The sequence below is a fragment of the Psychrobacter piscatorii genome (assembly GCF_001444505.1).
Classification (GTDB): domain Bacteria; phylum Pseudomonadota; class Gammaproteobacteria; order Pseudomonadales; family Moraxellaceae; genus Psychrobacter; species Psychrobacter piscatorii_B.
In genome coordinates this window covers 1-57,671 of sequence record NZ_LNDJ01000046.1, presented here as the reverse complement: position 1 = coordinate 57,671, position 57,671 = coordinate 1, and the positions used below count along the sequence as shown (strand labels likewise).

Annotated in this window: 47 protein-coding genes (1 of these 47 running past the window's edge); 22 read left to right on the top strand and 25 right to left on the bottom strand. The window is 43.4% G+C overall.

All coding sequences use genetic code 11. From position 1 onward, the window contains the following. Window positions 1–730 carry the 3' portion of an AEC family transporter gene (locus AS194_RS02445; RefSeq protein WP_058023886.1) on the top strand. Its footprint begins 230 nt before the window's first position, so the window shows 730 of its 960 coding nt (coding positions 231–960); its start codon lies off the left edge, out of view; its stop codon occupies window positions 728–730. Window positions 731–862: 132 nt separating this feature from the next. Here AS194_RS02445 and AS194_RS13700 read toward each other — a convergent pair whose 3' ends face one another. From AS194_RS13700 to katG, 5 genes are all read right to left on the bottom strand, one after another. Next, on the bottom strand, window positions 863–1,033 hold the full coding sequence (locus AS194_RS13700; RefSeq protein ID WP_161808405.1) for a hypothetical protein: 171 nt from the start codon (window positions 1,031–1,033) through the stop codon (window positions 863–865). 30 nt (window positions 1,034–1,063) lie between these two features. Further along, window positions 1,064–2,083 (bottom strand): LLM class flavin-dependent oxidoreductase, encoded by a 1,020-nt coding sequence (locus AS194_RS02440; protein WP_058023885.1) that lies wholly within the window; start codon window positions 2,081–2,083, stop codon window positions 1,064–1,066. A 280-nt stretch (window positions 2,084–2,363) separates the two neighbouring features. Further along, the gene (locus tag AS194_RS02435; protein WP_058023884.1) at window positions 2,364–4,904 is read right to left on the bottom strand and encodes a membrane-bound PQQ-dependent dehydrogenase, glucose/quinate/shikimate family; all 2,541 of its coding nucleotides are present in this window, start codon (window positions 4,902–4,904) and stop codon (window positions 2,364–2,366) included. Window positions 4,905–5,106: 202 nt separating this feature from the next. Next, a complete protein-coding gene (locus AS194_RS02430) occupies window positions 5,107–6,036 on the bottom strand; it encodes a LysR substrate-binding domain-containing protein (RefSeq protein ID WP_058023883.1) in 930 nt (309 codons plus the stop codon). A 330-nt stretch (window positions 6,037–6,366) separates the two neighbouring features. Then, window positions 6,367–8,559, bottom strand: coding sequence for a catalase/peroxidase HPI (gene katG, locus AS194_RS02425; protein WP_058023892.1), 2,193 nt, complete (start codon window positions 8,557–8,559; stop codon window positions 6,367–6,369). 766 nt (window positions 8,560–9,325) lie between these two features. Here katG and AS194_RS02420 point away from each other — a divergent pair. The 5 genes from AS194_RS02420 (at window position 9,326) to AS194_RS02400 (ending at window position 15,520) form a co-directional block, all read left to right on the top strand. Then, window positions 9,326–10,954 carry an AmpG family muropeptide MFS transporter gene (locus tag AS194_RS02420; RefSeq protein ID WP_058023882.1) on the top strand — a complete coding sequence of 543 codons (1,629 nt, stop codon included), beginning with the start codon at window positions 9,326–9,328 and terminating at the stop codon, window positions 10,952–10,954. A gap of 48 nt (window positions 10,955–11,002) precedes the next feature. Further along, entirely contained in the window at window positions 11,003–11,875 is an 873-nt protein-coding gene (gene prmC, locus AS194_RS02415; protein ID WP_058023881.1) for a peptide chain release factor N(5)-glutamine methyltransferase, read from the top strand. Window positions 11,876–11,920: 45 nt separating this feature from the next. After that, a complete protein-coding gene (locus AS194_RS02410) occupies window positions 11,921–12,712 on the top strand; it encodes a HesA/MoeB/ThiF family protein (RefSeq protein WP_058023880.1) in 792 nt (263 codons plus the stop codon). A gap of 81 nt (window positions 12,713–12,793) precedes the next feature. Beyond that, window positions 12,794–14,137, top strand: a complete 1,344-nt coding sequence (locus AS194_RS02405) for an ABC1 kinase family protein (RefSeq protein WP_058023879.1) — start codon at window positions 12,794–12,796, stop codon at window positions 14,135–14,137. 126 nt (window positions 14,138–14,263) lie between these two features. Continuing rightward, on the top strand, window positions 14,264–15,520 hold the full coding sequence (locus AS194_RS02400) for a YbfB/YjiJ family MFS transporter (RefSeq protein ID WP_058023878.1): 1,257 nt from the start codon (window positions 14,264–14,266) through the stop codon (window positions 15,518–15,520). Window positions 15,521–15,542: 22 nt separating this feature from the next. Here the strand turns inward: AS194_RS02400 and AS194_RS02395 are convergent, their stop codons facing one another. Beyond that, the gene (locus AS194_RS02395; protein WP_058023877.1) at window positions 15,543–16,031 is read right to left on the bottom strand and encodes an Lrp/AsnC family transcriptional regulator; all 489 of its coding nucleotides are present in this window, start codon (window positions 16,029–16,031) and stop codon (window positions 15,543–15,545) included. A gap of 221 nt (window positions 16,032–16,252) precedes the next feature. Here AS194_RS02395 and leuA point away from each other — a divergent pair, with 221 nt between their 5' ends. Both leuA and AS194_RS02385 read left to right on the top strand, forming a co-directional pair. Then, window positions 16,253–18,037 carry a 2-isopropylmalate synthase gene (leuA, locus tag AS194_RS02390; protein ID WP_058023876.1) on the top strand — a complete coding sequence of 595 codons (1,785 nt, stop codon included), beginning with the start codon at window positions 16,253–16,255 and terminating at the stop codon, window positions 18,035–18,037. A gap of 279 nt (window positions 18,038–18,316) precedes the next feature. Next, window positions 18,317–18,937, top strand: a complete 621-nt coding sequence (locus AS194_RS02385; RefSeq protein ID WP_058023875.1) for a hypothetical protein — start codon at window positions 18,317–18,319, stop codon at window positions 18,935–18,937. A 180-nt stretch (window positions 18,938–19,117) separates the two neighbouring features. Here the strand turns inward: AS194_RS02385 and accC are convergent, their stop codons facing one another. From accC to AS194_RS02365, 4 genes are all read right to left on the bottom strand, one after another. Further along, window positions 19,118–20,479 carry an acetyl-CoA carboxylase biotin carboxylase subunit gene (gene accC, locus AS194_RS02380; protein ID WP_058023874.1) on the bottom strand — a complete coding sequence of 454 codons (1,362 nt, stop codon included), beginning with the start codon at window positions 20,477–20,479 and terminating at the stop codon, window positions 19,118–19,120. A 125-nt stretch (window positions 20,480–20,604) separates the two neighbouring features. Further along, entirely contained in the window at window positions 20,605–21,033 is a 429-nt protein-coding gene (gene accB, locus AS194_RS02375) for an acetyl-CoA carboxylase biotin carboxyl carrier protein (protein ID WP_058023873.1), read from the bottom strand. 241 nt (window positions 21,034–21,274) lie between these two features. Then, a complete protein-coding gene (locus AS194_RS02370) occupies window positions 21,275–22,642 on the bottom strand; it encodes an MATE family efflux transporter (protein WP_058023872.1) in 1,368 nt (455 codons plus the stop codon). A 450-nt stretch (window positions 22,643–23,092) separates the two neighbouring features. After that, window positions 23,093–23,581 carry an EVE domain-containing protein gene (locus AS194_RS02365; protein ID WP_058023871.1) on the bottom strand — a complete coding sequence of 163 codons (489 nt, stop codon included), beginning with the start codon at window positions 23,579–23,581 and terminating at the stop codon, window positions 23,093–23,095. Window positions 23,582–23,956: 375 nt separating this feature from the next. On the opposite strand from AS194_RS02365, the gene hemW reads away from it, so the two are divergent. Further along, entirely contained in the window at window positions 23,957–25,222 is a 1,266-nt protein-coding gene (gene hemW, locus AS194_RS02360; RefSeq protein WP_058023891.1) for a radical SAM family heme chaperone HemW, read from the top strand. Window positions 25,223–25,330: 108 nt separating this feature from the next. Here hemW and AS194_RS02355 read toward each other — a convergent pair whose 3' ends face one another. Beyond that, complete coding sequence (locus AS194_RS02355; protein WP_058023870.1) at window positions 25,331–25,471, bottom strand: entericidin A/B family lipoprotein; 141 nt, start codon at window positions 25,469–25,471, stop codon at window positions 25,331–25,333. A gap of 261 nt (window positions 25,472–25,732) precedes the next feature. Here AS194_RS02355 and AS194_RS02350 point away from each other — a divergent pair, with 261 nt between their 5' ends. Further along, complete coding sequence (locus AS194_RS02350; RefSeq protein ID WP_058023869.1) at window positions 25,733–26,290, top strand: tRNA (cytidine(34)-2'-O)-methyltransferase; 558 nt, start codon at window positions 25,733–25,735, stop codon at window positions 26,288–26,290. 93 nt (window positions 26,291–26,383) lie between these two features. On the opposite strand, the gene AS194_RS02345 is transcribed toward AS194_RS02350, so the two are convergent. From AS194_RS02345 to tusD, 4 genes are read right to left on the bottom strand one after another with little or no spacing between them, the layout of a single operon-like run. Next, window positions 26,384–26,743: a TusE/DsrC/DsvC family sulfur relay protein gene (locus AS194_RS02345; protein WP_058023868.1), complete on the bottom strand. Its 360-nt coding sequence runs from the start codon at window positions 26,741–26,743 to the stop codon at window positions 26,384–26,386. After that, a complete protein-coding gene (locus AS194_RS02340) occupies window positions 26,740–27,069 on the bottom strand; it encodes a hypothetical protein (RefSeq protein WP_058023867.1) in 330 nt (109 codons plus the stop codon). The genes AS194_RS02345 and AS194_RS02340 overlap by 4 nt, the downstream gene beginning before the upstream one ends. Before the next feature lie 53 nt (window positions 27,070–27,122). Next, window positions 27,123–27,446: a hypothetical protein gene (locus AS194_RS02335; protein ID WP_058023866.1), complete on the bottom strand. Its 324-nt coding sequence runs from the start codon at window positions 27,444–27,446 to the stop codon at window positions 27,123–27,125. 52 nt (window positions 27,447–27,498) lie between these two features. After that, window positions 27,499–27,963 (bottom strand): sulfurtransferase complex subunit TusD, encoded by a 465-nt coding sequence (tusD, locus tag AS194_RS02330; RefSeq protein ID WP_058023865.1) that lies wholly within the window; start codon window positions 27,961–27,963, stop codon window positions 27,499–27,501. A gap of 399 nt (window positions 27,964–28,362) precedes the next feature. Between tusD and glnE the strand changes: the two genes are divergently transcribed. The 6 genes from glnE to AS194_RS02300 all read left to right on the top strand — a co-directional run bounded on the left by glnE (window position 28,363) and on the right by AS194_RS02300 (window position 36,686). After that, window positions 28,363–31,227, top strand: coding sequence for a bifunctional [glutamate--ammonia ligase]-adenylyl-L-tyrosine phosphorylase/[glutamate--ammonia-ligase] adenylyltransferase (glnE, locus tag AS194_RS02325; protein WP_152978588.1), 2,865 nt, complete (start codon window positions 28,363–28,365; stop codon window positions 31,225–31,227). 308 nt (window positions 31,228–31,535) lie between these two features. Beyond that, window positions 31,536–32,465: a branched-chain amino acid transaminase gene (locus AS194_RS02320; protein WP_058023864.1), complete on the top strand. Its 930-nt coding sequence runs from the start codon at window positions 31,536–31,538 to the stop codon at window positions 32,463–32,465. 106 nt (window positions 32,466–32,571) lie between these two features. After that, window positions 32,572–33,408: a hypothetical protein gene (locus AS194_RS02315; RefSeq protein ID WP_058023863.1), complete on the top strand. Its 837-nt coding sequence runs from the start codon at window positions 32,572–32,574 to the stop codon at window positions 33,406–33,408. Between the two features lie 73 nt (window positions 33,409–33,481). Continuing rightward, window positions 33,482–34,348: a glycosyltransferase gene (locus AS194_RS02310; protein WP_058023862.1), complete on the top strand. Its 867-nt coding sequence runs from the start codon at window positions 33,482–33,484 to the stop codon at window positions 34,346–34,348. 65 nt (window positions 34,349–34,413) lie between these two features. Beyond that, on the top strand, window positions 34,414–35,493 hold the full coding sequence (locus tag AS194_RS02305; protein WP_058023861.1) for a glycosyltransferase: 1,080 nt from the start codon (window positions 34,414–34,416) through the stop codon (window positions 35,491–35,493). Window positions 35,494–35,558: 65 nt separating this feature from the next. Further along, window positions 35,559–36,686 (top strand): glycosyltransferase, encoded by a 1,128-nt coding sequence (locus AS194_RS02300; RefSeq protein WP_058023860.1) that lies wholly within the window; start codon window positions 35,559–35,561, stop codon window positions 36,684–36,686. Here AS194_RS02300 and AS194_RS02295 read toward each other — a convergent pair. The 4 genes from AS194_RS02295 to AS194_RS02280 all read right to left on the bottom strand — a co-directional run bounded on the left by AS194_RS02295 (window position 36,683) and on the right by AS194_RS02280 (window position 40,798). Next, window positions 36,683–37,450, bottom strand: a complete 768-nt coding sequence (locus AS194_RS02295) for a hypothetical protein (RefSeq protein ID WP_058023859.1) — start codon at window positions 37,448–37,450, stop codon at window positions 36,683–36,685. The genes AS194_RS02300 and AS194_RS02295 overlap by 4 nt on opposite strands. 83 nt (window positions 37,451–37,533) lie before the next feature. Then, window positions 37,534–38,547: an NAD-dependent epimerase gene (locus AS194_RS02290; protein WP_058023858.1), complete on the bottom strand. Its 1,014-nt coding sequence runs from the start codon at window positions 38,545–38,547 to the stop codon at window positions 37,534–37,536. Then, the gene (locus AS194_RS02285) at window positions 38,547–39,713 is read right to left on the bottom strand and encodes a nucleotide sugar dehydrogenase (protein ID WP_058023857.1); all 1,167 of its coding nucleotides are present in this window, start codon (window positions 39,711–39,713) and stop codon (window positions 38,547–38,549) included. The genes AS194_RS02290 and AS194_RS02285 overlap by 1 nt, the downstream gene beginning before the upstream one ends. Before the next feature lie 83 nt (window positions 39,714–39,796). Beyond that, complete coding sequence (locus AS194_RS02280) at window positions 39,797–40,798, bottom strand: capsular polysaccharide biosynthesis protein (RefSeq protein ID WP_058023856.1); 1,002 nt, start codon at window positions 40,796–40,798, stop codon at window positions 39,797–39,799. Between the two features lie 273 nt (window positions 40,799–41,071). Here AS194_RS02280 and AS194_RS02275 point away from each other — a divergent pair, with 273 nt between their 5' ends. After that, complete coding sequence (locus AS194_RS02275; RefSeq protein ID WP_227511559.1) at window positions 41,072–42,196, top strand: glycosyltransferase; 1,125 nt, start codon at window positions 41,072–41,074, stop codon at window positions 42,194–42,196. On the opposite strand, the gene AS194_RS02270 is transcribed toward AS194_RS02275, so the two are convergent. The 4 genes from AS194_RS02270 to aspS form a co-directional block, all read right to left on the bottom strand. Continuing rightward, the gene (locus tag AS194_RS02270) at window positions 42,193–43,050 is read right to left on the bottom strand and encodes a hypothetical protein (RefSeq protein ID WP_058023855.1); all 858 of its coding nucleotides are present in this window, start codon (window positions 43,048–43,050) and stop codon (window positions 42,193–42,195) included. The two genes, AS194_RS02275 and AS194_RS02270, sit on opposite strands and share 4 nt — an antisense overlap. Before the next feature lie 105 nt (window positions 43,051–43,155). Continuing rightward, on the bottom strand, window positions 43,156–43,956 hold the full coding sequence (locus AS194_RS02265; RefSeq protein ID WP_058023854.1) for a hypothetical protein: 801 nt from the start codon (window positions 43,954–43,956) through the stop codon (window positions 43,156–43,158). A gap of 130 nt (window positions 43,957–44,086) precedes the next feature. Beyond that, on the bottom strand, window positions 44,087–45,067 hold the full coding sequence (locus tag AS194_RS02260) for a lysophospholipid acyltransferase family protein (RefSeq protein WP_058023853.1): 981 nt from the start codon (window positions 45,065–45,067) through the stop codon (window positions 44,087–44,089). 67 nt (window positions 45,068–45,134) lie between these two features. Beyond that, the gene (gene aspS / locus AS194_RS02255) at window positions 45,135–46,961 is read right to left on the bottom strand and encodes an aspartate--tRNA ligase (protein WP_058023888.1); all 1,827 of its coding nucleotides are present in this window, start codon (window positions 46,959–46,961) and stop codon (window positions 45,135–45,137) included. A gap of 374 nt (window positions 46,962–47,335) precedes the next feature. Between aspS and sohB the strand changes: the two genes are divergently transcribed. From sohB to AS194_RS02230, 5 genes are all read left to right on the top strand, one after another. Further along, on the top strand, window positions 47,336–48,316 hold the full coding sequence (gene sohB / locus AS194_RS02250) for a protease SohB (RefSeq protein ID WP_058023852.1): 981 nt from the start codon (window positions 47,336–47,338) through the stop codon (window positions 48,314–48,316). Between the two features lie 270 nt (window positions 48,317–48,586). Next, window positions 48,587–49,834 (top strand): acyl-CoA dehydrogenase family protein, encoded by a 1,248-nt coding sequence (locus AS194_RS02245; RefSeq protein ID WP_058023887.1) that lies wholly within the window; start codon window positions 48,587–48,589, stop codon window positions 49,832–49,834. A gap of 189 nt (window positions 49,835–50,023) precedes the next feature. Further along, complete coding sequence (locus AS194_RS02240) at window positions 50,024–51,268, top strand: phosphotransferase family protein (protein ID WP_058023851.1); 1,245 nt, start codon at window positions 50,024–50,026, stop codon at window positions 51,266–51,268. A 42-nt stretch (window positions 51,269–51,310) separates the two neighbouring features. Beyond that, the gene (locus tag AS194_RS02235) at window positions 51,311–52,072 is read left to right on the top strand and encodes a histidine phosphatase family protein (RefSeq protein WP_058023850.1); all 762 of its coding nucleotides are present in this window, start codon (window positions 51,311–51,313) and stop codon (window positions 52,070–52,072) included. Window positions 52,073–52,231: 159 nt separating this feature from the next. Beyond that, window positions 52,232–53,101 (top strand): SDR family oxidoreductase, encoded by an 870-nt coding sequence (locus tag AS194_RS02230; RefSeq protein ID WP_058023849.1) that lies wholly within the window; start codon window positions 52,232–52,234, stop codon window positions 53,099–53,101. Window positions 53,102–53,188: 87 nt separating this feature from the next. Here AS194_RS02230 and AS194_RS02225 read toward each other — a convergent pair whose 3' ends face one another. Both AS194_RS02225 and AS194_RS02220 read right to left on the bottom strand, forming a co-directional pair. Further along, window positions 53,189–54,889 carry an AMP-binding protein gene (locus tag AS194_RS02225; RefSeq protein WP_058023848.1) on the bottom strand — a complete coding sequence of 567 codons (1,701 nt, stop codon included), beginning with the start codon at window positions 54,887–54,889 and terminating at the stop codon, window positions 53,189–53,191. Window positions 54,890–55,450: 561 nt separating this feature from the next. Continuing rightward, window positions 55,451–57,148, bottom strand: coding sequence for an AMP-binding protein (locus tag AS194_RS02220; RefSeq protein ID WP_058023847.1), 1,698 nt, complete (start codon window positions 57,146–57,148; stop codon window positions 55,451–55,453). Window positions 57,149–57,671: the final 523 nt, after the last annotated feature.

The window sequence follows — 57,671 nt, the reverse complement described above, 5'->3', positions numbered from 1 at the left end:
ATTTGTCCTGTTCTTTGGGGCGGAGCTGTATGCCAAACGCTTCGTCAAACGTCCTGCCGACCAAGGCGTGTTCGTACAAGGTATTTTCCGTAGCAACATGGCTATTATTGGCCTCGCAACCGTTGCCAATGCTTATGGTGAGCGTGGTTTAAGTATTGGTGCCGTCTACATGGGCGTAGTCACCATATTGTTCAATATTTTAGCGGTCATTACGTTAAGTCGTGTCTCTAAAAGTGTGGATGATACTTTGATCAGTCGCAGTATTATGATCATCAAAAAGGTATTTACCAACCCACTTATTTTGGCATTGCTATCAGCATTTGCTTATAAGGCATTGCCATTGCCACCGCTTACAGGCGTCATTCATACAACGGGTGATCTATTAGCAGCGGTTGCATTGCCGCTGGCACTGATTTGCGCTGGTGCTAGTATTGATTTGAAATCGATGCTGAGTGCCTCAGGGTTATCTATGCAGGCAAGTATTGGTCGGATTGTGATTGCGCCAATCATCGCCATTGCGATTGGCTTGGCATTTGGTTTATCAGGCGTCCATATGGGCGTACTATTTTTGATGGTGGCATCACCAGCCGCAGCGGCCAGTTATGTCATGGCAAAAGCGATGGGGGGTAATGACATATTGGCGGCCAATATCTTGGCGTTTACGACGGTGGTTGGTATGTTTGGCATGGCGTTTGGTGCGGCAGCATTACGTGCGCTTGGCTTAATGTAGTAAAGAATCTAGGAAGAAGGTTCACTACATTTACTTTAACAGATACTACCATTTTTAATATATTAAGTCTTAATACGTTTTACCGCATTAAAAAAGCCCCTTTTTCAAAAAAGAGAAAGGGGCTTTTTTATATTAATTCAAATTGTCTTGATTGCGCTTTTCTTCTCGACGTTGCTTACGCTTAGGACTGGTACGGTAGGTCAGATAACCACCGATGGCCATGACTGCAAGAAATGCCAAGATATACATAAATATCGACGAGCCAATCATAAGTGATGCACCGATAACCGCAGTTGCTTCCATGTCAAAAATCCAGTTAAGGTTTGGTAATAATTATGCAAGTGTCTCATTTGATTGTAAAGTAAATAAGTTTAGCTCCGGTGTAAGTTCAAGTGAACGAATACGCGCTGCTTGATTATGTACATTAGCGGTTACAATCAATTCATCTGGTTGATGGGTTGCCAAAAACGCAGCCAATTTTGGTTTGACTGTCTCGACAGAACCAATGAATGAAACTGACAGCGCATTATCTACCATCATTTTTTCTGCTTGGCTCCAGATGCTGTCCATATCGTGCGTAGGTTTTGGCATTTGACCTGTCTCACCACGGCGCAAACGTACAAAGCTCTGCTGTGCTGAGGTAAAGTGATACTGAGCAGTCTCATCGTCGTCAGCCAGTAACAAGTTTGCAGCAAGCATGACATAAGGCTTATCTAAGTAGGCAGACGGTTTGAACTGCTCACGATAGGCTTTAATTGCTTGTCCTAGCATTTGCGGTGCAAAATGTGAGGCAAACACATAGGGCAGTCCTAAATGCGCGGCTAAGGTCGCACCAAATAGAGAAGAGCCCAATATCCAAATAGGGACGCCCGATCTGGCGCCAGGGAACGCTTGTACAGGGCTGCCATCTGTATCATTGCCCAAGAAGTACATCAGTTCTTGTACATCTTGTGGAAAACGCTCGGCGTCTTTCATTTGGCGGCGCAGTGCCTGAAACGTCGCCCCATCAGTGCCAGGTGCGCGTCCTAAACCCAAGTCAACACGGTCGCCATATAATGCTTGCAAAGTACCAAACTGCTCAGCAATTACCAAAGGCGCATGATTTGGTAGCATCACACCGCCTGCCCCAATACGGATGCGCTCGGTTTGGCTACCGATATGTGACAGCAGGACTGAGGTCGCTGCACTAGCGATACCTGGCATATTGTGATGTTCAGCCATCCAGTAACGGTTTAAGCCAGACTTCTCTGCTTGCTGCGCGGTTTGTACCGTTTGAGCAATACCTTCAGCGATGGTGTTACCTTCAGGTACTGGTGCGAGATCTAAAAAAGATAAAGGGATTTTGTTATTCATAAATTATCCAGTAGAGTGATTAATTATTTTCTCTTGATATGCTTGTCACCATTACCGATTTCAAGCCGTGTTACAGAGTAGCAATAAATCGTAACAAAGCGCCATTAGTGGGTAGTAGGTATAGCTAGCAAAAGATAAGGCTGCTGATAAGCTTGCTATCAAACATATCTATATCAAAAGTATTTGTATAACAAAACCAGTCGCACATAAAAAAGCAGGTAACCGAAGTTACCTGCTTTTTTGAAATGACATTATGTAAATGGTAAGTTTTTTAAATCACTTATTTGGCTTGATCGCCAAGCTTATAAGCCACAACATAATCACCAATCTTCGTACCTACTGAACCATGTCCACCAGCTACCAATACCACCATTTGCTCACCTTTAGAGTTCAAGTAGGTCATAGGTGTAGCCTGACCACCTGCTGGAATACGTACATTCCATAGCACATCGCCATTCTTTAGATCATAAGCACGGAAGTTGTTTTCTGTTGCTGCTGACAAGAAGGCGACGCCACCTTTAGTGATGATAGGTCCGCCAATACCAGGCACCCCCAATTCAAACTTGATTGGAATAGGAGATAAGTCCTGTACAGTACCGTTTTTGCGCTGATAAGCAATCTCACCTGTGGCCAGATCAGCACCTGCGATCGTACCCCATGGTGGCTGCTGACAAGGTACACCAAGTGGTGATAAGAATGGTCCCATTTCTACCGCATAGTCTGCGCCTTCGTTGGCATTCACACCTTGTTCACCTTTATTGGTCTCAACATCGCCAAGTGTGTCTTTAGGGATGAGTTTTGAGGTAAAGGCAAGGTAAGTTGGCATGCCGAACATCACGCCATTTTCAGGATCGACAGCGAGACCGCCCCAGTTAAAGGTACCAAAGTTACCAGGATAGACTAACGTACCGTTGGTTGATGGCGGCGTATAGCGGCCGTCGTAGTTGAGTTTGTTGAACTCAATACGGCACATCATCTGATCGATGAGACTTGCGCCCCACATATCTTTTTCAGTCAGTTTCTCAGGCGCAAAGCTCAAGCCAGAATAAGGTTGCGTCGGAGCAGCATGTTCACCAGCAATGAGGTAGCCTTGCGGTGCATCACGCTCTTTGATAGGTACAATAGGCTCGCCTGTTGCACGGTTCAAGACGTAGACATCGCCTTGTTTGGTCGGTATAACCAACGCAGGTTGGACACCATCAGCGGTATTTAAGTCAAGCAATGTTGGCTGAGCAGGCGTATCCATATCCCAAAGATCATGATGGACAAACTGCTGTACCCAGCGCGCTTCACCTGTTTTAAGATCTAGTGCGACCACAGAGGTTGCATACTTTTCTTCAGCAGCATTACGATAGCTACCGAGCTGATCGGGCGTGCGATTGCCCATTGGGAAGTAGGCCAAGCCAAGCTCTTCATCAGCACTGGCAGTCGACCATGAGTTTGGCGAGCTGGTGCGATAGACTTGAGTTGGATCATTGACATCAAAAGGTGCTGTGTTGTCAGGATCGCCTGAATCCCAGTTCCACATAAGCTCGCCAGTATTCACGTCATAAGCACGGATCACACCAGAGGGTGAGTTCACATCATAGTTATCATTGACGGCACCAGCAACAATAATAACCCCACCTGCGACGACGGGTGCAGACGTTGAGTAGTAGTAGCCTGCTTGCTGGAACGGCATGTTGTGCATGAGGTCTAATGCACCATCTTCACCAAAGTCTTGACAGCGTTGTCCCGTTTTTGGATCAAGGGCATAGAGCTTGGCATCAGAGGTTGGGATAAATATCTTGGCATCGCATTGCTTAGATGCGTTTTCAAAGGTATTACCCGCGATTTTTTGTACCATTGTATCGCTAGTGGCAGCAGATTTGCGAGCGACGACGGACGTATCGTCAGTGGCGCTATTATTAGCTGACTCAACAGTAGCAACCGGAGCGGTATTATCCGTGCCAGTTTGACCAGCATAGTAAGAGACACCGCGACAGGTTTGATGCTGACGTTGGAGGTTTTCGCCAACCTTAGGATCAAACTTCCACAATGTCTCACCAGAGTCGGCATCTAATGCCAATACCCAGTTATGCGGCGTACACATATACAAGGCGTTGCCGATTTTTAATGGTGTTGCTTGATAAGTGGTTTCACCAACGTCATTAGGACCTTTGACATCACCGGTTTGGATTTGCCAAGCGAGTTCTAAATCTTTGACATTATCAGTGTTGATCTGAGCCAGAGGAGAGTAGCGTTGTCCATAATCAGTACGACCATACGCGCTCCATTCGCCATCTGGTGTTTGTCCGCCAGTGGATAATGGGTCGCCAAGGTTGGTAGAAGTGGCGTTTTGATCGCCGTCATCGTTGGCAGTTAAATCGAGCTCGCCCAATTTGTCAGTGGCATTATTGGCCATACTACCGAAAGAGAGCAGTGCGCCCACAACCACACTGGCCATTAGTCCCCAATAATAAAGAGGACTTTTCTTAGTGTTGTTGGTGGTTGTTACTTGAGCGTGTTTCCCGTGCATCTTCTTAGAGACCCACGGTAAAAGCATTAATAAACCAAATATTAGTGGGAAACCCAAGCGAGTTGCCAGCGCCCACCAATAAAATCCAGATTCCCACAGTGCCCAAACCATCGTTATGACGATGAAAAGAGCGTAGAGGCCGTAAGCACTCCAATGTTTTTTGAACAACAAAAAAGCGGTCGCAAGCATCGCTGCGCCAGCAAAAAGATAGTAAGGACTACCGCCTAAAGAGAGCAGATAAGCGCCGCCAATGAGCAAAGGGGCGGCAAAAACTGCCATAATGATCGCTACGAGTTTTTCCATGAGCGGTATCACCTGTTACATAGAAGCAAATGGACATGCAGTGATCGACACCCAGTACAATTAAATGTCTAGGCGTCCAGCAATACATGCAGAAATAAAAACGAAATCAAACGTTGAATAACGTTATAGACTGTATTTTATCACTTATGCATAAGCTCGGTAAAGGTGGCGTAAGGTAGGACAGGCGCTCTAGTCGCTTTGTTTAGTTGTCAAATTGTTTCTGACACAGCTCCATAAAGGCGCGACCGTACTGGCGAATTTCGGCATCATCGCGCACCGCCATCCAACTGGTAAAGCGTCCGAAGTGATCGACTGGTATGGCAGTTAGGTTCTGATAGTGACTTGGTTCAAATGCCATTTCGGCAATAATACCGATGCCTAAGCCAAGTCCAACATAGGTACTAATGACGTCGGCATCAAGCGCGGCGAGTACGATATCTGGCTCTAGACCTGCTGCTTCAAAGGTTTTATCAATCGCGCCGCGTCCAGTAAAGCCGCCGTGATAGGTCACAATGGGATAGCTGGCAAGGGTTGGCAAGTCGATAGAGTCTTGCTTGGCAAGTTCGTGATCGCTTGGCACGATGACACGATGCGTCCAGTCGTAATAGCGGTAGCATCTGAGATAGTTATTGTGAAGTAAGGACTCCGTTGCGATACCGATATCAGCCTGACCACGAATCACCATCTGTGCGATGGTCTCAGGATCGGCTTGTTGCAAGATCAAATTGACTTTAGGAAAACGATCTTTGAATTCTTTAACCACTTTTGGCAAGACATAACGTGCCTGCGTGTGGGTCGTCGCAATGGTCAATGTGCCGATATTAGGATTATTAAAATCAAGGCTCAGATTTTCAATGGTACGAATCTCGACAAAGATGGACTCGATATGTGGCATAAGCGCCGTACCCATGGTGGTCAGCCCTGTCAGACGCTTTCCTTGACGAATAAATACTTCGGTCTTCAGCTGATTCTCAAGTGCCGCGATATGCTTTGACAAGCTCGATTGGCTGGTGTGCAGTACAGTCGCTGCTTGACTTAAGTTATAGCCATTAATCACCGTATGCCAGACTGTTTCCAACTGTTTGAGCTGAATTTGCAAATGTCGCTGATTGACCACTACATCGATTGCCATCACTGAATCCTATTGTGTAACAATACAAACCTTACCTATATTTGAAAGATTTGTATATGAAAGTAAAAACTTACAAATATGCCATAAGAGCGTAGTGTAAAACAAAGCTATTATTCTTGTATATAATAAATAGCTATCAATTTATGATAATTATGAATATAGGAGTAGGATTTTTAATATTAGTTATAAGTCTCTATTTTATCAAGGCAAAACAACCAAAATAGTACTAGCTATTGTGTTAGACACAAACATAAAAACAGCTGCCTTCTAAAAGACAGCTGCTCATCATCTATATACTCATCTATGACCAATCAGTTTGGCGAACCAGACTTATTTGGCGATATCGTAACGATCCGCATTCATGACTTTACTCCAAGCGCTAACGAAATCACGAACGAATTTCTCTAAGTTATCGTCCTGCGCATATAGCTCAGCATAAGCACGCAAGATAGAGTTTGAGCCAAATACCAAATCCACACGGCTGGCTTGCCATTTGGTATTACCGGTACTACGCTCACGTATTTCGTAACTATTGACCGTGTTGCTTGGCTCGTCACCTGTTTTCACGGGATGCCACGTGTAGTTCATGTCGGTCAAGTTGACAAAGAAGTCGTTGGTTAGTACACCAGCACGGTCAGTGAAGACGCCTTGTTGGCTCTGTCCATGGTTGGTATCCAGGACGCGCATACCGCCAATCAATACCACCATCTCAGGCGCTGTCAATCCCATTAGCTGCGTGCGATCGAGCAGCATCTCTTCAGGAGAGACCGCATAGTCTTCTTTGACCCAGTTGCGATAGCCGTCGTGCAGTGGCTCTAAGTCTGCAAAAGATTCGGTATCGGTCATTGCCGCTTCTGCATCACCGCGACCTGCGGTAAATGGTACCGTAACCTCTATGCCTGCATCGTTTGCTGCCTGCTCAATAGCAGCATTACCAGCAAGCACAATCAAATCGGCCAAACTTACGTCTTTATCAAAATCAGACTGAATGCGGGTTAATGTCTCAAGCACACGTTGCAGCTGCTCTGGCTCATTACCTGCCCAGTCCTTTTGCGGGGCTAAGCGGATACGTGCGCCATTTGCACCGCCGCGATAGTCTGATGCGCGGAATGTACGTGCGCTGTCCCATGCGGTAATGATTAATTCACGGCGGCTCAAATCACTGTCCAATATTTGCGATTTTAGCGCTGCAATGTCATCAGCATTCAAGTCTGCATTGCCTGCTGGAATAGGGTCCTGCCAGATAAAGTCTTCGCTCGGTACATCTGCCCCTAAGTAACGAGATTTAGGCCCTAGGTCACGGTGAGTTAGCTTGAACCATGCTTTGGCAAACACCTCATCAAAATACGCTGGGTCGTTATGGAATTTCTCTGAAATCTCGCGATAAACAGGATCTTTAATCAGTGCCATGTCAGCATCAGTCATGATCGGATTACGGCGGACACTGGGATCATGAGCGTCTAATGGACGATCTTCTTCTTTTATGTCAGTCGGCTCCCACTGCCATGCACCTGCTGGACTTTTGGTTAATGCCCAGTTGTGATTCAATAGTAATTCAAAATAGCCATGATCCCATTGGGTTGGATTGGTTGTCCACGCGCCTTCGATACCACTTGAGACGGTATCACCTGCATTGCCATTACCTTTAGGATTGCGCCAGCCTAGGCCTTGCTCTTTGACATCCGCCGCTTCTGGCTCGTCTTCTAGTGTGGTCGCATCGCCATTACCGTGACACTTACCAACGGTATGACCACCCGCGGTCAAAGCAACCGTTTCTTCATCGTTCATTGACATACGCGCAAACGTCGTACGCATATCTTGAGCGGTTTTCAATGGGTCAGGGTTGCCATCGACGCCCTCAGGGTTGACATAGATTAAGCCCATTTGTACCGCTGCTAGTGGGTTTTCGAGGGATGCACGGTCTTTATCGCTATCGTAACGGTTTTCGGTCGGTGCCAGCCATTCGCGTTCAGAACCCCAGTAGATGTCTTTTTCTGGATGCCAAATATCAGCACGACCACCAGCAAAGCCTAGCGTTTTAAAGCCCATAGACTCATAAGCCATGTTGCCTGCCAAAATCATCAAATCCGCCCATGACAGTTTGTTGCCGTACTTTTTCTTGATGGGCCATAGTAGGCGGCGCGCTTTGTCTAGGTTGGCGTTGTCCGGCCAGCTATTTAGTGGCGCAAAGCGTTGGTTGCCAGTATTAGAACCGCCGCGACCATCGGCACCGCGATATGTACCCGCTGAATGCCACGCCATACGAATCATCAAGCCACCATAATGACCCCAATCTGCTGGCCACCATTCTTGTGATTCGGTCATGAGGTTTTTCAAATCGGTTTTGACCGCTTCTAAATCAAGTTGTTTGAAGGCTTTAGCATAATCAAAGTCTGCTCCCATTGGGTCAGTCTTTTTATCTTGCTGATGCAATATGTCTAGGTTCAAGCTGTTTGGCCACCAATCAGTGGCAGCAGAGGCTGTAGTAGTGTGTGCCTGATGCATGACAGGACAGCCACCCATACTAGGGCGCTGCGGTGCGTGTGTTTGATCAACGTTTTCACTATGAATCGTCGGTCCCTTATCATCACCTTGATCATAAGTTGTATTGGTTGCGGTATCGCTGTTACCTTGGTGGTTTATCGGGCAACCAGCGGTATCTTGCGTGGTGCTTTTATCGGTTGGGGTGTTGGTTGAGTCGGACATGGCAAAACTCCTAGGCTATGGTAATAGAAAGAACAAATCGTCAATTAAGATAATCGTTGTTGATATAGAGAGCATAACGAAGCGCTTTGCATTTATAAAACTAATATATAAGAATTATATGTTTTAAATTATTAATCATTAAGTCTTGGTGTAGTACCTCATCCAGCTTGCTATTAACGCCATTGCTCTTGCTACTAGGTAGGACAGTAATAAGCTGATCAAGTTTGTATTGATCCTATCTCTATCTACATATTACCGATAACTGAAAGCGTTGTTAGACATCTTTGATGAGAGTAAGTAGTAAGAAAACTAAGGACTGGTTTAACCATAGTGAAAGATTGCTATAATCTGCGTTACTGCAGCGAAATATAAGCCGTTATGAAAGTGCCAGAATCAATGAGTTAATGCAAAAACATCTAGTCAAGGTAGCGGTTCTCAAGTACCATAACTGAATTTTGTTGTAATGATCATATTGGTGCAACGTAGAGCAATTTTTATCGATCTTTTTATGGATAACTGATTCTAAAGATTGATAAAAATTGTGCGCAGTTGTGTTATTTGTCTCAATTGTTGGTGAGTTATTATGTCTGCTGTCAAATCTGTACCACCCAAACCTCCCATCGCCAAAAAATCATGGGGCGAGGCGGCGAAAGCCTATCTTGATCGGCGTGCTATGATCATGCTGTTTTTGGGTTTTGCGGCTGGTATTCCTATTTTGCTTATTTTCTCCAGCTTATCGTTATGGCTGCGTGAGGCGGGGTTTGATCGCAGTGTAGTGACGACCTTTAGTTGGGCGGCATTGGGATATTCGTTCAAGTTCATTTGGGCGCCCCTAGTAGATGCGGTGCCGCTACCGATATTGACTAGATTACTGGGCCGCCGTCGTAGCTGGATTCTGATCGCACAGCTCTTAATTATTTTGGCGATTTATATGATGGCCAGTATCAATCCGACCGATGAGAGCAGTTTGCACTATATGGCCATGGCAGCCGTGCTATTGGGCTTTTCATCCGCCACGCAAGATATTGTGGTCGATGCCTATCGTATTGAGCTTGCCCCTGCGAGTTTTCAGTCAGTATTGTCGGCAATGTATACCGCAGGCTACCGTTTAGGGATGATTTTTGCAGGCGCAGGTGCGCTCTATTTGGCAGATTATTTCGGTTCGACCGAAGAGCTTTATAGTTACGAAGCATGGCGCAACACCTACTGGATCATGGCAGCAGTGATGGGCGTAGGTGTGGTGACCACGCTGATAATTCGGGAGCCTGTAAGTGAGCAGATACGTATTGATCGTCCCGCCTCGGACTATTCTCGCTTAGTACTGGTATTTGTATTGTCGGTCGTAGCTTTTATCATTGCTTTTGTCAATGTTGGTGCGTTAATGCCAGAGACAGACAGTGTGATGTTTGCCTTTGTACTCGAAGTGGTTCACCTGTTAGCCAGCTTACTGGTGGCATCAGTTGTGGGTTACCTGTCTGTCAAAATAGGCGTGGTCAAACAAGAAATGGCTTACACCACTTGGGTTGAACCAGTCGTTGATTTTTTCCGTCGTTATGGCAAAAAAGCATTATTGCTACTGGCCTTGATTGGGTTATACCGGATTTCTGATATCGTCGCAGGGGTTATCTCGAACGTCTTTTACCAAGACATGGGTTTTAGTAAGACAGACATTGCCAATGCTGTGAAGTTAGTCGGTGTCATCATGGTTATTGCAGGTGGCTTTTTGGGTGGTATTTTGGCTCAAAAACTGCGTATGATGCAGGCGATGATGGTCGGTGCCATTTTGGCTTGTGTGACGAATCTATTATTTGTCCTGCTCACTTACCATCCTGGTAGCTTGCCGCATATGTACGTGGCAGTGATTTTTGATAATCTAGCGGCAGGCCTTGCCAGCGCTGTATTCATTGCGTTCTTGTCTGCCTTGACTTCGATTCGTTTTACCGCGGTACAGTATGCTATCTTTTCATCGCTAATGACGTTGCTACCTAAGGTGATGGGTGGCTACTCTGGGGCTATCGTTGACAATATGGGCTATCCGTTTTTCTTTATTTTCACCTTTGCGATTGGTATGCCAATTTTGATCTTAATTTATCTGGTCGATAAACACATTGTGATTGGTGATAATGACGATATATACGGTGATAATGACAAATTAACGAAGGCAAATCCAAACCTGACCGATACCAATGAGCCACCGCGCGCTTCAGAGTAGCATTGGCAGTACTTTTATCTTTATTTACGATATCTTTAAGAGTGACTTATGACCGCATTGACCATTCGTCAAATAAAGCAGCAAATTGGTCAACTGACGAATGGTGAGACAAATCGTCAGATACCATCGTTTTGGCCAACGGATTGGCTGCTATATGTTATTGATAAACCTTCACTATTTTTGATTACTGACGAAGATTATCAGCTGACAGAGAGTGAGCAAAGGCGGTTTTATACTGGTATGGTTAAAATGCAAGAAGGGATGCCGCTCGCTTATTTGACGGGTCAGCAAGCATTTTGGTCGCTGAGTTTTGTGGTCAATGAGTATACTTTGATTCCCAGACCAGATACCGAGGTATTGGTCGAGCAAGTATTGAAATGGATCAATGCTCAGCCAGTATCTAATCCTCATAAGCGCTTACTTGACTTGGGTACAGGCTCAGGTTGTATTGCTGCCAGTTTGGCTCATGAATTAAAAAAAGACAATTGGCAAGTGGTCGCCGTTGATTTGTCGCTTGAGGCGCTCGATATTGCTAGGCATAATGCGGATTTTAATGGTGTCACTAATATTGAATTTATCCAAAGCAGTTGGTATCAAGCGCTACCTACTGATGACGAATGTCGGTTTGATGTGATTGTCTCAAATCCGCCTTATATTGATGAGGCAGATGAGCATTTGGCAGGTCTAACCGCTGAACCGATTAGTGCGCTCAGTGCACTCAATCATGGTTTGGCTGATATCGAGCATATTGTCCAGCAGGCACCGTCTTATTTGTGCAAAAAAGGACTGCTGGCTATCGAGCATGGCCATGACCAAGGGGTTGCGGTTCGACGGTTATTTTTGGAGAATGGTTTTGAGTCAGTACACACGGTACAAGATTATGGTGGTAATGATCGTGTCACAGTAGGGCAATATCCATAAATAGGCTTTATGGATAGACATTTTTAATTATAGGTTGCAAAAAATATGGCAGACGATTTGGCACAGCTATCTGATGATGAGCTGCTCCGTTATGCACGGCAAATACTACTCGACGGTTGGGATATGGATGCTCAGCTGCGATTAAAGTCAGCACGCGTGGTGATAATAGGCGCAGGCGGCCTTGGTTGTCCAGCGTCTGAGACACTGGTGCGTGCAGGGGTAGGATCTGTTCATTTGATTGACGATGATGCGATCGAAGCAACTAACCTGCAACGGCAAACGCTGTTTTTGCCAGAAGATATCGGTCAGTCCAAAGCGCTGACAGCAGCGGCTATGCTGGCACGCATCAACCCTTTGATAGAAGCTTACGGCACCGTGGCGCGGTTAGATGAAGACAATGCTTATGAATTGCTCAATCTAGCCTCTGGTAAGCCAGACTTATTACTAGACTGTACGGATAATTTTGCGACTCGTGATGTCATTAATCGCATTAGCGTACGCTATCAAATTCCATTACTCTCTGCCTCGGCAATTGCGATGCAAGGGCAGCTGGCGCTGTTTGAGCCACATCTAGACACAGGTTGCTATCATTGCGTGTTTGGCGCGCTTATGCATGATGAGGCTGCCGATGAGCGTAACTGTGCCAATTCTGGTGTGCTTGCGAGTACCACTGCGGTTATGGGTAACCTACAAGCCAATACCGCCTTGCAATATTTGGGATTAACCAAAAATCCACTGACAAACAAGCTACTCATATGGGATGGTAGTCAGATGCAGCAACGGCTGATGGGTTATAGAAAAGATCTAGAATGCCCAGTCTGTAGCAGCCCTGATTGAATACTATGTCTTTGATATATTTTTAGTCTATTTTCGAAATTATCTATTTTCAAATCCTTTCTATTACCATAGTTGTTTTTTATGAAAATTCATCGTCCGCATTTGTTAAAGCATACCTTTAATGTCGTTAACCGTGTTCGCCAAACCGCGAGTGTGGCAGGTCTGTCTGCGCTAAGAGTGGCAAAAGGGGAAAAACCTGATGCAATGCTACTCAAAGAAACCTTTGAGCAGTTAGGCACGACTTATATCAAAATCGGTCAGTTTATCGCCAGTACACCCTCGCTGTTTCCACGTGATTATGTCACCGCTTTCCAGAGCTGCTTGGATCAAACCACGCCATTGTCTTATGCTTATATCGAGCAGGTGCTAAAAGAAGAGCTGGCGACTGATGGTATGAGTCTTGATGATAAGTTTGCGCATATTGACTCAGAGCCGCTAGCCTCTGCCTCTATCGCTCAGGTTCATGCTGCCCGTCTGCATAATGGTGATGAAGTGGTGCTAAAGGTACAGAAGCCTGGCGTCGAGACGATTATGCAGACCGATTTGGGCGTATTGCATGGCGTGACCAAGTTGCTTGAAATAGTGATGCCATCGATGAGATTCGCAAGTATCGCGCCAATTATCGATGAGATTCGCCTGCGTATGCTTGCTGAGACGGATTTTATCGCTGAAGCACAAAACATCCGCGATTTTCAGCAGTTCTTAGCCGTCTCAGGTAATACACGGGTAGTGGCACCAACAGTGTATGACGATCTGACCACCAAGCGTGTATTGACGATGAGCCGCCTATATGGGGTTTCTATGGTTGATGAGTCGCTCATGCGTCAGTATTGCAGCGATCCTGCGCAAATCATGGCAGATACATTAAACACCTGGTTTGCCAGTCTCATGCTGTGCAATAGCTTCCATGCTGACCTGCATGCGGGTAACTTGATGCTATTAACCGATGGGCGTATTGGTTTCTTAGACTTTGGTATTGTCGGTAAACTCAAAGCCGAGAGCTGGCGTGCGTGCATGGGTATGATGCAAGCGATGCAAGATAGTGACTATCAAGCGATGGCACGTCATATGATTGACATGGAAATGACGCATGGTGGCAATAAAGTTGATGTGGTTGCCTTAGGTAATGATCTAGAGCGCATGATGATAACGATCATGGCAGAGGATAAGACCTTTACCAGCGGTGTGCCTTTTAACAGTAAAGAGCAAGCTGACGAGCTCAACAAAATGATGCTTGAGATTGTCGAAGTTGGCAAACGTCATGGTATCCATTTTCCACGCGACTTTGCTTTATTGACCAAGCAAATGTTATATTTTGATCGGTTTATGCGTACGCTAGCCCCTGACATGGATATGTTTAGCGATCAGCGTGTACAAATGCTAGGACAGGATACGACAGAGACAATAGCGTTAGATGTATCGTAGCGTTTGTTTTTATCTTATGCCGTTTGAATAGCCCTAATAACTGTTTTACCCCTACTTATTTTACTATTGCTTTTAATTATCTAACACAAAGGATTGTGTGCTAATTGCCACAAAAATGGCGCTGTCATGATGACTGCTATTAAAAGCCGTGTCGCTCCTACCATCACCAATGAAGCGGCCATTGCCTGTATCGGTATGTACTGTATGGCAGTTGTCATGGGCTATGGACGCTTTCTCTTTACCGCCACTCTACCTGATATTATGGTGCAATTGTCACTATCAACGACGATTGCTGGCTGGCTAGCATCAATCAACTATATCGGTTATTTTATCGGTGCCCTCATTGCTATGTTTGTGCCTCAGCGTGCGACATGGCAGGCGATGACGCTTTGGGCAATAATCAGTGTTGTCACAACAATGCTACTCGTTATACCAAATATGTCGCTCACGTTATGGTATATCATTCGCCTAATCGCAGGCATTGCAAGCGGGGTAGCGATGATATTGAGCTCATCGTTTGTGATTCAAAACCTGAGCCCCGAGCGCCGTTCTATACTCTCGGCCGTACATTATGCAGGTATCGGTGTTGGTATTAGTGCCTCTGCCATTGTGACGTGGTGGCTTCTAACATTGGGCTATCACTTTGATGTGATTTGGCTGGTTGCAGGCTGCACTAGTTTACCGCTGATATGGCTCCTCTACGCAATAAAACCCAAACCAGTAAATAGTTTGGAGTCACAGTTGACCGATTCGAAACAGCACGTCTCAGTGCATCAGAGCTATTTGAACTTCAAACGCTCTTTATATGAAGCGATTTCTGGACACTATAAAGCGCTTGCTTTGCTTTTTGTCAGTTATATATTGGCAGGATTTGGTTATATCAGCTCAGCAACTTTCCTGCCTGTTATGGCAGCGCAGCGCTTAACGACACAGACCTATGCTGGATTGATGATTTGGTTGGTGGTTGGTGTTTTTGCGATGCTATCAAACCCGTTATGGGGCGCGCTTGCCAAACGTATCGGTGAGGTAAAAACCCTAATGGGTCTCACGGTATTACAAGCGTTTGGCATGTGTTTGCCTATATGGTTTGATGGTGCGCTTGGATTATACGGCAATGCTATTATTCTAGGGTTGACCTTCGTCGGTATGGTGGCGATGACCCTCACGTTGTTTAAAAACATCAATCCTGCTTATTCTAATTTACTGATTGCATTGGCAACGCTCGCCTATGCGCTAGGGCAGTTCTTGGGACCTTTGGTGACGGTAGCATTGGCAGGAGAGGATGGCAATTTCAATGCAGGGTTACTGGTCGCTGCTATCGGATTGATGATTGGACTGATTTTGATAATAATGTTTCGTAGACAGTCACCAACGCTCGCTTAGCATTTTTAACGCCATGAGCGCTCTATACGACGCTACGGCTGAATACCTCTCGCAGCTCAAAACTGGTGTGGACTTGGGCAACGCCCTCAATACGATTGAGGCGATGCAATAAAAACTCCTCATAATGTGCCATATCACGCACTCTGACTTTAATCAGATAGTCTTCTGTACGTCCTGTGACAATACTACAGCTCACGACTTCCTCAAAACTCTGAACGCTACGCTCAAATTGCTCAAAACGCTCAGCCGTATGACGATCCATACTGACGGCGATAAACACGGCGAGCGGATAGCCCAGTTTTTGCGCATCGGTTTTGGTATGGTAGCCTGTAATGATATTAGCGTCTTCTAAGCGTTTAATACGGCGGGCACAAGGGGTGGCAGAGAGATTGACACGCTCAGCAAGCTCCGTGATACTCATACGTGCCTGCGTCTGTAACAAGCGCAATAATTGCTTATCGATGTCATCTATATCTATTGTGCCCGTACTTCCAAAATGACTTTCTGGCATTTTTAGCGCCTCAATAGTGAATTTAGTTGATTGTAACTACTAAATTGGGTTTTTTCACTAAAATCATAGAAAATAAAGTAAAAAATAGGAGGTTTCTATTTGCTAAACTTTGCTATTATTATGGTGTAACTACTCGTTAGCTCGTATGATAAATACAATTCTAAACAACAGCTAATCATCTAGCTAAACATACAAATAACCATATCATCTAAGGATTGATTATGTCTGACCAAGCCACGCATACTGCAGCCACTGGGACTGCAAAGATCACACCAAAAAATGCCGCTTTTGACTTTCGTAAATACCGTCCATTTGCCTTTGCGCCACTACTGCCAGATCGTACTTGGCCAAGCAAAACAATTGAGAAGTCGCCAATATGGGCAAGTGTAGATCTGCGTGATGGTAACCAAGCACTGATTGATCCAATGACGATTGAACAAAAAATGCGCTTTTTTAAGACCTTAGTAGAGGTGGGTTTTAAAGAGATTGAGATTGGTTTTCCATCAGCGGCGCAGGTTGAATTTGACTTTACCCGTAAACTTATCGAAGAAAACCACGTACCGGATGATGTGACGCTACAAGTATTGGTACAAGCGCGCGAGCATTTGATTGCCCGTACTTTTGAATCGCTAAAAGGCGTCAAACGCGCCGTCGTCCATGTTTATAATTCAACCAGCCGTGTGCAACGTGAAAAAGTCTATGGCAAAGACAAGGCTGACATTAAAGAGATTGCCATTACTGGCGCCAAATTATTGAAAGAATATGCGGCAAAATACCCTGAGACAGATTGGGTGTTCCAGTATTCACCTGAGAGCTTTAGTCAGACTGAGACGGAATATGCAGTAGAAGTGTGCGACGCGGTGTGTGATGTATGGCAGCCGCAGCAAGGCCAAGAGGTTATTTTGAACTTGCCAGCAACTGTTGAAGCCTCTATGCCGAATGTCTTTGCGGATCAAGTAGAGTATTTCTGCCGTCATCTTGCTCAGCGTGAGCATGTGGTCGTCAGTTTACATACGCATAATGACCGTGGCTGTGCAGTCGCCGCTGCTGAATTGGGTGTGCTTGCAGGCGCGGATCGCATTGAGGGTACATTGCTTGGTAATGGCGAGCGTACGGGTAACATGGATATCATGGTCATGGCCATGAACTTGTTTAGCCAAGGTATCGATCCCGAGCTTGATTTTAGCAATATGAGTGAAATCGTACAGGTCGTGAGCGAATGCAATAACTTGCCGCTACACCCACGCCACCCTTATGTGGGAGAGCTTGTCTTTACCGCCTTTAGCGGCTCACATCAAGATGCCATTAAGAAGTCACTCGACTACAATGAAAACAACCAAACTGAGACTGACAACGTGTGGGATGTGGCATATTTGCCAATTGATCCTGCGCACATTGGTCGTAGCTATCAAGATGTAGTACGTATCAATAGCCAGTCGGGCAAAGGTGGTGTTGCGTATATCTTGCAGCGTAATTATGGCTTTAACCTACCACGTTGGATGCAGATTGACTTTAGCCGTGTGGTACAAAAGCAAGCGGAAGCGGTTGCCCGTGAATTACAAAATGATGAAATATTACAGACCTTTGAGGATACCTACTTGCAGCAAGGTAAGTTTGAGTTACTAGATTATAGTGTCAGTAACAAAGGCGGTGAGGTGTATTTCAGCGGCCAAGTCCAGATGAATAACGACACCATTGATATCGATGGTACGGGTAATGGTCCATTATCATCGTTTATCGACGGTCTTGCACAGCATACGGGTAAATCATTGCATATTATTAACTATGCAGAGCATGCCATTAACCCGCACCATAATAGTGGTAATGGTATCGATGATGATACCAATAGTGAGAATAAAACGAATGCAAATGCCGCCGCTTATATTCAGTTGAATGTGGATGGTGAAGTATACTCCGGCATCGGTACTTGTAGCAGCACCGTATCAGCCATGCTCAAAGGGGCGCTATCAGCCTTCGCTCAAGCATTGAATGTGGAAGCTGCTTAGTATTAGATAACTATATCGTAATACTTTACTGGTCTTAATTTTATAAATATATAACACCGTAGCTCCTTGTATTCAACAAGCAAAGCTACGGTGTCATTTTTTTATGAGTAGAAAGCGACTAGATTATCGGGCATTATCTTACTTCAACGTCACTACTGACTAAGGTTTTGGTTATCGTTTGGATTAAGGTATTTTGCCCAATAGCATAATGTTACTTGTGTTTTTGGTGTCTACGACTTACGCTAATGTATATAAAATATTATAAATAAAAGGTTAATCATGGAACCTATATCATTTGCTTCATTTACATTGGCGTCTATTCTGGCTTCATTGCCAGTGAGTGGTGAGACAGTTACTGACCCGACAATCACTACGCATATTAGTCCAGCCATTGCAGGACAATGGGAGATAGATTTAGACAGTTCTATCACCATGACCAAAGAGGCGAAAGCTCAGCAAGCGGCATCATCGAATAGTCTGCAAAAAAACAGTGCAGAGCCTAAGGTGGTAGCTGATATGGATGGTGGCATAATCACTCAAAGTGAGGCGCGCATACTAAACATTAAGCCGACTACCAGTAAAAATTTAATGGCGTCAGTCAACAAGTCGAATCAGTGCCGTGAGCTATATAATTTTGGTGCGGACAATGAGATGTGGGCAGTGAGTGGCAAAGAATGGACGTATGGGCGTTATCTAGTCACACATCGTGAAGAAGGCCTGCCCGTCATCGCTATCAAGACGATCTATGATAATAACGAAGTAGACTGCTCAGGCAACCAAGTGGATCAAAGTGACGAAGCATTGATCGCGTTTTTGTACCATGATGGCAATCAGATGCAATGGTGCGCTGATCCTGACGGTACAGAGTGCTTTATGACTTTTAATAGAGTATTGCCTTGATAGACAGTAGTACTTTAGAAGTAACGGCATAGCATATTGTCAGTACCATCTCCCAAGTATCGATTATAAAAAAGCCGCTATATTGATAGCGGCTTTTTTTGTGGAAATTGATTTTTATGGGAAATGACTACTGTCCCAGTCAGTACGAGTAAGCAAACTACAGCTTAGCGCTGTTTTGATCTATGCCGCTTTCTCGGCTTTGTCTGTGCTCAGAAGCTCTCTTTCGAGATAATGAATGTTTTGCGCTTCCTTGGCAAAATTATCATCTGCTAAAATCACATCACGATGTAGCGGTATATTGGTTTTGATACCTTCAATGATCAATTCATCAAGTGCGTGTATGGTCTTAGCAACGGCTTGCTGGCGAGTTTGACCATGGCAGATAAGCTTACCAATGAGTGAATCATAGTAAGTCGGTATCTCATAGCCAGGGTATAGATGTGAATCGAATCGAACACCTGCGCCACTTGGCGCAAATAATTGATTGACAGTACCAGGGCAAGGAACAAAAGTTGCTGGATCTTCAGCATTGATACGGCACTCAATCGCGTGGCCTTGGATTTCAATCTCACTTTGACGATAAGATAAACCATAGCCGGCTGCAATTTTTAGTTGCTCAACCACGACATCTATACCAGTAATCATCTCGGTTACTGGATGTTCAACCTGTACGCGAGTATTCATCTCAATAAAGAAAAATTCATTATTTTCAAACAAAAACTCAAACGTACCAGCGCCGCGGTATTTCACAAGCTCACAGGCTTTCACGCATGCTTTTAAGATAGGTTCACGGACATCATCTGGAATATCTGGCGCAGGCGCTTCTTCTAGTACTTTTTGGTGGCGACGCTGCAGTGAGCAATCGCGGTCATACAGATGGATAGCATTACCATTGCCATCACCCAGTACCTGTACTTCTACGTGGCGCGGGTTTTGAAGATAGCGCTCCATATAGACAGTATCATCACCGAACCAAAGCTCAGCTTCTTGCTTCGCCGCTTGGACTTGACCGACCAGCTCGTCAAAGCGCTCAACGACGCGCATACCGCGTCCACCGCCGCCAGAAGCCGCTTTAATCAATAGCGGAAAACCGATATTGCGCGCTTGTTCTTCAGCATTATGTAGCGTAACGGCACCCACAGAGCCAGGCACGGTTGGTACGCCCGCTTTTTTCATGGCGTTGATCGCAGAGACTTTATTACCCATCAAGCGAATGTGATCTGCATTAGGGCCAACGAAAGTCAATCCTGCTTCTTCTACGCGCTCAGCAAACTCAGCATTTTCAGACAAAAAACCATAACCCGGATGAATAGCATCCGCGCCAGTGATTTCAGCGGCAGTTAAGATAGTATTAATATCAAGATAACTTTGATTGGCATTAGGCTTACCAATACAAATTGCCTCATCAACAAAGCGCAGGTGCATCAAGTTGGCATCAGCAGTAGAGTAGACGCCTACCGTTTCGATACCTAGCGCTTTGCAAGCTCGAACGATACGCAGGGCAATCTCACCTCTATTGGCAATGAGCAATTTTTTTATCATGGGTTCATCCTTGTCGAAGCATCAGTTATTGACTGAGTTTTGATATCTAGCATCCTGTTATTTGACTTTGATGCGATACGTATATCAAAAACCAGCCATAATGAAATTAAGTATGGCAAATATCGTTATGCTTTATAGCGTATGACAGGTTGGCCGAACTGTACGACTTCAGAATTATCTACCAAGATTTCGTCAACAATACCACTTTGAGTCGCTTCAAGAGGGTTCATTATTTTCATCGCTTCGATAATACCTAGAGTATCACCCGCTTGAACTTTTTGACCAACTTTTACAAATGGTGGGTCGTTAGGACTTGGCGCTGAATAGAAAACACCAACCATTGGCGAGTTTTCGACGCTACCCGCTTTTTCCGCAGGTTTTCCTTCAGCAGTAATAGGCGCTGCGCTAGCAGTTGGCGCTGCCATCATGGCTGGTGCAGGCGCATCATAGTGACGAGTTAAGCTGATATGCTCGTCGTCTGAACTGATTTCTAAATTAACCAGCTCACTTTCTTCCATAAGGGCGATGAGGGTGCGTATTTTTTCAATATCCATAGTTTTTATCTGACCTTGTACTAAATTCGAAAAATAGTGTAACTAAATATTGTCTAATTAGTTGCTAATGATACCTAGATTCATGGCAATGAGCAATCAATGTACAGTTGTTAACTGAGACTTTTTACATATTTTGACGTAAGCCATCTTTTTAGCAAGAAAACGTCTACGATTTATCATAGTCTATGTGACCATATATCGCTAGCAATGGTTATAAGAGGTGAGCTCAAGTCAATTGGTTTTATCCCCATAGTAGCGTTAGGCGCTTTTGTTGATAGCGCAAACGAAGGGTCAATAGAATAGAAGATAAGAATAGGCCAGTGATTAATGCCATCCAAAAGCCTTGAGCGCCAACATCAGTGAAACGCACTAAATAGATACCCAGTGGTAGGGCTACTAACCAATAGCAAAAAAGCGTGACCCACATCGGTATGGTGGTGTCTTGCATGCCGCGTAATATACCCGCGACATTGACCTGCCAGCCATCAAATAACTGATAGGCAAGGGCAAAGATGAGCAAATGCATAGACTCCGCTCTAACCGCTGGATTATCGGTAAATGCTGCTGCCAACTCTGGTCTAAATAGCCATATACCAAGCATACAAGTGAGCGCAATCAATACGGTCCAGACAAGTCCAGTGGCTTGTACTTGACGTAAGGCTAAGAGGTTTTTTTGACCATAACGATTTGAGACCATAATGGTGAGTGCCATGGCAACAGATATCGGTATCATAAACAGCTGTGACGTCACTGATAACGCTACTTGGTGTGAGGCTGTTGCAAGCTCTCCGAGCGGGCTGATAACAAGAGCGCCCAAACTAAATAAACTGGCCTCAAAAAAGATAGAGACACCAATAGGAATCCCCAATTTTAGAAGTTTTTTGATCTGTGTGCGATTTGGACTCGCAAATCCATAAAAAAAGCGAGTGCTGGCAAATTCCCGCCGCTTGGTGACGCTGGTATAAGCCGCCAGTAACAACACATTTATCCACAATACCAGTGCTGTTGCCACACCGCAGCCTGCGCCGCCCATCTCGGGCATGCCAAATAAACCATGGATAAAAATATAGTTGATAGGGATGTCTGCAAGTAGGCCGATGATGCTAATAACCGTCACTGGCTCAGGTCGACCAAGCGCTTCGCAATAACTGCGTAACACAGCATAGACAGCTAATGCAGGGAAACCAAAAGACACACCATGCAAATATTGTGTTGCTATAGGCTGAATATTCTCAGGCACACCCATGATGCCAAGGACATTGGGTGCCAAATTGACAACAATAAAACCAATAAGGCCAAGAGCGCCTGCTGTCCACAAGGACTGCTGAGTAATATGAGGAACATGGTGATGCTGGTCTTGACCGACAGCCTCACCAATGAGAGGGGTAGTGGCAATCAACACACCTGTTGCTAATAAAAACAGCGGTAGCCAAATGCCAGATCCAACTGCCACGGCCGCCAAATCAAGCGCAGATACTTGACCTGCCATGATGGCGTCCACAACCCCAAGCGCTGCTTGGCAAAACTGAGTAATCAAGATAGGGAGAGCGAGCACCCCTAAGCGTAAACTGTAGCTTTTAAAGTCTCTGAAAGATAAGGGGAAAACCATGATAAGCAACTTTTTATTCTTTGCGGTAATTGTTATTAATCATATTAATAAGCAAATACGGTCATCGCTCTCAGAGCGATGTGGTAAGAGGAGAGACGTGCCGATGATGATACTCCGATAAATAATATGAGCAAGCTTATATAGACAGAATGGAAAAATAAAAATGAAGGCACTAAAATAAAAATAACCCGTCAATCTAAGTGGTAGATTGACAGGTCATATACAAATAGGATGGTAAAGAAGCTTGACTAGGATGTCAACTTTTACAGATGCAACATAAAAAGGCACATATAATCTTTGAGCATATTTTTGCTTGGTATCCATCATCATTGATGTTCATAACTTAGTATCGATCATGGATAGCCTTTGAGTTTGGATAATCTTTTAGTATGGATGGTCTTTTATTATAGATAGCCTCTTGGTTTTGATAGTGCCTAGATAGTCTCTGTATCAGCCATTATGCTCTGGCAATACCTCAAGTGTTTCGGCCATGTCCATAATCGCGTGCCAGTGTTTGGGCTCTAATGGAATGACCGTTAATTGCTCGCAGCCCTTTCTCAGCAGTAAAGAGTCCTCAAGTGCAGGCAAAAATTTCAGCTCTGATAACGGCAACACCTCTGTAAAAGCTTGCTCAAAAGTGAGATCCACCATATACCAGCGTGGTTCTTCTTCGGTTGCAATAGGATCATAGTGACGATGCTCGGGGTGGAATTGAGTGGGGTCAGGGTAGCCCGCTTGACTGACTGTCATAATGCCAGCCACACCAGAGGGTCTTGCGCTAGAATGATAAAAGAACACTTTATCACCGACTTTCATATCATCACGCATAAAGTTGCGAGCGCGGTAGTTGCGGACACCATCCCAGCTATCTGTACCGAGCCGTTGTAAATCGTGAATACCAAAAAACTTTGGGTTTGATTTCATTAGCCAATAAGCCATATGTCTTATCCTTTGCTTCATGTTTAAATTTAATATTATCAGGGTGGTTTTTTATTACCCAGCTTTCAAGCGCGCCGCAAATGTAATGGTTATATTCTGAATACAGCGCTGCGCTTTGGATGCTGTACTGGTAATATCTCTTTATATACTGCCTGCAAGTTACCATGGTGAATAGGGAATTTGTGCGTGGCTTTATGCGTGGCTTTGTTAATAGTTTTACGTTAGTTAGGCTTTTCTTTATATCATCTAGCCGTTATCCTAGCGATACTTTTGATACTGATCATTATTGCCCATTACACAATAAGTTTATTTATGTCCAAAATGAATGCTGATAGCTCGCCAAATAACCTTGATACGTTACAACTCACAGAAAAGATGACAGAGACTAGCGTTGTAGAGGTGACGAGCATTCCACTGTCGCTCTATATCCATATCCCGTGGTGTGTGAAAAAATGTCCTTACTGCGACTTCAACTCGCATGAGCTTCCTATAAACAGTCAGTTGTCTATGTATGATGATTATGTCGATGCGCTCCTTTTGGATGCGAATATGCAACAGTCATTGGCACAAGGGCGTAAAATCAGCTCAATATTTATTGGCGGTGGCACACCATCACTATTGCCAATTGCTCAGTATCAGCGACTGTTCTCTGGTTTGCGGTCAGGTTTTGAATTTGCAGAGGACATTGAGATTACGATGGAGGCCAATCCAGGGACACTCGAGCATGCGCCATTTGCTCAGTATCTAGAGGTTGGTATCAATCGATTGTCTATCGGTGTACAGAGCTTTGACGCTGATAAGCTTAAAGTGCTTGGACGTATCCATGATCCTGTACAAGCGTTATCAGCGATACGCGCTGCTAAGGCTGCTGGATTTACGCGAGTCAATGTCGATCTCATGCATGGTCTGCCGCAGCAAACCATGAACGAAGCATTAAATGATATTCAAATGGCGCACGATGCTGGCGCAACGCATATCTCTTGGTATCAATTGACGATTGAGCCCAACACGGTGTTTTATCGTAGCCAGCCTATTTTACCCGATGAAGACAACTTGGCAGATATCGAACAAGCGGGGCAAGCGCTGTTGCAGCAACTGGGGTACAGCAATTATGAGGTGTCTGCGTGGGCGGGCGAGTCAGATAAGCCTTGCCGTCACAATATCAACTATTGGCAGTTTGGCGACTATCTAGCAATAGGTGCTGGTGCACATGGTAAAGTGACGATTGATTGTCGCGCAGACAGGGGTAGCGCGCCGTCAAAGGAAAGTGATAAATCAGAAAACGATTTGTTAGCAGAATCTGGCATCTATCGTTTTAGCAAATCACGTTTGCCAAAAGATTATGTAGGAGATATAGAGACGGAAACATCCAAGAGCACTCAAAACGTACCAAAAATGGTTGGTTGGCAAGCAATCGATACAGATGAGCTGGTTAGCGAGTTTATGTTAAATGTACTGCGCTTACATGGCGGTGTCGCTTGGGCGTTGTTTGAGCAGAGAACAGGGCTTAAGCTTGAAAGCGTTACCACACAAGTAGACAAGTTGATTAAGCAAGGGCTACTGATAGATAGTAAAACTCAGTTACAACCAACATTGTTAGGTCAGCGTTATCTCAATCAAATACTGCGTGCTTTTTTATAGCATCTGATAAAGTGTATGTGCAGTAACTACTTAGGATAAAGAATTCGTGACCAAAAAAAAGGACTTACAAAATAGTAAGTCCCTCAAAAAATCTAAAAAAAGCAGACCTTAGATTTTATCTTGTACGTCTTGTGCGCCGCCAGTTACAGCATTTCCGGCGCTTGATACGTCTTGGCCAAGGCCTTTAAACGTGTTGCAACCAGTTAGAACAAACATAGCAGCTAAAGATGCGATGATTACTTTTTTCATAATAGTATCCTCAAAGATAAATGAATGGTTATAAATAACAACAGTGACGCTAAGTATCTTGCTCAAGCTTCACTGAAGGGGTATTGGATGAGACAGTCATACATAAATGCTATCGCGCTATCCATTACAGACATCATAATGAAAGTTAAAAACGCTGCACAGTATCAAAATGTAATTATTGGCAGTAAACTGTAACTTTTAATTACCTATCGCTCATAAATTTAAATAATAGAGCATCGACTAGTTGCGGAGTAAACAAATATGACCATTCATATCGTGTTGGTCGCCCCAAAAATGCCGAGTAATACTGGCAATATCATTCGACTGTGTGCCAACAGCGGCGCGCAGCTGCATTTAGTCAGACCGTTAGGGTTTGAGCTTGATGATAAGAAACTACGCCGCGCAGGCCTTGATTATCACGAATACGCACATTTGCAGGTTCATGAAGATTGGGCTGCAGCGAGGCAAGCCTTGCAAGCCGCCGACTGCCATATTGTCACCGCATTGACCACCAAACTGAGCAAACCATTCTATGATTATGATTTTGGCGGGCAAGCAGACAGTGAAAAATCTGACAATGACATGCCCAATATCGCGCTGGTATTCGGTTCTGAGACAGCAGGACTGGCAGATGATATACGGGAAGATATCGGTGCTGATAATTGGTTGAGATTACCAATGTTGGCTGATTCGCGTAGTCTCAATTTATCCAATAGTGTCGCCATATGCTTGTATGAAATATGGCGACAGCAAGGATTTTTGGGTGATGAAGGACGAAGTGTCGGTTATGAAACGCTGACAGTCTACGATCCGAAATAGCGATCCAAAGTAGCGATGTACCAAATGAGCCGATCTATATGACTCATTCATCAGTGCTCACTTGGTAAGCAGCTACAGTTGAAAAAGACACTTTTATAGGCAATTGGGCGGCTTTGGCAGTCCAGCTAAACGGTTGACATGGCGCGCAACCAATCCTGTATTAAATAGCTGTTGTAGTTTTTGATTGCTAATATCGTGCTCAGGCAAAGTTTTCTGTAGCCATTTAATCAATGGGCGTGTCGCTGGTGCATGATTAAATTTGACAAAAAATGCGCGCACTTGCTGCAAAATCTGCAAATGCTCACTCGTTAGGCTGACATCTAGCGTGTCTGCTAGTTGTTGTGCGATATCAGGTGTCCAAATCGTATGGTCACACAAATGCCCATCTTGATCTAATGCAATATCGGTCGATGCTGTGGCAGTATAAGTTGTCGTAGAGGTATGAGTCGTCATAAGGCAATCGTCACCACTTTATCAAACTGGCTATCCTGAGATAGGCTAATCCATTCTTCATCCGTTAAAATACCAGTCAATTTGCTCTCTAAATTTAGCTTGCCAGCAGTGTTAACTGTCAGCTGCGATATATCATCCGCTAATGCATAAATACCTGCAATACTATCTATTTCACTATCATTCAAATAAGCATTGAGCCAGTCGATAAAAGCGGCTGTGGTACCAAGTAAGATAATACTGTCGCCAGTGCGCCAAGTGCGAGACATCTCTTCAGCACTGCGCCTGAGGGTATTCATCGTGCTGTGTAATTGATATAAAGTTGCCATAACAGTGTCCAAGTGTGTACTTTATTATTTTATAAGTTTGATTATATTGCCAATTAAAAAGTTAAAATCTGCTCAAAATCTTGCGAGCGGATCATTTCTGGCACCAGCATGAGCTGTGAAGTCAGATCTACTGGCAGCATCCCAATCACCCAACCACTAAAGACATCATCAGGTAGCCAAGCCGCTGGCATGTCGTAAAGATCAAGCGACTGAATCATACCGTGCAAACGTGATTCAGGCTGCATCAATAAGCCAAAAACAGGTGCATCCAAGTACAGCTGCACGTCATGACCGAATGTCGCTAATGTCAGTGCCAGAGCGCAGCCTTCATAGCTTGCTGCTTCGGTGGGTGTATGCAGCTGGATTAATAATCTCATCATGTATTCCTAAATATGTTTATCGCAGGCTAATGTCGTAATGGATACGCTATCAAAACTGTATTAAGCGGCAGCCATCCTGCATCATCAGAGCGAGCTCACTGAGTCCCACCAACGTAAATCCTGTCGCCAGATTGTCACCATCAAGCTGATGGCGGGTACTGTTATCTGTGTCACTCACACCGCGGCTAAGAGCTGTGCTAACACAAACAGGCAGTGGCAACTGATATTGTTCAGCCAACATTTGCCATTCTTTGGTCAAATTCATTTGATCAGCGGACTGCCAGCGTAGCCGATTCGCCAGATGCGCCGAATCCCCATAAAAAAAGACATTGAGCAATGGCCGTTTGGTGATAGGATTGTCGATGTCTTCTTTATTGACGATATCGTCTGCATGACTATCGATATTATGATCAGCCGATGCGCTCTTAAGATACGCGCGCGCATAACGTAATGCTAAATGCGCTAATGGGTGACTAGGATCAGCGGTAATGAGTAGTAGCGGGGTAGTAGTCATAGGGGACAGTATCACATATTATAAATAAGCGTTTAGAGAGTGTTATAAGGGTGAGACAATATTATTGAAAGGCTATAAATGTTTTGTGTAAAGTAATCTAATCGATTTATAGTCGAACTTTAATATTTCTTAATACCATTGAGTCAAAACGCTATTTTTATTGAGTATAAAGGTGCGCTGCAATGAAGCTGTCTCAAAGCATTTTGATTAAAGATGTTTATGCTACCATAAAGCGACTCAAAGCAAATAGAGTCACTGTTACTAAACAGGGTTTTATGTTTTGTAATGATATATTGAGTATGTTCATCTGATGCTGTGACTGTCTCGTAAGAAAAAACAATAAACTTATGAGTTGGGTTCACGTAGTCTTACCATTCTATGTAAGGAGTTTTTGTCACTATGATACCTGCTATGCCCTCACGTATGAACAGTGGTACAGATTATCAGCCGACAGCAGAGCAACTGCAAGTACTGCAAACAGCCAGTGAGTTTGCTTATCAAATTTGGGAGAGCCGAACGGTTTCCTGCCAAACATTTTTGCGTAGCTACCCACTGAACAGTACGCTGACTCGTCAGCAAATCGATGATCTGATACAAGATTATACGCTAGATGAAAACTATCAACTCGCCGATGAAACGAAAGTCATGAGTGGCTTACGTAATTTGCGTAAGCTGTTAATGATGCGCTGGATTTGGCAAGATGCCTTGCAGATGATTAGTCTTGAGCAATTGACTGATGAGCTATCAGAGTTTGCAGGCGGTTGTATCTCCTTTGCCAAGGACTATACCTATCAGCATTTGATTGCTAAATACGGTGAGCCAACCTTTATCAATGAACAAGGCAATGTGCAGATCGATGATATGGCCATCATGGCCATGGGTAAGCTTGGTGCTCAGGAACTGAATTTATCGAGCGATATTGACCTAATATTTGTACATCAAGCGCGCGGCGAAACCAATGGTGACAAGGCAAAGGGCACGCGTAGCATAGACAATAAACGTTTTATGACTCGTCTGGGTCAAGGGATTATTAAGCTGCTTGATAATAAAACGGCTGACGGCTTTGTCTTTCGGGTTGATATGCGTTTGCGTCCATGGGGCGATGGCAGTGATCTGGCCATCCATCTCTCAGCGTTACAAAAATATTTTGCCCTGCATGGACGCGCGTGGGAGCGCTTTGCTTGGCTAAAAGCACGAGTCGTTGGGCAGATAGATCAGCCATTTTATGATGCGATTCAGGCGCTAATCAAACCATTTGTCTTTCGCTATTATGTGGATTACAGCGCGTTTTCAGCACTCAGGGAGATGAAGTCGCTCATTCAAAATCAAGTTGCACAGCGTGAAGATCTAGACAATATTAAGCTTGGCGCGGGCGGTATCAGAGATATTGAGTTTATTGTACAAGCGTTTCAGCTGATCTATGGTGGTCGGCATCCTCAGCTACAGGTAAAGCCTTGTTTGGAGGCGATGCAAGTGTTGCGTGAGCTTGGATATCTAGAGCAGATTACCTACGATAACTTACAAGCCGCGTATCGGTTTTTGCGTCGACTTGAGCATGCGATTCAAGCCATTAACGATCAGCAAACCCAAAGACTGCCGCATGATGCTTATTGGCAGCATAATCTTGCAGTGACGCTTGGGTTTAATGATTGGCAGGCATTACTGACCCAATTAAATGCTCATCGAGACAATGTTAATGTGCCATTTGAACGTATGGTGACAGAGCGTCAAGTACCTGACAGTGATGATACCGATCTAGAGCCTGAGCATTTAGAAGCGCAAATTGCGCGTTTAAATGAGGTACTAACAAAAGAAAATCGCGAGTTATTGCAGAATTTTTGGCAATCAAAGATGGTTGCCAACCTCAGCGAGGAGGCCCGAGAGCGCTTAGATGATGCGTATCCTGTCATTGTCCACGCGCTATTAGCCCATCAAGAGCAGCAAAAACTTGCCAATGCTGCCTTACCGCGATTGATTGCATTGCTTGAAGCCATTTGCCGACGTTCAATCTACTTGGTCATGATTGCAGAAAACCCCAATGCAACGATTGAGCTGATTCCGATGCTATCGGCGAGCCCGTGGATTGCAAAAGAGTTGGCACAGTATCCTGTATTGTTAGACACCTTTTTACAGCAACACTATCGCCACCTGCCAGATAAGCCTGAGCTGCGTGACATCCTGCGCCAACAGCTATTGCGTGTCGAACCCAATGACGAAGAAGAACTACTGAGTGTGCTGCGACTGTTCAAAAAAAACCAAGTGTTGGCTGTGGCTGCCAGTGATGTGTTGGCTGAGCGTCCAATCATGAAAGTCTCAGACTCATTGACCTATATTGCTGAAGTGGTACTAGAAGCCGCGCTAGAGCGAGCATTTGCCGAAATCGTTAATCGTTATGGCTATCCTATCGGTCAAGATGGCGATCCAGTCACTGAGGCTGACTGCGGTTTTGCGATTATCGGTTATGGCAAGCTTGGTGGTTTAGAGCTCTCGTATTCTTCCGACTTGGATTTGGTATTCTTACATAAGATAAAAGAGCAGGGCATGACCACTGGTGAAAAGTCAGTGAGTGGCATGAAGTTTGCCGCACGTCTGGTACAAAAGCTGATGAATTATCTCAATACCCAAACGCGAGATGGTAGGGCATATGAGATTGACATGCGTCTGCGTCCGTCGGGCAACGCTGGCATGATGGTCGTATCTTGTCATGCCTTTGAAACTTATCAAATGGACAAAGCGTGGTCATGGGAGCATCAAGCACTGGTGCGCGCTCGGGCGATTTGTGGTGACAGACGAGTGACTGCACGCTTCTGTGACATTCGCCGAGATGTGCTGGCGCTGCCGCGGACGTTAGAGCAAGTACGCTCTGAGGTCACTAGCATGCGCATAAAAATGCAGAAGCACTTAGGCACCAGCCAGTGGCAACAGCAAGCGGGCAAGTTTCAACTCAAACAAGATACAGGCGGTATTGTAGACATTGAATTCTTAGCGCAGTTTGCGGTATTGGCCTATTCACATGAGCATCCAAGCTTGACCAAATGGAGCGACAATGTCCGTATTTTTGAAGAAGTTGCTTCACTTGGTATTTGGGAGGAGCAAGTCTGTCAGGAGTTGACCGATGCCTATCTGAGAATACGTGCTGCTACCCATCAACTGGCACTATCAGAGCAGTCATTATTGGTCGATGAGTCGCTTTGGCAAGAGACACGCGCACTGGTACAAGCACAATGGCAGCATCTAATGGGCGTAGAATCTAACGAAGAATAATTATGAGATTTGTTTTTATTAAGGCCTTGCTGATAACCAAAGAGGCGCTTAAACTGTAAGGCTTCATACTAGCTGGGAGCCGTAATTAAAAACTATAGGGTCTCAAACCAAAAGATTTCATTTGCCAACACGGCCAGTGATATAATCGGTCACACATCATTATAATACAGTCAAGTGTTCGTCATAATGAAGCGGTATTTGAGCAATAAAAATGAACGCTGCAGTATTATCACACGATGTTGATCACTACTATTAAATAAAACCTACTTAAAAAAGTTAGACGTCAGTGCTAGCATAAGGACTATAAAATGAATATGGCAACACAAGATGGTAAGCTTTGGATGAATGGCACAATAATTGAACAACCAGATGCCAACGTTCATGTGCTTACCCATAGCTTGCATTATGGCATGGCTGTGTTTGAAGGCGTACGCGCTTACCAAACAGCTGACAACCGCACGGCTATTTTTCGTCTAAAAGAACACACCGAACGTCTCCTTGGTTCGGCAAAAATCTTTCAAATGGACGTGCCGTTTGATGCAGCCACGCTAGAGCAAGCACATAAAGATGTGGTCAAGCAAAATAACTTAGCAGAAGCCTATATTCGTCCGCTTATTTGGGTAGGTGCAGAAAAGCTTGGCTTATCTTCGCGTGATAACAGTATCAATGCTATGGTTGCTGCTTGGCATTGGGGCGCATATCTTGGTGAAGAGGGTATCAAAAACGGTATCCGTGTCAAAACCTCATCATTTACCCACCACATGACCAATGTGACCATGTGTAAGGCCAAAGCCTCGAGCAACTATCCTGTGTCTATCATGGCCAACCAAGAAGTCACTCGTAATGGTTATGACGAAGCTATCTTGATGGATCCGCAAGGGTATGTATGTCAAGGCGCTGGCGAGAACTTGTTTTTAGTCAAAGACGGCGTACTACATACCCCAGACTTAGGCGGCGGAGCACTTGATGGTATTACTCGCCGTACTATTATTCAGTTTGCCGCTGATCTCGGTATCAAAGTCGTTGAACGCCGTATCACTCGTGATGAGTTCTACTTAGCAGATGAGATCTTTATGACAGGCACCGCTGCTGAAGTGACACCTATCCGCGAATACGATGATCGTACTATCGGGAATGGCGGCCGCGGACCATTGACTGAGAAACTCCAAACCCTATACTTTGATGTGGTTCATGGTCGTAACGAGCACTATATGGATTGGTTAAGCTTTATTGATTAATAAAGTCGTTAGTTTAAAGACCAAAAAGGCTGAACATAATTGTTCAGTCTTTTTTTTATGCTAATATAGCCATCATATTTATTCTTAAGATTAAAGTGAGCAATCCATGCCAATAGATTCTAATACAGCAGATAACAATAATATCAAACAAATTATTTGTATTAAATGGGGTACAAAGTACGGGGCTGATTATGCCAATAAACTGTATGGCATGGTATCTCGCAATATTACACCACCGTTTCGTTTCGTCTGTTTTACCGATGATACCACCGATGTACGTCCAGAAATCGAATGTCAAGAATTGCCACCATTAGATGTCACCATGCCAACCAACACACTTGGCAAGTGGCCAAAATCACGTTTGTGGGGTGAGAAGTTAGGTGATTTGACAGGAACAGTATTATTTGTAGATTTGGATGTGATTATAGTAGATAGCCTCGATCCTTTCTTCGAATACGGCGAGCCGGACGATGTTATTTTATCTTATAACCCAAGTAACCCGCTAGAGCGCCTCGGCCAGACTTCTTGCTTCCGCTTTCAGGTAGGGTCGCTTGTCTCACTACAAGAAAAATTCAAAGCTGATCCACAAGGCATCGCGGACAAATATCGTTTTGAGCAGCGCTTTGTGACGCGTAATGCGCCAGGCGGTGTCAAGCTGTTTCCAAAAGCATGGGTTGCGCACTTTAGACGCAAATGTCGTCAACCGTTCCCACTTAACTACATCAAAGAGCCAAAGATTCCTAAAGGTGCTCGAATTGTTATTTTCCCTGGCGACTTATATCCTACACATGCGATCGAAGGTAGATATAATAAAAATGCTGCTAACAATGCCAAAGATCACTTAAAAAGATTAACTGAGCCCAAAAATCTAAAAAGACCGCTACGTCACTTGCGTCATTTTATCTTGCCAGTAGGGTGGATCGAAAAGTACTGGAAAGAATAAGTCCCATTATATATTTGAGTATTATCGCATTGCATTAGCAAAGATAAATATTAGTCAGTGAACGGATAAAATTATGAATACAGAAGATACTATTAAAGTCTTTGTTGGTTGTGACCCAAATAACTGTGATCTAGAGCAGATGATGGTATTAGATTATAGTATTCATAAACATACCAGTGTACCCGTTGAGATAGTATGGATGCAGCTGTCACGTGATCCTAATAGCTATTGGTATTCTAATCCTGAGACTGGAGAGGGTTGGAATACCACTAAATGGTCAACGCCTTTTTCAGGCTTTCGCTGGGCAATTCCAGAGTACTGTCAATACTCTGGTCGTGCCATCTACATGGACGCTGATGTCATTATTTTAGATGATTTGGCAAAGCTGTGGCACCATCCTATTGAAGGACAGTCTGTTGTAGCTGCTAAGACTAATGCGGATATGACTCGATTGTGTACATGCGTATGGGATTGCAAGGCGGCAAAAAACATTGTCCTACCAATTAAAAAACTCAGGAAAGATCCCAAAAGCCATAAAGAAATGATGGCTGTATTTAAAGATAATAATCAGCTCATTGAGCCTTATCAGGATAGTTACAACTGTATAGATGGCGAAAACTTAGCGTTAGAAGATATTAGGATTTTGCATTATTCAGATATGGGTACGCAGTTCAGTCATAAATATTCATTACCTAGAGTCAGTGAAGAAGGTATCGAGCACTGGTTTGACGGTGAAATAATGTCGCACCCGAGGCAGGATTTATCTGAGGTTTTTGATGAATATTATGACGAAGCACTTGCTGCTGGATACGATTTAGACAGTTATAGGGTGGAACCTTTCGGTCATTTTCCTAAAAAATCTCAAGAAGGTTATACCGGTAATAAGGTGACTCGTCCACACGCTTCTAAATCATTTTTTTCGAAGCTATTTAAACGCTAGTTTTTTAATGAAGCAATGATAAGCCTTTCTAAGAAGGTGAAAAATTACTCCATAGGTTATCGTGTATGAAGCAGCATAAAAAAACAGTGTTACTCGTTATTAATTGTCTACAAGGCGGTGGTGCGGAACGTGTCGTATTAACATTGGGGCAAGGGTTTTATGAATTGGGCTATGAAGTACATATTCTAAGATTTAAGCCGTTAGTACAGTATGACTTAAGTCCGAATTTTAACTACCATGTACTTAAGTTTAAGCCGTATAAACTTATACCAGGGGCACAAAGACGTGACCAGATTTTTGCACGTGCTGTTGATAAATACGTGTCGAAAAATATCGGTCAGCCTGACATCATACTGTCCAACTTAGATCGTGCCGATAGTATTCTAAGTAATAGTAAACTGCCTAATATCACTTATATTATTCATAACACAGTATCACTACTCTATAAGTTTAATAAAAATCACGACGCTGAGCAGTTAAAGCAAAGAATGATAGATATATATGCCAAGCATCCTTGTGTGTGCGTCAGTGAAGGCGCTCAAAAAGATTTTGTTAAGAGCTTTGGTCATATTACGCCAACCACTGCCATTCATAATCCAATAGATAAAAACAGTATTCAACAACAAGCCGATGCTTTTGTCCCTGACTACCAAAACTATATTATCCATGTCGGTAGTTTCAAAGATGCCAAGCGTCATGATGTATTGGTAAATGCTTATGCAAAAACAGATCAATCTATGCTTTTACTGCTCTTGGGTCAAGGGAAGCATAAAAGTGAAACAGAGCGACTGGTAACAGAGTTAAGCCTAGAAGACAAAGTAATATTTTTAGGATTTCGTGATAATCCCTTCCCTTATATCAAAAATGCGCAGTTTAAGATACTGACCTCTGACTGGGAGGGTTTTGCTTTAGTTATTGCCGAAGCTCTTGTGCTAGGTACTCCTGTTATCAGTACCAACTGTCCATCAGGCCCAAGTGAATTACTACCAGAACGTAACTTAATGCCGATGGGCGATGTTGATGCCATTGCCGCAAAAATGCAGCAAGCGATGAGTAATCCGCAAGCGTTTCGTGCGCCATTCGATGAAGCGCTGCTACCAGCCAAAATAGCAGAAAAATACGTAGAATTTACCCAAAATCTTTAGCTGGCAAAACAGTTGGGCCGCTACATCTCTAAGTCTAAATATTTATTTTTAAGAATACTTAATAAATGATTGATAATACTACAGAAAAAAAAGAAAATTCGAATAGTAAAGAAAAAGTGCTATTGGTTATTAACTGCTTGCAAGGTGGCGGCGCTGAACGTGTTGTTCTGACTTTAGGACAGGGATTCTATGATTTGGGTTATGAAGTACATATTTTACGGTTTAAGCCCCGTGTAGATTACGAGCTTAATCCAAAACTAAACTACCACTTTATTGATTTTAAGCGTTATAAACTGATACCAAAATTAGAACGTCGTGACAAAGTTTTTGCGTTCGTAGTCGATCGTTACATTTCAAAAAACATTGGTCAGCCTGATATGATACTGTCTAATCTAGATCGTGCAGATAGTATTTTAAGCAATAGCAAACTACCTAATATATTTTATGTGATTCATAACACAGTGTCTTTGTTATATAAATTCGATAATACGAATGCTGCTGACACACTAAAGTCAAAGATGATTAACATCTACTCCAAGCATCCTTGTATATGTGTCAGTAAAGGTGCTGAAAAAGATTTTGTTGAAAGCTTTGGTAATATTACGCCAACGATTGCCATTCACAATCCAGTCGATAGAGATTACATTCAAAAGCTAGGTGACGTATTTACTCCTGAGTACCAAGATTATATTGTTCATGTGGGGAGTTTTAAAGAAGCGAAACGTCACGATGTGCTGCTAAAAGCATATGCTCGAACAGATCAGTCTATGCCACTATTACTGCTAGGTAAAGGAAAGCTGAAAGACGAAATAGAGCAATTGGTAGTAGAACTCAACTTAGAAGAAAAAGTAGTATTTTTAGGTTTTCAGGAGAACCCTTTCCCTTATATAAAGCATGCTAAATTTAAAGTGCTAACCTCTGATTGGGAAGGTTTTGCCTTAGTGATTGCCGAAGCTCTTGTATTAGGAACCCCTGTTATCAGTACAGACTGCCCATCAGGTCCAAGTGAGTTACTACCAGATAACAACTTAATGCCGATGAGCGACGTAGATGCTATCTCTGAAAAGCTTAGCTTAGCGATGAAAAATCCAGAGCAATTCTTTTCTGAGTTTGATGGGTCGCTTTTACCTATCACAATAGCCAAAAAGTATATTGCATTCGCATCTGATTCTAAAATCAAAGAATATTCTTAATTCAACCACCACTTAGACCAATCGTCTCTGTGTAATGCTCGTAATGTGGCAAACGCACTATCAGTATGCTGTAGTTTTTCGAAAACAGATAACAGTATACTAGTGGCCAATTTATCAACTTTCTGAAATTTATTATAGCGTTTTCGCATATTTCTCAAGCTATCATCGGTGCCGATACGAAAATAAGTAAGACCATCGTACAGAGGCAAGTCACCAGCATAAAGCATATCGGTTTTTTCAGTTAGCAATGGCATAGATTCAGCATTAGTGGATAACTGCAGAAAGTTTTTGGTTTCATAAGTACGTAAAGTATTCATTAGAGTTACGACATTCATCAAAATAGCTGCTCTATGAGTATTGTTTGAATGATCAATAAACGTATCGCAAGCAGAGACAATCCAGCGCAACGACAGATGTGTCAATAAATAGTCGCTCTCTGCTTCCCATAGTCTTTCAAATTCAGCGAATGTTTTATCTATTTTGTACTTACGGCGCATTAGTATAATAAGCGTGTTGTGATAAAAGCAGAGCTCAGACTCACCAAGCGATTTGTATTTCAAGTTATTCAAATGGTTTTCTAAATCTGTGCTTTTACGCTCGTTAGTTAACGCTTCAATATCACACATTGATTCAGTAATGGTTGTTGCTTTCATCTCATCAAAGCTTCTATCATTATAGGTTTTGATAATCTTACCCGCATTCAATCTTTTTTCGCTTCGAAAGATCAATATCAATTTTCTCTGCCAACTTGAATGTGTAACCATGTTATCAAAATCCTTTAAAAATATATAAAGATATTAGCGCCTTAATCTCTATGATATAAGCCTTAGAGATCATTGTTATTTGTTTAAACTGAATAATATTGTCTATACCAATCGACAAATTGTTTGATACCTTCTTCGATACTGGTTTCAGGCTTGAAGCCAATGTCCTCTACCAATTCATCTATGTCGGCGTAAGTAATCGGTACGTCGCCTGCTTGCATGGGCAATAAGTTTTCCTGTGCCTTTTTACCACAAGCATCTTCAATGGCAGTAATAAAACGGCGCAAAGTGACAGGCTGATTATTACCAATGTTGTAAATCTTATAGGGAGCAGCTGCAGTCGTAATAGTAGAGTACTGGGGTGAAGGGGCCTTATTAATTATACGAATGATGCCATTGACGATATCATCAATGTAGGTAAAGTCACGCTGCATGTTACCGTTATTAAAAACGTCAATTGGCTCACCAGCTAGAATTTTCTTTGTGAAAGAAAAATATGCCATATCAGGTCGACCGTAAGGACCATAAACGGTGAAGAACCTTAATCCTGTCGTAGGGATATTATATAAATGGCTATAACTATGTGCCATAAGCTCGTTCGATTTTTTGGTAGCGGCATATAGACTAATAGGAAAATCAACACAGTCAGACGTCGTGAATGGCTGCTTAATATTCATACCGTAGACAGAACTGGAGCTGGCATAGATCAGATGCTTGATATCATGATGGCGGCAGCCTTCAAGTATGTTAACAAAACCAACCACGTTTGAGTCGATATAGGCATTTGGATTTTCGATAGAGTAACGCACACCTGCTTGGGCGCCCAAGTTAATGACAATATCAAATTGGTAGGTGGAAAAAAGCTCAGACATGGCTTCACGATCAGCAAGGTCTAACTTAATAAACGTAAAAACTTCTGGATCTGATATCTCACTTAATATTTTCAACCGCGCTTTTTTTAGAGCTACATCATAATAATCATTGATATTATCAACACCAACAATGAAATAGTTTTCATTAGGCAGTTCTATTTTTAATAGTGCCTTAATTAAATGAAAACCAATAAAACCTGCCGCCCCAGTTACTAAAACTTTCATTAATCGCTCCCAAATAGATCCCTAGTAAATACTTTATCCGCCACATCTTTTATCTCATCAGATAGGCGGTTTGCGACAATGACATCACTCATTGATTTAAAGGCTTCTAAATCTTGAATCACACGCGAATTAAAGAAATCATCTTCTTTCAATACAGGCTCGTAGACAACGACTTCTATACCTTTTGCCTTGATACGTTTCATGATGCCTTGTATGGCAGATGCTCTAAAGTTATCTGACCCACTTTTCATTACTAGGCGATGTATTCCCACGATTTTTGGCTGTCTTTCGATGATTTTATCGGCAATAAAGTCTTTGCGGGTTCTATTAGAATCGACAATGGCCTTTATCAGGTTGCTTGGCACTTCATCGTAATTTGCTAATAACTGCTTAGTATCTTTGGGCAGACAGTAGCCGCCATAGCCAAATGAAGGGTTATTATAATGATTGCCAATACGAGGGTCTAAGCCAATCCCTTCGATGATTTGTTTGGTCTCAAGTCCAAAAGTTTGCGCATAAGTATCAAGCTCATTAAAATACGCTACTCGCATTGCCAGATAAGTATTAGAAAATAATTTAATGGCTTCTGCCTCTGTTGGCTCAACGAACAATAGCGGTACGTCTTTTTTGATTGCGCCTTCAAGTAATAAATTGGCAAATATTCGAGCCTGCTCAGTCTGTGCGCCTACAATGATACGTGAAGGATAAAGATTGTCATGTAGTGCCTTACCTTCTCGCAAAAACTCAGGCGAAAAAATAATGCGATCAGTGGCATAACGTTCTTTGATACTGGTTGTGTAACCTACTGGCACTGTAGACTTAATAATAATGGTTGCTTGTTGATTCACTAACAGCACTTGCTCAATGACGGCTTCTACTGTGGAGGTATTGAAATAATTGGTCTTGGTATCATAATCAGTCGGCGTGGCAACGATGATGAAATCTGCATCTTTATAAGCTTCTTTGGCATCCAGCGTTGCAGAAAAATTGAGCTCTTTGTTCAATAAAAAATTGTCGATATCTGTATCTTCTATAGGAGACTGCTTATTATTTAGCAATTCTACCTTTTCAGCGACAATGTCGACAGCAACGACTTCATTATGCTGTGCTAACAGCATTGCATTCGATAAGCCTACGTAGCCTGTACCTACTACTGCTATTTTCATAATATATCCAAGTGATTTTTGAGCTTTTATTGGTTTAGATCAAGAGGAAGTGAAATTAATCACCATTCAATCTTAAACTAAATTTATTTATCGGTGCTTGCTATCAAAGAAGCAGGTAGATAAGCCAAGAATTTGTGCCTCATGGCTTGACTGATTTTTTTATATAAGTCTGACTCAAGAAGATCCAAACTTTGAATACAACCATATTTAATAGTTTTATCTTCTAAGGCAAGAATAAAATCTTCTACGCTATTCTCATTTTTTAAATAGTTGATAGAGGTGTTAGGTTTTAAACTTGCTTCGCCTTTTTGAATTTTTAGATGATTCATTAGCGTTATAGGATTCACTTGGGCCACATCTCTAAATTTGTATTTTATCTGCTCAGTCAATAATTGCGGATGATTCAACAAATGGGACTTTAAGATATTTTTATCGACAATATGAGGGTAGTGATGAATTTCAAAAAACTGATTCATGCCCAGTATTTTAGCACTTAACATTTGCGCGATAGTATGCCTTGGCTGTATTGGTGTGCCAAACAATTTAAAGCGTGATTTTCGAAAATTGAGCTTGGCATTCAAAGCAGCACTTTTACGCCACTCACCATGAATGATTAGCTTCTCACTGTCTAAAAAGTCATCTATCGTCACTGGTTGATTAAAAAAGAAATCATCGTTCATATAGATAAAATAGTCAGACAATCCTTGGATATTCCAAATCATCGTCTCAATTGATCGAGTGTTGAAGGTCGGTAAAAATTCTTCATAACCCGAAAATATCTCTTTATGATCGACAATACGTATTTTATCTGCTGCACAGATATTTTGCTTGGCAAACTCATCAATAAACGCAGGTTTTTGTTGGTCGGTGACCACATAAATATGACGGCAAAAAGGCACGTATTTGATGATAGAGGCAATATTGTAATATATCTCATCGTCACTTGCGAAGCGGGTGGCAGTTATGGCATCTGACGCCACTACTTTGCCTGACTTATAGTTTTCTCTTTTTTGTTTGAGTATAGGATCTGCGCCATCCACCCAAGCGATGACCACGTCTAATGTTTTCTCGTCAGGTTGCTGCATGACTGATCCTATTTTTTGTGAATGTATTCTATTGATAGTTTCAATGGTGACATTAGTCCAGCTATGATATTTACTGGCATCGTTATTAGCAAGATCTAACTGGCTTATAAAATCAACAATATTCATGATTTTTTACGCGTCAGTTGATAAGACTAGCTTATACTGTAGTGAATAAAAGTAGATGAGACTAGCATAAAGAACCAAAATCCTGCAATCATTGTGAACATGGATGCCTTGTATGACTATCATTCAAAAAACCAAGTTGAGATGTCAATGCCCATCATTCTATTTATTTTAAAAGCGCTTGAAGGCCGCGGTGCTGAGCGGATGGTGACTACATTGGCAAGCGCTTATGCAAAAATGGGTCATAGTGTTCATATTCTATGTCTAGAAGAAACACAGGATATGCCGCTAGATGCTGACATTCACTATCATATCATGCCATACGATGAGGTGTTTTCTGAGCAAGATATTGAGCCAAACTCTAAGCAGGCACAGGCTTACGAGGCAGTCGCTAAGCGCATTGATGAGTATGTGCTTAGCCAAATAGGGACACCAAATCTGATATTGGCTAATATTTATAAAGTGAATTGGATTATGGCGTACAGCCAATTACCCAACATCGTGAATGTGCTGCATACCGCGCTATCTAAGCAGTTTGAGTATCAATTATCTGATAAACCACTACAGACGATAAGTCACTTACGTATGGTCTATGGTGCTCATCTCTGTAGCTGTGTAAGCGACGGCGCTCGCAAAGATTTAATCTCACTTTTAGGAGACATCACTAAAACCACAACCATTTATAATCCTTGCGATGCCACTTGGATCCAAAGCAAAGCGTTACAAAAACCACATATCGAACAGTTTGGCTTAGCAGATAAACAGTATATTATTCATGTGGCCTCATTCGATACGATGAAAGGTCATCGAGATTTGCTACAAGCATATGCGAAAACAGAGCGGAAGCTGCCATTAGTATTGGTCGGTAAAGGCAAGCTTGAGGCAGAGATTAAAGCGCTGGCGTTTCAACTTAATATTAGTGACTGTGTTAGGTTTTTGGGCTTTCAGACCAATCCTTATCCGATCATTGCCTCAACGGCATTGATGGTGCTCACTTCCAAATTCGAGGGTTTTGGTTATGTCATTGTAGAGGCGCAAGCACTTGGCGTACCAGTGATCAGTACCGACTGTCCATTTGGTCCAAGAGAGTTGTTACCTGTCAAAAACTTGATACCTGTCGGTGATATTGAGGGATTGGCGATGCTCATCGATCAAGCAGTAGACAATCTGACGAATTACATAGTGCCGCTAAATCAGCAGCTCTTACCGAATCATATCGCGCAGCAATATTTAGAGTTCGGTGTAGCGTTGAATTCATTAGATAAGAATGACTAAAGATCATCAAATAGAGATTTGGAGACAGGGGAGTGATTGATCACAGTGACACCATGCGCCTTATAGCTCCTGCTCAATAAATTAAAAGAAGGCACAATGCGCTCGTTCATGACTTTGTTCAGCGTGCTTGGCGCGCGGTTATTGTTATTTTCGTAAAATCGCGGCTGATCGCTATTGAGTAAGTCAATCCCGTATAGGTGAATGGTCGCTGCATGGCGTGAGAAAGCCAGTTGTGTGGCTACGTAAGCAACCGTACCCGCCTCGACAAATCCATGAGTGACATTGAGTGAGACCCCGATCTCAGTAGAGCTATGACTGCTATCAATAACAAAATTCGGATGATTGATAAAGTAGGATAAGGGCATTTTCTTATTTAGGCGTTTTTTCTTAAATATGAGCTTATTAAAAGAGAGTTTGTTCGATTTGACGCCCCACGGCCTGTCTACTGGATACAATACCCGCATGGCGTGATGATACGTACGCATGATATCAGGGTGAGTCGTGGCCATCGCTTCAAAGACGGCTAACGTTGCATATAAAGGTTGACCCGTATAATACTGATGTAAAATTTCAGGTTGATGATTGATAAAGCGCGCATCACTAATGACATAGCCGGCGACATGAGTAAATTGATGCTGTCTGGTAAGGCTAAGACTACCATTAACAAAAATAGTGGGCGTGTCTAATAGTTCTGACAATGCTAATTGTTGTACAGATGGGCCTGAGGCAATAATATTGACGTCTTGTCCAAGCAAACTTTGCTCTGCTTCATTGGCATTAAAAGCACTAATAACGATGAGCTCGTTATTAATGTTGAACCCAGCGGTAGCAGGTAACCTTAAATATAACGCCATACTATGTTCCAGTCGTTGACCTCAAATAACTTGTATCCTAATGCATTGCCTGCAAATTGTTTGGACTATTGGTGAACTATGTAGACATGGCTCATGGCTATATATTTACTGCCAGTATTGCTTTAACCATGGGCTTGGCTTCACATGTCGATACCATTTACCGCCACTACCAGCAATCGCATCGGGCGGGTTAATCTCACCATGGAAGATAACGATTTTTGCATCATCCGGCAGAGTAGGTGTGCGTACAAAGTTAAAAGGAATCGGCGCAATGCATTGGTACTTAAAGCTGACACACCATGTTTTATCCCAATACTCTAAGTGGTGATGTTCACGCAAATAGTTAGAGAGGTAGGCCTGCTCGTGACGTACTTGGGTGCGAATGGTTTCAAAGTTCCGCTCAAAATTGGACAGCAAATCAGGATAAGTATTCATACCAATATTAAAGCGATAAACAGAGCTATTGCCAATCATGCGCCAAGGTTTTTTCCAGTCACGGATGATGACGACACTGTCCTCATGCTCAGCTTGATAAGTAAAAAACGCATCGATATTATCGACAATGACGATATCAATATCTAAAAATAGCGCCACACCTTTTAAATCATACAGCTCAGGCTTAAAGGTAGTCAGTTTTTTCCAACCACGTTCAGGACCTGCTGGTAAATCCATATCGGGTATAGGATAGCAGGCAATCGCAGGGTCAATACCTGTGCTGTCATCGGTCAAGCAAACCATTTGGAAATCTAAGGTTAGATGTCGACTAACCATGTTGTAGAGACGATTGACGTATTCAGGACCATATTTGTCGCCCCATTTCATACAGATGATATAACGCTGTTCAGCAGCATTTGTGCTGGTTTGATGAGGGTCTATAGATAAGGTCTTAGTTACGTCAGATGTCATAATGCACTCGTATTGAGATAATAGTCAGATAAATGAAGGACTAATAAAAGTAAAAGAATATAGAGTTCAGCCAATATTAGCATAGCTGTGACTGATGGTACGTCTAAATCAGTAAACGATAGTACAGTTATTACTTGCGATTATCGATGTTAGTGTCATCAGTAAAAGAACCACTTACATCGTTACCAGAACGACTACCAGTAGCGTGATGAGACCGAATAAAGGCTGCTAAAGTGGCTTTATCTTTTCGGTAAGGATTGCCTAGATTTGGTATGCGCTTAAAACGTCGATAGCCCCACATATAGTGACTATAGTTGTCTTTAATCATATGCTCCATGGCTTGATTGAGTGCGTGAGTCGCTACTTCGGTATTGCGATCATATAGCGCTGGATCGTCGAGCTTATAGCAGTAAATATCAAAACCGCGTCCATCATTACGACGAATACAAGACAAGCCAACTAAGGCACATTTGGTTTTGCTCGCCAGTTTTGAGGCAAGTGTACTGGTTAATGTTTTGATACCAAAGAAAGGAACGACTACGCCGCCTGACGGATCTGGGACGTGGTCTGGTAATACAATACTAAAGCCGCCTTGCTTGAGGGTTTTAAACACGGCTTTAACACCGCTACCATCGGTAGGCACCAACGTTGCATTGAGACGCGCACGACCTTGCAAGATAAATTCATTAGCGAATCTGCCGTCTACAGGCTTGTACATAATAGTTGGCGAACCAAACTGATTGAGCCACGCGTTCATCATCTCCCATGTACCGAGATGAGGGACGATAGCAAGCATGCCATTGGGATTGGCAAGACCTTCTAGTAGAATATCTTTATTATGGACGTCACGAATCTGGGCAATACTCCATTCAGGTGGCATTGCCCAGCTTTTTATAGATTCGATACTGCTCAGACATTGATGATAGATGATGTCTTTGGTCAGCGCTCGTTTTTGCGGCTCAGACAATTTGTCCGTAATCAGCGCCATATTAATATGAATGGTACGCATGATGCTGAGACTTGGTATCTTGACGATAACCCAAGCGACAAAACGTGCCAGCATCTGTAGTACAGACAATGGCACGAATTTGAAAACATGATACGGATTCATAACCACTCACATGGCGATGAATCGCGTAACAAGCACTGTAGACAGCAATAGTACATCATCAAATGTTTTATTGAGCAGGTTTGTTGGTGTCAGCCTGTGCTTTTTCACGCACACGGATACCAAGATCACGTAGCTGCTTACTATCCACTCCAGCAGGTGCTTGAGTTAGTGGGCACTCAGCAGTTTTGGTTTTTGGGAATGCGATCACATCACGGATAGAGTCAGCGCCTACCATAAGCATAATCAGGCGATCCAAACCAAACGCCAAGCCACCATGCGGCGGTGCACCAAATTTTAGTGCATCAAGTAAGAAACCAAACTTGTCTTCTGCCTCTTGCTCGCCGATACCCAAGGCTTCAAGGACGGCTTGCTGCATATCATAAGTATTGATACGTAAGCTACCACCACCAATCTCAGTACCGTTCAACACCATATCGTAAGCGATAGATAGCGCAGACTCTGGGTTGTTTTTCAGCTCCTCAACAGAGCCTCTAGGCTTGGTAAATGGATGATGCATTGACGTCCATTGACCGTCATCGGTTTGCTCAAACATCGGGAAGTCAGTCACCCATAGCGGCGCCCACTCACAAGTTGTCATTTCAAGGTCTAGACCGATTTTCTGGCGTAATGCGCCGATTGCGTCATTCACGATACTGGCTTTATCTGCACCAAAGAAGATAATATCGCCATCTTCTGCAGCAGTACGCTCGATCAAGCTCACAAGTACATCATCAGTCATGTTTTTGATGATTGGTGATTGTAGGCCAGACTCTTTGTCCACACCATTGTTGATGCTGCTTGCGTCATTGACTTTGATATAAGCCAAGCCGCGTGCGCCATAAATACCAACAAACTTGGTATAAGCATCGATTTGCTTACGGCTTAATGAAGCGCCACCAGGAATGCGAAGGGCAGCGACGCGACCTTTAGGATCGTTAGCAGGACCGGCAAATACTTTGAAATCAACGTCTTTCATCAAGTCTGCAACGTCAACCAGTTTCAGTGGAATACGTAAGTCAGGCTTGTCTGAAGCATAGTCGCGCATTGCTTCAGCATATGTCATGCGAGGAAATTGCTCGAACTCAACATCCATCATGGTCTTGAACAAATGCTTGATCAGACCTTCGTTGATGTTCATGATCTCTTCTTCGTTCAAGAAAGATGTCTCAATATCGACCTGTGTAAATTCAGGCTGACGATCGGCACGTAAATCTTCATCACGGAAGCATTTCGCGATTTGATAATAACGGTCAAAACCTGACACCATCAATAATTGCTTAAATAGCTGTGGTGACTGCGGCAGGGCAAAGAAGTTACCAGGACGCGTACGTGATGGTACAAGATAATCACGCGCACCTTCAGGCGTAGCACGAGTCAAAATAGGGGTCTCTACATCCAAGAAACCATGATCATCTAAATAACGACGAATCGCTGACGTTGCCTTGGCACGGAATACCATACGCTCTTGCATTTGCGGACGACGCATATCGAGATAGCGATATTTTAGACGTAAGTCTTCTGACACAGTCGTTTTTTCGTCATTCAATGGGAATGGCGGGGTTTCAGATTTGGCCAGTACTTCAATTTCTTTGCCCAATAGCTCAATTTGGCCACTGGTCATATTGTTATTTTCAGTACCTTCATAACGACGACGTACGCGGCCAGTGATTTTTAGTACGTATTCAGGACGTACCGCATCGGCCGTTGCAAAAGCTTCTGGTGTATCAGGATCGACAACCACCTGCAAGATACCCGCGCGGTCACGCATGTCTAAGAAAATCACGCCACCGTGATCGCGACGACGATGTACCCAGCCTACGATACTAATGGTTTGCTCAAGCAAGCTCTCGGTTACAGCTCCGCAATACTCGTCTCGGTATTCGCTTTGCGTCATAGTGCTTTGCGTCATAATATTGTTATCCAGTTATCAGCCCAATTCGAAGTACAATAATGCAGCCATTGCTGTGCGTTTCAAGCGATTTGCAAAAAAAACACACAAACAACGCGATCAAGACAAAGGGTCATCACGTTGGCTGCAGAAAATTTGATATAAACGCATATTATGCCTAATCTACCTTTGTTATACAACCGGCTGAGTTCAATCAAAGCGTAGCCATGCATTGGTATCGGCTGTATTCATTGAGCGATATCTATATTAGGTTAAATATTGTCATTTTGCTTGAAAATACCAGCGAGCGTGCGCATATCAACCGTACCTGAATAAAAACATCTATATTGATATACCTACTGACTTGAGGATTTGTAATCATGCTATTTCATCCACCAAAAAACCCTGTTGAGCTAAAAGTAAGACATTTAAATGAAGCGCAAAAACAGCGCCGTGAAGACTTAATGGAAGCCACCCAAGGCAAAGCTGCGCTTAAAGCATTCAAAAAAACAATGGCAAAAAAAGCCAAGCAGGCGCTAAAAGCAAAAAGTAAAAAGCAGAAAAAAAATCCTGACAATGCCTCGCAAGTTTTCGTCCTGGATTTTGAAGGTGATATCAAAGCCACTGCCGTTAAGCATCTGCGCGAAGAAATCAGCACCTTAATCAGTACGGCTAACAAAGGCGATGAAGTGATTGTACGCCTCGAATCAGGTGGCGGTTTGGTGCATGGTTATGGATTGGCAGCCGCGCAATTGGTGCGCTTAAAGGACGCTGGTCTAAAGCTAACGGTCTGCGTCGATAAGGTAGCGGCAAGTGGTGGCTACATGATGGCGTGCGTGGCAGACAATGTGGTGGCAGCGCCATTTGCGATTATTGGCTCAATCGGCGTGGTGTCACAATTGCCAAACTTTCATAAATGGCTCAAAAACCATGATGTCGATTATGAGATGTTTACGGCTGGCGACTATAAACGCACGGTGACTGTGTTTGGCGAAAACGATGCCGAAGATCGTGCCAAATACCAAGAAGAGCTAGAGCAGACGCACGAGCTATTCAAGCATTTCGTCAATACCTATCGTCCAGAACTTGATGTTGCCAAAGTGGCCACAGGTGAGCATTGGTATGGTGAAGATGCGTTAAAGCTTAACCTGATTGATAGTCTGCAAACATCAGACAGTTATATTTTAGAGCGTATGGAAGACAATGAGGTGTACGCATTACATTCACGTCAGAAGCCGACGCTGGCAGAGAAGCTGGGCCTTGCGCAAGCAGCAGAAGCGACGCTCAGTATGGCAGTGGATAAACTGCCAGATGCGCTCGCACGTTTTGAGTCAAACAGTCGCTTGAATATTCTAAAATAGTGTTAGATATCATTATGATGTCTGATAGCTAGTATCTTAGCGGTCATATGTTCATCAATACACTGTTTGTATTTTGTAAAAGGCGTGTCCTAACGGGTCGCGCCTTTTTGCTGTTTAATCATAATTGCTGTGTTATAAATGTAGGATACAGAAAACAGTATACGTCCGTACACTAAAGCTCGCATTAAAGATCTAGCAGAGCTTTTTGTCAAAACCTGATTTAGACAATCAATAAAGAAAAGGAAGTCATTTATGTCTAGCGACAATTTAATGTTTACCGCAACGGAACATGGTCAAGCCATGCATGCCAAAGTCAAAGCGTTCATTGAAACGCATATTGAACCCATCGAAGCCCAATTCTGGGAAGAATGTCATAAGAAAAATCCTGATGGAAATTGGGAAAACTGGGAATGGCCAGACGCTTATGACAACCTACGCAAACAAGCACGTGAAGCGGGTTTATGGAACTTGTTTTTGCCTGACGACACCTTAGGTGCAGGGCTTTCAGTCACTGACTATGCACCGATTGCAGAGCTGACGGGTCGCAGTTTGCTCGCGCCGCATGTGTTTAACTGCAATGCACCTGATAGCGGCAATATGGAGCTATTATGGCGCTATGGTACGCAAGAACAGCAAGACAAATGGCTCACGCCGCTATTAGAAGGTGAGACCCGCTCAGTGTTTTGTATGACTGAGCCTGATGTGGCCTCAAGTGATGCCACCAATATGCAAGCAACTGCTGTGGTCGATGGTGATGAAATTGTCATTAATGGTAGCAAATGGTGGTCATCGGGACTTGGCGATCCTGCGGTTGATATTTTGATTGTCATGGCCTATACCGCGGATGAAAGCGCAGATCGTCATCATCAGCACTCGATGGTACTGGTACCAGTCAATACTGCGGGTGTGAATATTAAACGTATGCTTAAAGTGTTTGGCGATTATGATGCGCCGCACGGTCATGGTGAGATCAGCTTTGATAATGTACGTGTGCCCGTCAGTCACTTTATTGGTGGGCCGGGTAAGGGTTTTGAGATTGCGCAAGGTCGCTTGGGGCCAGGTCGTATTCATCACTGCATGCGTTGTATCGGTGCGGCTGAAAAATCACTAGAATTGGCTGTTAAGCGCGGCATGTCACGTACCGCTTTTGGTAAGCCATTACTACAATTGGGCGGCAACTTTGAGCGTATCAGCGATGCCCGTATCAAGATTGATCAAGCACGCTTACTAACCCTTTACGCGGCGCAAAAAATGGATTCTCAAGGAACCAAAGCGGCATTGACTGAAATCTCTGCGATCAAAGTGGTTGCGCCAACGGTGCTACAAGAAGTGGTTGATATGGCGATTCAGATTCATGGTGGCATGGGTGTGTGCCAAGACACATTGTTACCAAATTTCTATGCGCAAGCTCGTGTGCTACGGTTGGCAGATGGTCCTGATGAAGTACATAAAACCATGATTGCCAAGCTGGAGCTAAAGCGTCAGGGCTTTAGCCGTTCTAAGTCTAACAAAGCCTAATATTAATCAATGGGTGTGAGTAAACCTTAAGTTGCTCACGCCACTATTGCTGAAAATAAAAAATTGGAAATTCACTATTAACGATTTAGTAGTGAATTTTTCATCACTATGACTGTTTTTTACTACTAATTTTTTACTACTATAAGTATAAGTTATAAAAATAACTGATCACATGATAAGGAATGTCACATGTCAACTGACCATAGAGTATTAGATAAAGGCGGCGCGGTGCGTGAGGGTGAGGAGCTTGATACCCAAGCTATCAGCGCATGGCTACGTAGCCAAGGTGTCGATGTCGTAGGCGAGCCTACAGTCACTCAGTTCTCAGGCGGGGCTTCTAACTGGACGTATCGCTTACAATATGAAGGCGATGATAAAAACCAAGATCTTATCTTACGCCGTCCACCAAAAGGTACCAAGGCAAAATCTGCGCACGACATGGTACGCGAATATACCGTTCAAAAAGCATTAAAAGATGCTTATCCTTATGTGCCCGAGATGATTGCGCTGTGCACGGATGAGGCCGTCATTGGCGCTGACTTTTATGTGATGGAGCGCATGGAAGGGATCATTCCCCGTGCCAATTTACCAAAAGGGGTCGATCTAGATCCTGAACAAATCCGTCTACTTTGTACCAATGTTTTGGATGCGTTGGTAGAGCTACATCAGATAGACTATACAGAGCATCCTGATTTGGTTGATTTGGGTCGCGGTGATGGCTATTGCGCCCGCCAAATTAGTGGCTGGGACAAGCGTTATATCAAAGCAAAGACACCCAACGTCCCAAGCTTTGCCTTGGTCAGACAGTGGCTCAAAAAGCACACGCCTGCTGATAGCAAAACGTGCATTATTCACAATGACTGGCGCTTTGATAACGTCATACTCGATGCAGACGAGCCGACTAAAGTTATCGGAGTCCTCGATTGGGAGATGGCAACCCTTGGCGATCCACTAATGGATTTGGGTAGTGCGTTGGCTTACTGGATTGAGGAAGACGACAATATTGTCATGCAGCAGTTTCGTCGCCAGCCAACTCACTTAGAAGGTATGATGACGCGTGACGAAGTGGTTGCTTATTATCTAGAAAAGTCTGGACTACAGATAGATAACTGGACCTTTTATGAAGTGTTTGGGCTGTTTCGTCTATCAGGTATCATTCAGCAAATCTACTATCGCTACTATCATAAACAAACCACCAATCCAGCATTTAAAAACGCGTGGCTTGCCATACATGTCATGCATGCCAAATGTCTCAAACTGATTGCACAATATGAAGGCGAAGCGCTGTTCAATGCACACGTTCAGCCATATTTAGAAGACAGAGGAGTCGATGCGGCAACGATTGAGAAATTGCCAGACCCTGTACAAAAAGTAGTGAAAGGCATTTTACCAAAAGGCTATTTTGCTAAGCCCTCTGATTCAGCTGAAGTATAAGAAAAACCGCAATTTGGACAATATAATAAAAGGCAGTATTTTATGACAACCATACTTTTAGCCCGTCATGGTCAGGCTTCTTTTGGTCAAGAAAACTATGATCGGCTGTCAGAGCTAGGTGAAACCCAAGCAAAAATGCTGGGTCAACACTATGCAAATACCCAGCGCCGTATCGATGCGATATTTACGGGTAATCTGGTCAGGCAACAAGACTCTGCTCGCCATTTTTGGCAAGGGTATCAACCGTTTGCTCAGGCCAATAATGACGACATGGCCATTGCGACAGCCATCAACTTTGATGAGCATGACAGCTATATTTTGCCGCAATTTGACGAGTTCAATCACAAAGATGTGTTTGTGAAATCCGTTGGTGATTTTGATAACCAAGCTGAGATATCCGCTGAAATTGCCAATGCTCAATCACCAAATCGGCGTCTTGCTGAGCTGTTTGATCAAGCGATGCAGCGCTGGCATGGTGGCAACAATGATCAGGATTATATTGAAAGCTGGCCGAAGTTCAATGAGCGAGCGCAGCAAGCGCTTGAACAAGTACGTACAAAGATAGCCGATATGTGCTTAGACCAAAATAGCACTGTATTGGTCTTTACCTCAGGCGGTGTCATCGCTGCCATTACCGCACAGCTACTGAGCCAAGGCAGTCAAACCGCTTATCAGTTAAATAAGAGCTTAGTCAATACGGGCGTGACATCGATCACCCTAAAGAGTCACCGCGCGCATTTATTGTCTTTAAATGAATACAGTCATCTATTTTCTGAAGGCAAGCAGTTTGTGACGTGGCGATAATTGAGTCAATGGGTTTGGATGCGCTTTTATACACAATCGCCACGTATTTGTAGAGCATTAGCCATTACAATGAACGATTTTAGTCAACCAGTTTTTGTCGTTGGTACAGAGAATCTATAAAACTGGAGTGTCATTTAGAGTCGATACAAGGGAGGGCTTATGCAACACAAACTGCTTAATTTAGTCACTAAAAGCGCCAAACAAAGTAAAGCTCAGGTATTTAGCGCCGTTCAGCCATCACGCTATCTAAAAGACCTAGACAAACAGCAGGTTGGTCAAGGCAAAACCGTCCTGATCACAGGAGCAAGCTCAGGATTGGGCGAGGGTATGGCAAGATTGTTCGCTAAGCTTGGTTATAATCTTGCTATCTGTGCGCGCCGTACTGATCGTTTAGAAAGCCTGCAGTCAGAGCTGGTAGCAGCATATCCTAATATACGCGTTGAGTACCGAGCGTTAGATGTCAGTGATTATGATGCTGTTTTTAAGGTATTTGACGCATTTGCTGCTGACTTTGGCACTATTGATCGTATCGTGGTCAATGCAGGGATTGGCGATAGTCGCCGTATTGGTAAAGGACGTTTTGATACCAATCGCCGTACCGTTGAGATTAATTTCATCTCGGCATTGGCACAATGCGAAGCGGCGATGAATATCTTTCGGGCTCAAAACAGTGGTCATCTGGTCGTCATGTCGAGCATGTCAGCGATGCGTGGCCTGCCTAAGCACCTGACAGCTTACGGCGCGAGTAAAGCAGGTTTGGCACATCTTGCAGAAGGGATTCGTGCTGATATGCTATTGACTAAGCTACCTATCAAGGTGTCTACCATTTATCCCGGTTACATCCGTACCGAGATTAATACGAATGCCAAGCCATTGCCGTTTGAAGTAGATACTGATACCGGTACCAAAGCGATTGTTGCAGCGATTGAGGCAGGTGTGGAAGAAGCGTGCGTACCAAGCTTGCCATGGTCGATTGTAGGTCAGGCAATGAAGCGTTTGCCGTTGCAAGTGATGAGCCGATTGAGCTGATACGATAGGCTCGTTCAACATAAGCAAAAAGCCCACTATGATTAAAGTGGGCTTTTTTGTCTCTATGGCAAAATCATAATATATAGATTACAACGTTTGCGGATTGTCTGATATGTGCTGCTCACGCAGCTTTTGACGCAATACTTTACCGACATTACTTTTTGGTAGTTCGCTGACAAACTCGATATGACGCGGGCACTTATAACCTGTTAAATTGTCTAATGCAAACTCTTTGATGTCTTCTTTGGTGACGTTGTTGTCTGCAGGCACAATATAGATTTTGACGGCTTCACCTTGGTTTTCATCAGGGATACCAATCACGGCGCAATCAACGATACCTTCATGGTCAAGCATGACCGCTTCAATCTCATTTGGAAATACATTGAATCCTGACACCAAAATCATATCTTTTTTACGGTCTAGTAAAGTGAAGTAGCCTTTTTCATCCATGCTCACAATATCGCCAGTACGGAAGTAACCATCGCTTGTGAAATCATTGGTATTGTCTCGATTGAAATAGCCTGACATGACGTTTGGGCCTTTGATGCACATCTCACCTGCCTCATGCATGGCGACACGTTGCCCATTCTCATCAACGACGATGATATCGACACTAGGAACTGGTATGCCGATTGTACCGTTGAACTTACGATCAGTAATGACGTTGGCGGTACCGCCAGCAACCCCTTCTGTCATACCCCAGCCCTCGACCATAGGGCAACCAGTCACCTCTAACCAACGGGCTGCTGTTTGCTCGGTTGCCGCCATACCACCCGCCTGAGTGATACGCAGTGAGCTAAAGTCCAATTCTTTGAAGCTTGGCTGATCAAGCAACCCTTTGAACAAGGTATTGACCGCAGGGAAAATATGGAACGGTTGTTTTGATAGCGTTTTGATAAACCCTGGCATATCACGCGGATTGGGTACTAGAATAAAAGTGTAGCCTGAACGCATACCAAGTAAGCTGAGCATAAACGCAAAGATATGATACAAGGGTAGGGCCATGACCATGTTGATGTACACCTCATTGATATCTGAGGTCACTGGACGGTACCATGCTTCTGATTGCATCGCCGCTGCGACGACATTACGCTGCGTCAAAACAGCACCCTTAGACAGACCCGTTGTGCCGCCTGTGTATTGTAGAATCGCTTTTTGTTGCAGCGTGGTTTTGGGTGCTTGAAGCGGTAGATTACGTCCTTTTTTCAGTACTTCAGGGAATTTCGTGACGTTGTACTTAGGGTCATTTAGATTGTATTTAGGCACTAAGCGTTTGACTTGACGGATAACGGTATTTACCAAAATACCTTTTAAGCCCATCATATCGCCCATTTTTGAGAGTACAATACGCTTGATATTGGTCTCTTCAATGACTTGCTCTAGCGCTTGAGCAAAGTTATCCACCACAAAAATCACCTGAGCGCCTGAGTCATTCAATTGATGACGTAGCTCACGACCTGTATATAGTGGGTTGATCGGGGTACAGACGTAACCTGCGCGTAAGATACCAATCATGATTGGTAAATATTGTGGGACGTTTGGCATCATGAGTGCCACGACGCTGCCTTTAGGTAAGCCTTGAGCTTGTAACCATGCTGCTACTGCCAATGATGCTTTGTCAACGTCATCATAAGTATGAGTCACACCCATGCAGATAGTCATCGGATGCATACGAAAACGGTTGAAGCACTCTTCATACAACTCTATGAGGCTTTCATATTGATCAGGATTAATGGTCTTGGGTACGTTTTCTGGGTATTGAGCAAGCCAAGGTTTATCTACTGTCATGCCAAGCGTCCTTAAATTAAGATAAGTTAAGGGTCTATAAAAAAGTAGTCACATCCATGTCGACGATATACATCAGTGCCTTTTGAGCGATGAATTGTCGAGTGCTATCCTTTGTTTTCACATACTGCTAACGTACAGAGTCCTCTATAAAATTTGATTCAACTACCAAGAATGAGCTACTAAAAAATAAGCATCTGAGTAGATCAAATAACGGGTTACTGTTTCTAAAATTGAAATACCTTTCAAATCAACAGTTTTGACGTGTCTAAAGTCAATATTCGATTAATCTAAATCGACAGAAAACTTAGTGACACATTGCGGGCTTACATTAACATAACTACAACTAAACTCGTTACAGGCATACGAGAACTTGATAGTTTATATTTGGGTTTGATATATGAAAAAATATATGTTGGAGAGTGAAGGGTATACAGAATCGATCAGAGTAGATAAAAATTTGTGCTCGATACATTTAGCTTTCAATGAGACATTCAAAGCAAATAGGCGCAACAAAAAAGCGCCTTATTATTGATATAGGGCGCTTTTTTCAAGAGAAGTTACTTATTGTTGAGGGTGGTCTGCATGATGTTTCTCACGCAGTTTTTGACGTAATACTTTACCGACATTACTCTTTGGCAGATCACTCACAAATTCAATATAGCGCGGACATTTATAACCCGTCAGATTGTCTAATGCAAAATCTGTAATCACTTCCTTAGTCACGTTATTGTCTGCAGGAACCACATAGATTTTGACTGCCTCACCTTGACGCTCATCAGGAATGCCAATCACAGCACAGTCAATCACCCCGTCGCAGTCTAGCATCACAGATTCAACCTCACTTGGGAATACATTGAACCCTGAGACCAATATCATATCTTTTTTGCGGTCTAATAAGGTAAAGTAACCTTTTTCATCCATACTCGCGATATCGCCAGTACGGAAATAACCGTCGCTTGTGAAATCATTAGTGCTGTCTCTATTATAGTATCCAGAGGTTACATTAGGACCTTTGATACACATCTCACCTGCTTGGTGCGTGCCCACACGCTCACCATTTTCGTCAATGAGAATGATGTCAACATTGGGGACAGGTATCCCAATTGTACCGTTGAATTTGTCATCGGTGACGAGGTTCGCTGTACCGCCTGCGACCCCTTCTGTCATACCCCAGCCTTCAACCATAGGGCAGCCTGTCACCTCCAACCAGCGCTCGGCTGTTTGTTTGGTGGCCGCCATACCACCAGCTTGAGAGATGCGTAATGGCGCAAAATTCAAGTTTTTAAAAGAGGGTGTATCAAGCAGGCCCTTAAACAACGTATTGACCGCAGGGAAAATATGGAACGGCTGTTTTGACAAGGTTTTGACAAACCCTGGCATATCACGCGGATTGGGTACCAATATAAAGGTGTAGCCTGATCGCATACCGAGTAGGCTTAGCGAAAACGCAAAAATATGATAGAGCGGCAATGCCATGACCATATTGATATACACTTCATTGATGTCTGAGGTCACCGGACGATACCAAGCTTCTGCCATCAATGCTGCAGCCACGATATTGCGCTGGGTCAGTATCGTGCCTTTAGACAGACCCGTTGTGCCACCTGTGTACTGCAAAATCGCTAATTGATCTAAAGTCATTTTGGGTGCATGAAAAGGCAAAGTTTTGCCTTGCTTGAGCACATCCGGGAATTTAGTAACTTCATGCTTTGGATCGTTGAGCTTGTATTTGGGTATCAAGCGTTTGACTTGACGGACGATGGTATTCACCAGCATACCCTTAAGTCCCATCATATCGCCAAGTTTAGATAAGACGATACGTTTGATGGCAGTCTCATCGACGACTTGCTCAAGAGCTTGGGCAAAATTATCCACCACAAAAATCACTTGAGCGCCTGAATCATTTAGCTGATGGCGTAGCTCACGACCTGTATAGAGTGGGTTGATGGGGGTACAGACGTAGCCTGCACGCAAGATGCCAATCATCGTTGGTAGATATTGCGGTAGGTTTGGCATCATCAATGCAACGATACTACCTTTAGGTAGTCCTTGCGCTTGTAACCATGCGGCGATGGCAAGAGAAGCGTTATTGACATCATTATAAGTATGCGTAACACCCATGCATATACTCATTGGATGCCCGCTAAAACGCTCAAAGCACTCCTCGTACAACTCCATCACGCTGCCGTAAGTATCAGGATTAATCGTCTTTGGTACACTTGCCGGATATTGGTCAAGCCAAGGTTTGTTTGGCATCATAGTCAGCGTCCTTGCAGTTTGATATAGGTGAATGTTTTTTAAGAAAGCAGTCATATGCATATCAATATCACAAATCAGCATCAATGTGATTAACCTGCTATTGGATGCAATAACGTCCGTGTCTGCTTGCTTTTGTTGCTGTTGCTCAATGCTAATTAACTACTGATGGGTGAGTTAAATGAATCAAACAATTAGATAATCCAATAACAGAAATAATATGTATTTCAAATAGATATTATCTAGTTTTTGCAACTGCGGTATCAAAAAAACGATACATTTAAGCAATAGAGTAGCATGGATAATGTTGGAGACAATAATAGAAAGCAAGACTGAGCAGTACATAGATAAAGCTGAAAAATTTGATACATGTATGATGTTTAAGAAATGAGCCATAGTAAGGCGTATTTTTGAGCTGGTAATGAATATAAAGACAGGGCAGGCTATTTATTAATGATGAGCAAAGTGATTGACTGTTTAGATGAGTTAACGAGCTTATGTATAGTCGAACCACTATTAAAGTGTT

Bases quoted from the DNA above. Each gene is read 5' to 3' on its own strand.
- AS194_RS13700 (WP_161808405.1), bottom strand. From the start codon at position 1,033: ATGGAAGCAACTGCGGTTATCGGTGCATCACTTATGATTGGCTCGTCG.
- AS194_RS02440 (WP_058023885.1), bottom strand. From the start codon at position 2,083: ATGAATAACAAAATCCCTTTATCTTTTTTAGATCTCGCACCAGTACCT.
- AS194_RS02435 (WP_058023884.1), bottom strand. From the start codon at position 4,904: ATGGAAAAACTCGTAGCGATCATTATGGCAGTTTTTGCCGCCCCTTTG.
- AS194_RS02430 (WP_058023883.1), bottom strand. From the start codon at position 6,036: ATGGCAATCGATGTAGTGGTCAATCAGCGACATTTGCAAATTCAGCTC.
- katG (WP_058023892.1), bottom strand. From the start codon at position 8,559: ATGGGTGGCTGTCCTGTCATGCATCAGGCACACACTACTACAGCCTCT.
- AS194_RS02420 (WP_058023882.1), top strand. From the start codon at position 9,326: ATGTCTGCTGTCAAATCTGTACCACCCAAACCTCCCATCGCCAAAAAA.
- prmC (WP_058023881.1), top strand. From the start codon at position 11,003: ATGACCGCATTGACCATTCGTCAAATAAAGCAGCAAATTGGTCAACTG.
- AS194_RS02410 (WP_058023880.1), top strand. From the start codon at position 11,921: ATGGCAGACGATTTGGCACAGCTATCTGATGATGAGCTGCTCCGTTAT.
- AS194_RS02405 (WP_058023879.1), top strand. From the start codon at position 12,794: ATGAAAATTCATCGTCCGCATTTGTTAAAGCATACCTTTAATGTCGTT.
- AS194_RS02400 (WP_058023878.1), top strand. From the start codon at position 14,264: ATGATGACTGCTATTAAAAGCCGTGTCGCTCCTACCATCACCAATGAA.
- AS194_RS02395 (WP_058023877.1), bottom strand. From the start codon at position 16,031: ATGCCAGAAAGTCATTTTGGAAGTACGGGCACAATAGATATAGATGAC.
- leuA (WP_058023876.1), top strand. From the start codon at position 16,253: ATGTCTGACCAAGCCACGCATACTGCAGCCACTGGGACTGCAAAGATC.
- AS194_RS02385 (WP_058023875.1), top strand. From the start codon at position 18,317: ATGGAACCTATATCATTTGCTTCATTTACATTGGCGTCTATTCTGGCT.
- accC (WP_058023874.1), bottom strand. From the start codon at position 20,479: ATGATAAAAAAATTGCTCATTGCCAATAGAGGTGAGATTGCCCTGCGT.
- accB (WP_058023873.1), bottom strand. From the start codon at position 21,033: ATGGATATTGAAAAAATACGCACCCTCATCGCCCTTATGGAAGAAAGT.
- AS194_RS02370 (WP_058023872.1), bottom strand. From the start codon at position 22,642: ATGGTTTTCCCCTTATCTTTCAGAGACTTTAAAAGCTACAGTTTACGC.
- AS194_RS02365 (WP_058023871.1), bottom strand. From the start codon at position 23,581: ATGGCTTATTGGCTAATGAAATCAAACCCAAAGTTTTTTGGTATTCAC.
- hemW (WP_058023891.1), top strand. From the start codon at position 23,957: ATGACAGAGACTAGCGTTGTAGAGGTGACGAGCATTCCACTGTCGCTC.
- AS194_RS02355 (WP_058023870.1), bottom strand. From the start codon at position 25,471: ATGAAAAAAGTAATCATCGCATCTTTAGCTGCTATGTTTGTTCTAACT.
- AS194_RS02350 (WP_058023869.1), top strand. From the start codon at position 25,733: ATGACCATTCATATCGTGTTGGTCGCCCCAAAAATGCCGAGTAATACT.
- AS194_RS02345 (WP_058023868.1), bottom strand. From the start codon at position 26,743: ATGACGACTCATACCTCTACGACAACTTATACTGCCACAGCATCGACC.
- AS194_RS02340 (WP_058023867.1), bottom strand. From the start codon at position 27,069: ATGGCAACTTTATATCAATTACACAGCACGATGAATACCCTCAGGCGC.
- AS194_RS02335 (WP_058023866.1), bottom strand. From the start codon at position 27,446: ATGAGATTATTAATCCAGCTGCATACACCCACCGAAGCAGCAAGCTAT.
- tusD (WP_058023865.1), bottom strand. From the start codon at position 27,963: ATGACTACTACCCCGCTACTACTCATTACCGCTGATCCTAGTCACCCA.
- glnE (WP_152978588.1), top strand. From the start codon at position 28,363: ATGATACCTGCTATGCCCTCACGTATGAACAGTGGTACAGATTATCAG.
- AS194_RS02320 (WP_058023864.1), top strand. From the start codon at position 31,536: ATGAATATGGCAACACAAGATGGTAAGCTTTGGATGAATGGCACAATA.
- AS194_RS02315 (WP_058023863.1), top strand. From the start codon at position 32,572: ATGCCAATAGATTCTAATACAGCAGATAACAATAATATCAAACAAATT.
- AS194_RS02310 (WP_058023862.1), top strand. From the start codon at position 33,482: ATGAATACAGAAGATACTATTAAAGTCTTTGTTGGTTGTGACCCAAAT.
- AS194_RS02305 (WP_058023861.1), top strand. From the start codon at position 34,414: ATGAAGCAGCATAAAAAAACAGTGTTACTCGTTATTAATTGTCTACAA.
- AS194_RS02300 (WP_058023860.1), top strand. From the start codon at position 35,559: ATGATTGATAATACTACAGAAAAAAAAGAAAATTCGAATAGTAAAGAA.
- AS194_RS02295 (WP_058023859.1), bottom strand. From the start codon at position 37,450: ATGGTTACACATTCAAGTTGGCAGAGAAAATTGATATTGATCTTTCGA.
- AS194_RS02290 (WP_058023858.1), bottom strand. From the start codon at position 38,547: ATGAAAGTTTTAGTAACTGGGGCGGCAGGTTTTATTGGTTTTCATTTA.
- AS194_RS02285 (WP_058023857.1), bottom strand. From the start codon at position 39,713: ATGAAAATAGCAGTAGTAGGTACAGGCTACGTAGGCTTATCGAATGCA.
- AS194_RS02280 (WP_058023856.1), bottom strand. From the start codon at position 40,798: ATGCAGCAACCTGACGAGAAAACATTAGACGTGGTCATCGCTTGGGTG.
- AS194_RS02275 (WP_227511559.1), top strand. From the start codon at position 41,072: ATGCCCATCATTCTATTTATTTTAAAAGCGCTTGAAGGCCGCGGTGCT.
- AS194_RS02270 (WP_058023855.1), bottom strand. From the start codon at position 43,050: ATGGCGTTATATTTAAGGTTACCTGCTACCGCTGGGTTCAACATTAAT.
- AS194_RS02265 (WP_058023854.1), bottom strand. From the start codon at position 43,956: ATGACATCTGACGTAACTAAGACCTTATCTATAGACCCTCATCAAACC.
- AS194_RS02260 (WP_058023853.1), bottom strand. From the start codon at position 45,067: ATGAATCCGTATCATGTTTTCAAATTCGTGCCATTGTCTGTACTACAG.
- aspS (WP_058023888.1), bottom strand. From the start codon at position 46,961: ATGACGCAAAGCGAATACCGAGACGAGTATTGCGGAGCTGTAACCGAG.
- sohB (WP_058023852.1), top strand. From the start codon at position 47,336: ATGCTATTTCATCCACCAAAAAACCCTGTTGAGCTAAAAGTAAGACAT.
- AS194_RS02245 (WP_058023887.1), top strand. From the start codon at position 48,587: ATGTTTACCGCAACGGAACATGGTCAAGCCATGCATGCCAAAGTCAAA.
- AS194_RS02240 (WP_058023851.1), top strand. From the start codon at position 50,024: ATGTCAACTGACCATAGAGTATTAGATAAAGGCGGCGCGGTGCGTGAG.
- AS194_RS02235 (WP_058023850.1), top strand. From the start codon at position 51,311: ATGACAACCATACTTTTAGCCCGTCATGGTCAGGCTTCTTTTGGTCAA.
- AS194_RS02230 (WP_058023849.1), top strand. From the start codon at position 52,232: ATGCAACACAAACTGCTTAATTTAGTCACTAAAAGCGCCAAACAAAGT.
- AS194_RS02225 (WP_058023848.1), bottom strand. From the start codon at position 54,889: ATGACAGTAGATAAACCTTGGCTTGCTCAATACCCAGAAAACGTACCC.
- AS194_RS02220 (WP_058023847.1), bottom strand. From the start codon at position 57,148: ATGATGCCAAACAAACCTTGGCTTGACCAATATCCGGCAAGTGTACCA.